This window comes from Nitrosomonas marina (assembly GCF_900110145.1).
Lineage (GTDB): Bacteria > Pseudomonadota > Gammaproteobacteria > Burkholderiales > Nitrosomonadaceae > Nitrosomonas > Nitrosomonas marina.
The window spans coordinates 1-54,695 of sequence record NZ_FOCP01000022.1 but is presented as its reverse complement, the minus strand read 5'-3'; the positions used below and the strand labels follow the sequence as shown (position 1 = coordinate 54,695).

The following is a 54,695-nucleotide window of genomic DNA, read 5'->3' as shown; positions in this document are numbered from 1 at the left end:
CTCCGGCAAAATGCCGGTAATTTATCATCTCAGAGTGGATACTTTTCAACGCCGATTTATCCAAAATCCTGGTAAGTTTTACATGCCGATTGACACTACTAAACAAGGTTTTAGCTTTTCAAAAAATGACAGCACTTGAGAACGTCTCAGTTGTTTTTTCAGAACCACTTCTCCCTGTTTATCAACACCATGTATCTGAAATATTTGTTTTGCTAAATCTATTCCAATTCGTGTAATGTTCATCTCGGACTCCTCTCTTCTTTGACTAGTTGATAGTTACTCTAGTCTGGCACATTGATGCCGATTAAGGGTGGAGGAGTCCATCCCATTGGGCTAGAGCCTAACGCAAATAACGATAGAATTTTGCGTTCGATTTCATCGGTGAGATGGGTCTGATGCTTTTTAACCAACTGCGGCTCAAATGTACCGTTGCGGTCTCGGGGCGTATCCAGTTGAAAACTGCCTGAAGCCGACTGGACGCTCTTTGGTGTGGCTCCATTCTTCCGGTTCTGTTCATCCCCGGATTTTATATGCTGCTCAAGTTCCGCTGCCAATGCAGCTTCAGTGAGTTGTTTGATCAATGGCGTTAATATGCCATCTTTTCCATTTAAATCACGCCCTGATTTCAATGCCTCCAGTGCTTCTTCAAAATCAAATTGCGATGTAGTCTTGTTCATTTGTCACTCCTATAAAATTAATAATAAAGGAATGACACAGAATTTCTAATACTCCCAAGCAATCGGCCGAATGGCCGATTAATCCGGCTTTAAGCCGTAATCCGAAGCCACCGGCTTGTGGCCGGTGGAGTATTCACTGATCCTTTTTTCTAACCATCCAGCCCATTTTACTGCCTTGACAATCAAATCCACACGATACCGTGCATTATATTCAGGTGTTCTTGAATGATAATTTGCTGCCTTTGTCCAGATATCACCTTGGTCATTTTTGATGTGCAGGCGAATCCGCCAAGCGGCCAGGTCGTAGGCATAACATCCGGGTTTCGCAACATGATCGGCGTTGATACCGTATTTGGATAAATCCTGTAAATACGCTGTGTTGAATTGCATCGCGCCAACATCATGCGTACCGTTACTGTTTTCTACCCATTGACCGGGCTTGCCGCCTTCCTTTTCTGCGATGGCCAACAAAATGTTGGCCGGAATTTCATATTTCACCGCAGCGATGATGGAACAGACGACACGTTCCTGCATGTCTGGCGGTAAATCCATCATAAGCGGATATGTATGTTTCTGGCAATGATCATTGGTGGAGTCATTTATCTTCCAACGGCTTGGGCCTGAGTGGAAGCAGCCGTACTCGGGTACGGTTGGTGTCAATGGTTAACAAGGCACCATCAGCCAAATCAGATGTCATTTGCTGTAATGCACCGATCACTTGCTTGCCGATCACGTCAGGGCTGACATCATCAGCACGAATTTGTACTACGCTGGGCTTTTCTCCGTGCGTTGCAGCCAGAATGGCGCTGAAATCAAGATCGTGAGTCAGAACGATATAATCATTCGCTTTGGCGTAAGCCATGATTTCACTGTCCGATGCATTGTATGCGCCAATTGAAGCCCAGTGTGTTGCTTCAATACCATGGATAACCAGCGCTTCAACCCAACGAGGTGACAAATTCATGTCGATGAGCAGTTTCATTGCGAAGCCAGTATGACCTCACGTTCCTCCGAACGCCATGCTGCATACCGCAGCGCCTGCATTATGTCTTCACGTTCAAGGTAAGGGTAGTCGGTAAGAATTTCATCGACACTGCGGCCCGCACCAATTTGTCCCACGATCATACCGACTGTAACACGCATTCCCCGGATACATGCCTTACCACCCATGATGCCGGGTTGCTGGGTGATGCGATCAAGTTGTTCCATATGCTTATCCTTTCAATGACAGACTGATTAGTTTCTGTTTGTATACAACAATTTCACGTATGCCCATTAAATCAATTAAATGGCGACATTTCAAGCAACTGTTAAAATCCCAATTGTCTGCCGTACTTGTTGTTAATCATATCCGGCCAGTTGCCTGCCGATGTGCATTTTCCTAGAAACTTGCCACGCGCCTTGAACGTCTTGTTCAGGCTGATGCCGCCATGACTGTTGAACAGAATGATATCAAAGTAATCCTGGACAAAGCCCTTGCATTCGGAAACAACACCCACACCTTGCAGCATTCCCGCCATGCAGAGCACAGTACTGCAGGAATCTTTTGCCTGAACCGGTGCGCTTAAAAACAGCATTGCTATAAAGCTTATGAAATACTTTTTCATTTACTTGCCTCCTTTGGAAATGTAATTGCCGCTACTCTCGGCATTTTGCCCCGCTTTAACTGCATTCATTAGCGGCTCTATTCCCTTCACAGGGCTGTTTCTGCGTAATGCGGAGACGCCGTAAGCGGTAATTGCCGCAGTTGTTCCCGCTGCCGCTACCAGGCCACCGGCGCTGTAACTGCCGATACCGGTGGTCGAACCGATACTGCTGCCGGTCACGATTCCTGAAATCAGTGGAGGGAGTTTGGAAATGAGTATCCACAAAGCTATGGTGAAGATCAGCATCACGGCTAGCTCTTCAAAGCTAAGAACATTTCTCGACATCTTGCCGTGGAAGCTGATTAACAAATCACTGCCGATGCCAACAATTAAAACCATTACAAATAATTGAATGCCGACACCGAGAACCGTTTTAAAGTAGTTAATGGCGATGTCGGTCGTCCAACGTGCACCGCCAAAACCCAATAAAAAAATGCCAGCGTACAGTAATACCCAACTGCTAATTAACAGTAAAAGCATATTGACAGCAATTACAGCAAGCAAAATAAGAATTGCTAATGACATGATTACTGCGATAAAACTGTCTACCGGCTGCATGACTGAAAGATTATTCCATGCCTGACTTAATATCAGGAAACCAACATCCATAATACTGGAATGACTGGTTCCACCGGACAAATTAGCGGCACTGCTGCCAAGTTGCTGCATTGAACTGATGATGGTGCCAGCAATGTTATGTCCTGATACCGCATTGGTCAGCAACCAGAAAAAGAATCCGGTAGAAATAATGAACCGCGTAAATTCGGCAAAGAATTCGCCAATATCAGCTCTGCGCAATAGCATCATGCCGAATGTCCATACCATGGAGATCAAGACCAATGTCCAGAACAAGCGTTCCGCAGCTCCCTGGATGATGTTTTGCCAGGTTTTAACTTTACCGTGAAACTTTTGAACAACCTGGTCAAGTACGCTTTGGTTGGTTGCAGGATCAATATATGACAGTTCTGCAAAAGCGCTGGAAGATGTACTTAGCAAAAATACAAAGACAAAAAAGGACAGCTGTATTCTGAGCATTTTGATTGCTCCTGTAAATCTGGAATAATTTTTTACTATTTGTCTGGAGAGTCTTCAGTTATATCGATCTCCAGCCAATTCTTTCTTTCCGGCATCTCACTCAATTCTTTCTTAGGTTCTTTTAGCTCAAGCTGGCCGTCTCCATCCTTAGAGCAACTAGGCAGCGCTACCAAAGAAGGCAAACAAACTACCAGACTGATTATTTGAATATTTTTCATGAAACTCTCCTTGCATGAGGAATTAAAAAGCATCTTTGACCAACCAGCCTCTTCCAGTTGGCAATGTTTGCGGACTCAATCGTTTTGTGGCCACTTCCCGCGCAGCCTGCCATATGGCTTCCTGATCGACTTTGGCCTGGTTCTGGGCATTGATCGCATTATGTTGCGCAATCAGTAAATGGCGAATTTGTAGCAACTGGTTAGCTTGGTGGGCAGCGAGTTGATTGGCATATTGCAAAGCCTCCATTTGCCCTTGTGCGGTTTGAGTGCGCTGTTGCAGGATTTGTAGTTGTGCGGCATCGAGTGGAATCTGTTGCGAGTGATGATCGAGGCCGCGCAGCACGGCATCGTTGGCACTTTTTTGTGCATCGGTACTGGCTTCCTGTCCTTGTTTTAATATGCTCCATGCCGATTCAGTGCAATTGCCGTCGAGATTGAAGCACGGTGAACTGCGGTAGTAGTTCACGTTGCGAAAACGTTGCAGATAACCGTCCAGACCACCATAGCGCTGGCCGTAATAGCGGATGGTATCGGTCATATGCATGAGCTTGTTCATCGTATATTGTGCTTGCGCCCAGACATACGCCGGTGGCGCCAGGGTGTTGCGGATCATGTTTTCGTATTGCTGCAATTGTGTCTGATACTGCTGTATCTGCTTTAACGTTTGTGACACGTTTTCAATTGCGGCAACCGTGGTTTGCTGGATATTGGCCGCATCGATGACTGGAATGCCGCCAGCATTGGCGTTTGTATTAAACATTGCAATAAGAACTGCAACGATTCCTGCTATTTTCTTCCAGCGTGTAAATGGATTGAAATATCCTCTGATGTTTGTCATGGGTGATTACTCCTTGCATAGTCAAACGATTGGTAAGGCTTGTTGAACACCATGTCTTTGGTCACGATGATGTTGAACCGGTACCCCGGCCTGATTTCAAGCGTCGGTGAGATATTCATGTTTTTGCGGATCAGATTGGCGGTGACCAATCCCAGTTGCTGGCCAAGCGACTGACTCATAATACTGCCCGCATTTTGCCGTCCGAATGCACCGCCTGCATCGCGTTGGCTGTAAGCAGTGCCTGCCACAATCGCGGACATAATCAGCGCTGAACCGAAGATGCGCAGGTAATGATTGTTCACCTGATCCTTGAATCCGGCATAACCGACACCGTCAGCACCCGGCATGGCACCGATATCCATCGTCTTGCCATCCGGAAAGATAATGCGCTGCCAAGCCACCAGCACTCTGGCCTGTCCGTATTCAACTTCACTGGAGTATGTGCCAACCAGTCGTGAGCCTTGCGGAATCAAACGGTGTTTGCCAACCGGTGAATCAAAGATGTTCTGACTGACTTGCGCCATGATCTGTCCGGGTAGTTCGGAATTGATGCCCGATATCAGCGTTGCCGGAATCACAAAACCGGTTTGCAGGATGTAAGGCGATTGCGGTTTCTTAACATCGCTATCAAGTTTCCAGCGTTCATCACCTTGTGCTGAATCAAAACGCGCATAATCATTCACTTTTCCGGTTACCGGATCGTTCAACAGCATCGGTGCTGTATCGTCATATGGATCACCAATACCGGCGCCAGAACCCGCACCCATACTGCTTTGATTTTGCCGCAAATGCGCAAGGCGTGCATGATAGGCTGCGGTTGGGTCTTCACGCAGGTTTGCATCGATCTGCTGGCGCACCCTGGCCATCTCAGCCAGTGCTTCTTCGCGTGATGGTGTACTACCGGTACCGGTATATTGCGGTGCGGAAGCTGCACTTCTGGGGGCAATCACATTAACACTGGTTTTGGCTTTGATTGCTTCTTCAAGCTGTTGGCGTTTGAGCAGACGGATATGCTCGAGTTCGGCATTGTGCGAAGTATTGGAATGATCCAGCGCTGGTGGCGCAGGTGGCAAATCCAGATCGACAGGCCGCTCGATGATAATTCCATCAAGCAGTGAAATTGTCTGCGGTTCTTCAGGTGTTTCAGGCTGTATCCTGGGTTCAATGAGTCCACCCAGATAATCCTTGGCAATGAGGTTCGCAAAGTTACTGCTCGAATCAGCGTCATGATCATGCTCATACCCGGATAAGTTATGACGGTCGGTCGCCCGGTTCATCGCGACAATGCCCATGAGCAACATGAATACCAGCATGATGGCACCAAAGATATACAGCGGCAGGTTGTTGACACGGCGCACGCCTATGGTTTTGGCAACAGTGTCGGGCGAAGTATCCGGCGATAAAAGCTTATCCGTGGCCATCATCAATCCTCCAGTTGCCTGCGCACCCACAAACCAGCAGGTTGAATCTGCCCGGACTGATCAACAAACGCGCGTGTCAGCCGCTGATCATCGATCAGGATACTGACATGATACAAGTTATCGGATTGGTCGATGATATAGCGCAGTGCCAGACCGGGTTTGGTTTCAGTCTGAGCAATTTGCTGTGGTTGCACATCGGTTTCATCAACCAGGTCAGGGAATACAACCGCTAATAGCGGATTATCCGGTTTTACCGTTTCCTGAACCGCATATCCATGCATGCGCAGGCTGTCGATCAAAGCCTGACCAAAAGGATCACTCGCAGGATGTTGCATATCAAATTGTGTGCTGGCAGCCGGATAAAGCCGTCCAATCTGATCGGCCACATCGTCAGCCATGACTTTGCTGTATTGACTGAACGCCAGTGACGGGTTCTGGATAAAACTGCCATACGGTTGTGTCATTGCACAACTGCCCAGCAATAGCAAAATAACTGTACATATCAGAACAGGTTTGTTGATGGAACATCTATTGGGTCTTGCTACATGAAGTTTTGACAACATGATCAATTCCCCCGTGTAATCGTGATACGGTTTTGATTGCCGCCGACACCGGCAACCAGGATTGCCTTGTCAAATACCACATCGACAATGTAGCGATCACCCTGCAGGCGATAATTGACCATGACCGTGTCGTCTTTTTTGAACAGACCGCCTTTGCGGTTTAACAGCAATAACGTCGGTGCTTCAGTCTGTGCCATGACTTTCGGCATTTGAATGATGGTTTTCTGGCCATCGTTATACACACGTACCGGTTTCCATACCGCATTGCCGGAGACCGAATACGCAAAATCAAGATTGCCGAGATATTCTCCGGTTTCAGGTATTACGCGTGATTGCCGGATTTCCAGTGCGCGGTTCTCCTGTGCCTTGATTGCATCCCATTTAGCCAATGCATCTTCCGGGTAAATAAAACCGACTCTGGGCATAAATTCACGCCGGTGTGAACGTAATCGTATGTGATAGGTTCTGCGGTTGGTGGTAACGACAAGTGAAGTTTCCAAACCCACATCCATCGGCTTGACGATCAAATGCTGCACTTCATTGGAACCCTGTCCGGTAATGGCCGGTTCGATGAGCCAGCGTGCCTGATCGCCCAGGTGAATGGAGTTGACCTGTTCACCCGGTTGTAATTCAATATCGCAGACCTGCAATACCGCACAGACAATGCTCGGTTGTTGCGCGCCGAACAGGAAACGGATCGAGCCGTCAGTACCAGCAACCGGCTTGATGCCCTGTGCACTATTTGCCTGCCATTTTTTTGCCATCGCGATGGCTTCGCGTTCCTGCTGTGTTAATTGCGGATTCTTGCCGCTGAAGTAGGCTTCTGTCAGGTTGCTGGCGAAAACGGAAGCGACACCTGTAATCAGTAAAAAAATGGAGGTTAAGGTGACTATGCGTTTCATGATAGAACCTCATTACGATTGCCGCGACCAGGAGAAGTCCTGAATATAAATGCCGAGCGGATTGTTACGGATTTGTTCTTCGGTGGTGCTTTGTGTCGGTGGCCGGTGATAGACTCTTAAAAGGGCTCGCATCTTGAACGGTGCTTCCAGTTGATGTCCCTGCCGGTCATACACTTTTTCCAGCCAGTCAACTTGCCAGGTTTCAGGTGACTGGGGAATGACGGAAATAATTTCAACACTTACAGTTTGGGTTTCAGCGCGTTTGAACGGACTACTGGATTCGGTACCATTAAACCACTCATTCGCTTTGGCCATTGCCGGATCGTTGGTTTTGAGCATCGCATAGGCTCTGAAGATCGCTTTGCGCTGTAATGCGATATCCGGCGTGACCATTCTGACTTCGTTAATGAACGATGCGAGCGAAGCATGTACAACACGCTGATCGGCAACTGCTGCCACATCGGCGCGTGATACCGCAATCGCTTCACCGAGTTTGTTGACCTGAACGACATACGGAATAAACTTCGACTGGCTGCCGATATAAATCATGCCGCCAACACCGGCCAGTGCAATCATCAGGCATAAAATAGCCAGTATCTGCCACATGTTTCTCGACGATTGAACGGATCGCATATGATCGTTCCAGGTGCGCCGGGCAGACAGATATGGATTCTCCGATTCGCCGGCACGGCGTCCGCCTTCGATGAAGGTTTGGGAATCGATCTTATCATCCCTGCGGATATCAGTTTTACCTGAAAGACTGAGTTTATGCTTTTTGATTTTTTCGGTTAAATCACTGATGGTACTCATGCAGCCACTCCATAATCCGATAGTTTGAGCCCTTTCATTGCCAGCCACTGATTCACCCAGCCATCACCGTATTTGGCGCAAAGCTTCTTGATGGTGGCGATTGATTCCTTGTCTGTCGATCCGACAAAGGCGAGTGCCAGCGGCCCAAGCGCGAGTTCATACAGCCGTCTGCCGTTTTCTGATACGGTGTAATAATGCTGTTTGGGTATAGCAGTCGCCAGGATTTCAATCTGGCGGGTATTCAATCCCATGCGCCGGTACAGTGCTGCCGCTTCTTCATCGCGTGCGAAGACGTTGGGCAGGAAGATTTTGGTGGCGGTCGATTCGACAATTACATCGAGTATGCCGCTGTTGGCGGCATCCGATAAGCTCTGTGTTGCCATCAATACCAGACAGTTGTTCTTGCGCATGACTTTCAGCCATTCACGAATCTTGGCGCGAAAGACAGGGTGACCCAGCATGAGCCAGGCTTCATCGAGCAAAATAGCGGCAGGCTGCCCCTGCAAGCTGCGCTCAATTCTGCGAAACAGGTACAGCAGCGTTGGCAGTGCATACTTCTCACCGAGATTCATGAGTTCTTCAATCTCAAATGTCGTGAAACTCGACAAGTGCAGTCCGTCTTCCTCGGCATCGAGCAAATGACCCATCATGCCGTCAATCGTGTATTGTTTGAGTGCTTCGCGTATGGCTTCATCCTGGCTAGTGACCAGAAAGTCGGACAAGGTATGCGAGCCGCTCTGATGCATGTTGGTAATCGCGAGGCTGATTTCGTTACGCTGTTGCGGTGAGACGGTGACACCGTTTAATTCCACCAAGGTGCAAATCCATTCGAGCGCCCAGGCACGGTCTCCTTTGGATTTGAGAAACTGCAACGGACAGAATGCCAGTGCTTCATCATCACCGGCAACGGTAAAATGCTGCCCGCCAACCGCTTTGGTCAACGGGTACATCGACAACCCCTTATCAAAACAGTAAACCGACATGTTTTTGTAACGCCGAAGTTGCGCGGCAATCAATGCCAGGTGCGTAGACTTACCCGCACCGGTCGGTCCGAACATGAAGGTGTGACCGAGATCGCGCACATGCAGGTTTAGCCGAAATGGTGTCGCACCCTGCGTGACGCAATGCATGAGTGGCGGCGAATTCGGTGGATACATCGGGCAGGGCGCCTGTGCTTTACCTGTCCAGATGGTATTAACCGGCAGCAGATCGGCGAGATTCATCGTATTGATCAACGGACGGCGCACGTTCTCAACCCCATGGCCCGGTAGACTGCCGAGATACGCTTCCATGGTATTTATGGTTTCGATCCGTGCGGCAAAGCCTAAATGGTTGATGGCTTTTTCCACTTTACGCGCTGCATCTTCCAATGCTGCACGGTCTTCCATCATTAAAACGACGACGCTGGTATAGTAGCCTTGGGCCACAAAGCCGCTATTGGTCTCTGCAATCGCCGATTGTGCATCTTCAGTCATATTCAGTGCATCTTCATCCACATGACTGCTTTGCACATTGAATAACTGATCGAAGAAACCGCGTATCTTTTGTTTCCACTTTTTGCGGTATTGATCCAGGTGTGCCACCGCTTCATGCGTATCCATGAAGATATAGCGTGACGACCAACGGTAGACACCGGGCAATTCCGAGAGGATATTGAGCATACCGGGCGTTGATTCCAGCGGAAAGCCTTCAATAGAAACGGTCTGAATAAAGTTACGCCCAACTTTGGGCACAACACCGCCCCACATTTCCTGTCCACCCAGAATAGTGTCGAGATACATCGGATTGGATGGCAATACCATCGGTTGATCGTTGCCGGTAATGCAAAGCTGTAACCACGACAGGAAATCATCAAGTGTGACGGTTGTGCCATCCTCGTAGACCTGTTTTCTGCTTTGTAGGCGCGTTAATTCAAACGTGGATGACAACCGTGATTCAAAGTTGGCGCATTCGCGCTCGAAGTACTTTAACAGGCTGTTGGTGCGTGATTTGAAGTCTGGATTTTCCGTGTCATCATCGAACATGAGTTCAACAAACTTGCGCTGTGCGAGCATCGGTGGCAAAAATGTCAGCGTGACGACAAAGCAGCTCTCGTACAATTCACCGATACGCTCGAACAATTCTCGGCGTTCCTGGTCAATCGCTGCCGTTACCGGGTCAGGATAATTCGACAAGCCTTTGTCTGAATACCCCTGTGCTGGTTTGCGGATGGCATCCACATGGATCATCCAGCCGTTACCCAAACGCGATAACGCCTGATTGATATGCAGTGACACCTGCTCGCGCTCCACATCAGTGCTGCTGGCGGTATCGGCGCCACAGAATTGCCAGGACGCCATTAATGCGCCGTTCTTGCCGACAATAACACCGTCTTCGGCAACGGCGGCATACACCAGCAAATCGGCAAAACCGGTATCTTTGGATCGGTATTTGTCGAGCTTGAATGCCTGCTCCGTTCCACGGATGCGCATAAAAAGTATCAACAGCAGCAACGCACCCAATGCAGCAATCAGTATCGTTATGGCGGTAATCATTGGAACTGCTTTTCCATGTGTGACGAGTTGATGGTAAACGGCGTGCTTCTGGCCGGATAATATTTTTTGTAGCGCAATTGGCGCAGATACACATGACGTAACTGCGGATCGTGCTTGGCCATGAGGCGCAGAGCAAACAAGGCAAAAATCCAAAGTGCTACGCCAAACAGCGTAGTCTTGATTTCCATTGCCGCAAAAATGGATGTGGCTGCTATCAGGATCGAGAACATCACCAGTTCGCGGTCACCGCCCATGAAGAGATTCGGACGGTTGCCCGATTGTCTGATCGGTATGGTTCGTAATGCCATAACAGACCTCCTGTAAAACAAGAAAGTTACGATTACTGCATTTGCTGTAATTGCAGCATGGCGGCCGCTAAAGTTTCTGTTTCTGTGTTCCCTGAACTGTTTTTAAATCTTGATAAACTTCCGTTTCTGATGTGTCCACCAAGGATGATTCAACCGGAATCACCGCACCTTGAAACAAGTTGGTCATGATGTTGTTAGCACCGACCAATAGCGCCATCACCAGCACGATAAAAATCAGCGTGCGGAAAAACGCATTCAATTCACCGCCAAAGATTAAAATGCCACCGGCTACAACAATACCAACGATGGACAGGGTAAATGCAACCGGACCGGTCACGGAATTACGCAGATTTACCAGCCACGATTCATACGGTAGCGCACCACCGGCGCCAACCGCCGCCAGGGTGTTATTGGCAAACAGAAGCAAACCCAGAAACATGAGAACCAATAGTGCGTAAAACAAAAAGGTGTTTGGTTTGTTCTGTTTCAGCTTCATAATCGACTCCTCAAACAGTATTACAATCGCCGGGTCTGGTAATTGCCGCGTTTAAAACCGTAGACTTCAAGTATTTCGCGCACTTGTCTGCCAAGCTTTGTGCGTGCAATATGAATCACCACATCGACCGCTTCAGCAATGAGCGGCTTGATTTCAGCTGGTGCGTGGTTGTTTCTTGAAATGAGTGACTCCAAACGCGTCAGGCCGGATAACGCATCATTGGCATGTAAGGTGGCGGCGCCGCCTTCATGACCGGTGTTCCAGGCATCCAATAGGTCGAGTGCCTCGGCACCCCGGACTTCACCAACGAGTATGCGGTCGGGGCGCATGCGCAGTGTGGTTCTGAGTAACTGCGTCATGTCGACATCGAGTGTGGTGTGATACTGCACAAAATTCTGAGCCGCGCATTGAATTTCACCGGTATCTTCAAGAATAAAAATGCGTTCTTCCGGGTCGTTGAGCACCATCTCGAAGATGATGGCGTTGATCAATGTTGTCTTGCCTGAACCGGTGCCGCCGATCACCAGGACATTACGATGTTCGTGCACGGCTTGTTTGATGATGTTGCAGTGTCTGGATGACAGCACACCTTTCTCGACATACTGATCAAGCGTAAATATGGCAACCGCTTTTTTACGGATGGCGAAAGTAGGGGAGGTAACCACTGGCGGCAATTGCCCGGCAAAACGGGAATTGTCGAGTGGGAATTCTCCTTCGATGATCGGATTGAACCGGGTGACTTCCTTGCCGTGATATCCGGCAACCGTTTTAATGACTGCTTCGGTCTGAGCAGCCTGAAGATTGCCGATACAGGTAATCTTTTGCCCGAGTTTTTCCTGCCAGATACGTCCGTCGGCATTGACCATGATTTCCACCGTATCCGGGTCTTGCAGGGCGGTTACGATTTCACGGGCATCGCGCTCTAGCTTGCGTTTGGCGCGGTCTTTAACCGATATGATATTGGGTGATTGATCCGGCATGGTAATGTCACCACTTCAATAATTATCAAGTGACATTACGATATAACGAATTTTAAATTGGTGCAATACTTTTTTGTTAATTTTTTCGTTATTTGTTAATTATTGGTTTTTTGCCTTTGCTTTTATTTTATTCTTTTTGGTTTCTTTGGATAGAAAGGTGCGATTTTTTTTATCCCATTGATCAACCTGATACGCTTCATATTCGCTTAGTACACCACCTTTCCAAACAAAGCCTTTGGGCAGTTTGCCGGGTTTGCGTTTGGCGAGCATCTCAAGGTCGGTAAGTTTCATATCGGAACTGTCGAGTAACATCGGCAGTGGCGTTTCTAAAGCTTCAGCAATCGCTTCGATAATTCTGAGTGACGGATTGGCTTTGTCGTTGGTTAAGTCGGTAAAGAAGGCAATCGAAACACCTGCTTTCTTGGCCAGCTCCGACTTGGTCATGCCTTTCTCATCAAGGATGCGCAAAATATTTGTGATCAGGATCAGGTTGTACATGTAATAATAACTACTCTGGTTGCAGGGTTTAAGCCGCTTAAAGCAATGCCGGTCATTGTTTTGCAGCTGTAAAGCTGGTATTTTAATCCATCAGCAAGAAAAAAAAGAACAGTATCAACAGACTGGATTCTAATATACAGTGAACCAAGAAAAAACAATAAGATGTAGCTAGGAGGAGGAAGTAAAATGATTCAGCCAAATGATGTGCTGTGTGATTAACAAGCATTGTTATTGACAGTTAACCCTGTCAATAAACACTATTGCAAATAATGTATTGATTGATCATCTGGCTAAACAGTAATTGTATTACTGTGAGTGAAACGAGTTAGCTTAATTAATGCGGTTAGCGAACGGATGGAAGAGAAGCGGGTACCTGGTTTTTGGACAGGAGACACAGATCAGGTTTTATCGATGATGCCATCTGCCATTTCATGTTTCCCGGCCTGACTTTTGCAGACACCAGTTCGCATTCAATATCGTGCCCGCCAGATCAAATGCTCGCCAATAGTGTTGCTTGACACAATAAAAATCAATAAACACACAGGATACATATGACAGCAAGAAAGCGAGGAGCCGGTGCCGGTAAAAAAACCACTGCGCCTGCAACGCCAATGGGTGCTACTGAAATCGATCTTGATTTGATTGTTGAAGATAGTAATCAACCGAGGAAGGAATTCAACCAGGATACGCTGCGCGAGTTAACGGAAACCGTTAAACTTAGGGGGGTGAAATCACCGATATCGGTACGTCCCAATCCGGAGAAACCGGGAACCTATATCATCAATCATGGCGCCAGACGCTATCGTGCCAGCATCAATGCCGGATTAAAAACCATACCGGCGTTTATCGATGCTGATTACAGTGAAGCCGATCAGGTAATCGAGAATCTGCAACGGGATAATCTGACATCAAGAGAGATTGCCGATTTTATCGGCCGACAACTGGCTGCCGGTAAAACCAAATCTGAGATTGCCAGACGTATCGGCAAAACCAATCCGTATATTACCACCCATGCAGCCTTACTCGATCTGCCCGACCCCATCGATGAAATCTACCGCACAGGACGATGCACCGATGTGACAGCCATTTATGATTTGACGAGATACTACAGGGCGAATAAAGAAGAAGTCATTAACTGGCTCAACTTGAGCGCGCCGGAAGAGATATCCAGGCTGGATGTAAAACAGTTCGGCAAATTCCTGGAGCAAAAAAAGCAACAAGGCTTCATTGATTCGGGCGAACAAGCGCAACAAACAGAAGAAAAACCCGAAACAGCTACAGATCAGCAAAAAACAAACCCAAAAAGCACGCAGGCTTCATTGCTCGATTCTGTTTATCATCTGATTAAAAAAGGCAAGCGCAATCCAAAAGATTTAGTGCGGGATTTATCCAAAGATGATAAGAAGCGGCTCACAACCAACGTGAAAGACTACTTTGAAAAAGGCAGGCATTGTTCGAACAGGATTCAGTACACTATCAATGCACTGCAGGACGGACGCTTCTCAGCCAAAGGCAGTGGTGCTTTGCAATTGATTGCTTTTTTGTATGGTGCAGAGAGATCAACAAACTTTGATCTGTTCAAAATTCTGGATGAACTCGCCAATCAGGAAACAGGTTAGATAAATCAATTCGTGTACGCAACCTACCAGCAATCAACTAACGATTAGATAAAAGAAAAACAAAAATGACAACCCAGAAACTGCGCATTGTTGTAATGAACGGACAAAAGATTATTCAGGCTATGGTCAATAATGAATGGGAAACCGCTGGTACCATCAAAAAAGCGGAAGAGGGTATCAAACCCGGCATCTATAATATCTACCTGGCTAAAACCCCTGAAGACAAAAAACAGTATGAAGGCAAGATTTTATACGTCGACAAGGAAAATGAAGTTTTTTATCAGCAGGCTGGAAAAGATTTTATTGTGCATCAGTTAAATGCGATTAATGGCAAGCCTATTGCCGGGAAGGATGTGGCTATCGAATATGATGGACAAAAAGCGAATTTGACACAAACTGATGCACTTAAGAAGAAAAAGGTATTAAAAATTTAAAGGTCTAAATTTCTTTTGTTTTTTAGCTGTAAATTGCAATACGCTGAACCTATGGCGATCATTCGTTTTGTTTTCAACTCTATTCAAATTACGATTGATCCGTGTCAAAACTTTGTTGCTTTCTTTTTTCCTGAAACTGCAGGATTAAACTGTAGATGACTGGAAATACCAGCAGCGTCAGAATAAGTACTGTAAACATACCACCTAATACCGGTGCCGCAATGCGATGAGTGACATCTGCGCCGCTGCCAGTGGCCATCATGATGGGTATTAAGCCGATCATAGTGGAGAATGCCGTAATTGAAACTGGCCGCACACGCATAGCCGTTGCTGCTTCAACCGCTTCTTTGATTTCTGAGGGAGATAGTAACGCCTGTTTTTGTTTGCGCAATTTAGCAATTTCAATGTCGATAAAATTTAATACCATCACACCTGTTTCGGCAGCCGTCCCGGCTAGCGCTATAAAACCAACATAAACTGCGACAGAGAGATTAAATCCGAGACCGTATACTAACCATATGCCACCAATAAGACCGAAAGGAACGGTCAGCATCACGATAATAGGCTCAACCATGTTGCGAAAGGTCAGGTAGAGTAAAAAGAAAATCAATAAAAGTGTTAACGGCACTACAATGCGAAGTTTTTCTGCGGCCCGTTCCATGTATTCGAACTGACCGGACCAACTGATGGTGTAGCCAGCAGGAAGCACTACTTGGCTTTCTATAAGCGTTTTTGCTTTTGTTACAAAACCGCCGATGTCGGAGGTTTTTAGGTCTACATAAATCCAGGCATTAGGACGCGCATTTTCACTTTTAATGGAAGGCGGTCCACGCCTTAGCGTAAGATCGGCCACCAGTGACAACGGGATTTGTGCACCGGTTGGAGTCGGGATTAACGTACGCTTCAGACTCTCCAGATCATCCCGTAATTCGCGAGGATAGCGCAGATTGACAGGATAACGTTCCAGACCTTCCACTGTTTCAGTAATGTTCATGCCACCAATTGCGCTTTGAATCACGTCTTGAACGTCACCCACCGTTAAACCATAGCGTGCAGATTCATCGCGTTTGATATCAAAATCCAGATAATACCCGCCAGCGGCCCGGTCACCAAAAGCAGATAGTGTTTCCGGCATGGTTTTCATGACTTGTTCAATCTGTTCAGATAATTGCTGTAACTTATCCAGATCAGGCCCGGAAACCTTGATGCCGACAGGCGTTTTAATACCAGTCGATAGCATATCAATACGTGTTTTGATTGGCATGGTCCAGGCGTTGGCTACGCCAGGGAAATTAATAGCCCGATCCATTTCAGAAACCAGTTCTTGCATGGTTTTGTTTGGATCAGGCCATTCCGAACGGGGTTTAAGCCGTATTGTCGTTTCTATCATCGATAAGGGGGCAGGATCGGTTGCGGTCTCGGCGCGACCAATTTTGCCAAAGACATGGTGCACTTCAGGAAAGGTTTTAATGATTTTATCAGTTTGTTGCAAAAGCTCTTTAGCTTTGGTGATGGAAATGCCGGGAAATGTACTGGGCATGTAGAGTATATCGCCCTCATCCAGCGGTGGCATAAATTCACTGCCGATTTTGGATAACGGATAGAAGGTTGAAGCAAGTAGCAGCATAGCCAGTACTAATGTCGCTGCCCGCCAACGCATGGCCAGCTTGAGTATTGGCGAATGAATGAAATGCAAGAAGCGGTTAGCAGGGTTCTTTTTCTCGGGAATAATTTTGCCGCGAATAAAATAACCCATCAATACGGGTATAACGGTAATAGTTAAGATGGCTGCTGCAGCCATCGCATAGGATTTGGTATAGGCCAGTGGGCTGAACAGCCGGCCTTCCTGTGCTTCCATCGCAAAAATGGGTATAAATGATACGGTAATGATGAGTAATGAAAAAAACAGTGAAGGCCCTACCTCACGAGAAGCTTTGCCAATGACCTGCCAACGTTCTTTTTTGGTTAACTCGGCCTTTTTCCTGGCGACTGCTTCACCCAGATGTTTATGGGCATTCTCCACCATCACGATGCCGCCATCGACCATGTCGCCAATCGCGATGGCAATGCCTCCTAAAGACATGATATTGGCATTGATGCCCTGCCATCTCATGACAATAAATGCCATCAATACAGCCAGTGGCAGCGTAATAACAATGACTAATGATGAACGTAGATGCAGTAAAAACAAGCCAACTAATACACAAACGATAATCAGTTCCTGAATCAACGCTGTATTCAATGTGGCTACCGCGCGTTCAATCAATGCGCCACGGTCATAGACAGGAATAATTTCGACACCTTCTGGTAATCCTTGTTTGAGTTCGTTCAGTTTTTCACGTACTCCCAGTATGGTCGCTTGTGCGTTATCACCATAACGCATGATGACAATACCACCGGCGACTTCGCCTTCGCCGTTTAACTCGACGACACCACGGCGCAGTTCGGGGCCGATTTGGACTTGTGCGACGTCTTCTAAACGAATGGGTGTGCCATTGGCGTCAACACCAACCGGAATGCTTCTAATATCATCAAGCGATTGGATATAGCCTAAACCACGCACCATATATTCCGTTTCGGCCATTTCAACCACTCTGCCGCCGACATCATTATTCGAGCGTTGAATGGCATACTTCACTTTGGACAAGGGTATACCGTAAGCGAGTAATGCATTGGGGTTAACTTCTACTTGATATTGTTTGACATAACCACCGACTGACGCGACTTCTGACACACCGGGTACTGTTTGCAATGGATAACGTAAATACCAGTCCTGTATGGAACGCAATTGCGCCAAGTCGTGCTTGCCCGTTCTGTCAACCAGTGCATATTCGTAAACCCAGCCGACACCGGTTGCATCCGGTCCCAACGATGGATTGACCCCCTGCGGCAGTCGCTCATTAGCATAGTTGAGGTATTCCAGCACCCTGGACCTGGCCCAATACATATCGGTATCATCTTCAAAAATGATATAAACGAATGACAATCCAAAGAAAGAATAACCGCGCACCACTTTTGCATGCGGCACCGCCAACAGCGCTGTGGTCAACGGATAGGTAACTTGATCCTCTACTACCTGGGGTGCTTGTCCGGGGTATTCAGTAAACACGATGACCTGTACATCCGACAGGTCTGGAATAGCGTCTAAAGAAATATTTTTAAAAGACCAGTATCCTGCCGCTGCCAGTACAACTACCACCAGCAGAACCATAAAACGATTATTTAGCGATCCATTGATGATGGCATTAATCATGTTGATGCGGTCCTTCCTCTATCTGTAACGGGCTGGGTTTGGATTCTTTTTCTTTTAATCCTGGTTTTATCATTTTTGCTGTGGCTTCACGCAAACTGGATTCAGAATCAATCAGGAACTGGGATGAAGTAACGACTTCTTCGCCTTCTTCCAATCCATCCAGCACAATCACTTTTCCATCAGCTGCCACGCCGGTTGTAATTGTCCGTGGTTCAAATTTTCCAGCGCCACGTGCAACCAGCACCTTGTCGCGTGTGCCTGAACGGATAACCGCCTCGGATGGAATCACTAATGCGCGTTTTTGTTTGCTTGCATAGATTGACACCTCGGCAAACATGTCAGGTTTTAATAACAATTCAGTATTTTTAAAATCAAGGCGCACTTTGATTGTTCGTGTTTTGGCTTCGGCATATGGGTAAATGAAAGCCAGGTGTCCTCTGAAAACACGTCCGGGAATGCCCGCCAGCCGCATTTCAACCAGATCACCCAACTGTACCCAGGGTAATTCATTTTCGTAGATATCAGCATATACCCAGACTGTGGACAAGTCAGCGATCAAGTAAATCTCAGTGGCCGGTGTCACATACTGGCCTTCACGGGCACCAACATGAACCACGATGCCAGAAGCCGGGCTATGAATATGCAAGGTTTTATGTATGTTATGGTCTCGTGTCAGATCATGCAGTTGATGTTCCGGAACATCCAGGAGTTTTAGCCGTTCGAGCGCGCTGCTGACCAGTTCTTCCGCGCCACGACGAATGTCTGCAATAGGGCTTTGTTTTAATATGTGGAGATTGTTTAAAGCCAGGACGTATTCCTGCTGGCTGACAACCAGCTGGGGAGAGTAAATACTGAGTAAATCCTGATTTTTCTTAACCTTCTCACCGGTTTTGTCTACACGCATGGTTTCAATCCATCCTTCGACCTTAGGATGTAATCGAACGATACGTTCTTCATCATAATCCACGCGACCGACTGTTCGAACGATATGCGACAGTATGTCCCTTTCAACAATCGCGGTACGTACCCCTATATTTTGTGCAACGACTGGATCGATTTTGACTGTGCCCGCTGGTTGATCGTCTCTACTGTCATCATCGGCGTAAACCGGAATATAATCCATGCCCATTGGATCTTTTGCGGGAACGGGAGAGGTAACCGATGGATTCATCGGGCTACGGTAGAAAAGCGGTTGACTGTTTTGTTCCGAGCGCGCAGCCTGACTGTCATCCTGTTGATGTTGTGTAATCGCCAGCTGTATATAATCGTTAGCCAACCAGCCCCCGCCGATACCTATCATCAACATTACAACAGCAACGATTATTAATGGTTTATTCATAAATTTCTTCCTTGCCAACTGCGGCCATTAATTTTGCTAAAGCCTGATTGGCTTCAGCAAAAGTACTCCAGTATTGCAGTTCATTATTTAATAGACTGATCTGGCTGCGGACCAGATTCAGGAAATCGACTTTGTTGACCTGATAACCAACCAGCATGGATGCCACAGTCTGTCTTGCCTGAGGAATGATGCCGGTTTTAAACAATACCGTCTGTTTCGAGGCGCGTTGAAAATCGCTATAGCTTTGTGAGATCTCGGCGCGTATGTTATTCCATTCGTCCTGTAGCATATATTTCTGCTGCATTAACTCACTGTTACGCTGATCAACTGCCTTCGCTTGCTTCCGGTCCAAAAAAATCGGAACGTTCATACTCAAACCAAGGGTTAAAAAATCATCCCGATCAATACCCGTTGGATTATCACGCCGGAATCCATAAGAAGCCCGTAACTTAAAGTCTGGATAAAAATCTTTTTTAGCCAGATCAACGCGGACCCTTGCGGCATTGACAGATTCATGTTTCGATGCCAGCAAGGCCCTGGAGTGTTCGGCCACCTGGTACAATGCAGTTTCAGAAAGAATGGTCGGTAATTCTTCTGCTATTTCTTCAGGTAATGTTATTGATTGGTTGGCAGCTCTATCCAGTAATGCATTGAGCTTCGCAACGGAATTATGTCGCGCGCCTTGCAGCCTAAGCTGTTGATCCAGCAGGTTGGACAGCTCCAGTTGTGCCAACAAAATATCTTGTTGCAGCCCTTCACCCACTTCATATTTTGTACGTGTGATCTGAATAAACTGTTCCAGCAGCAGCTGGTTGTCTTTTACGACTTGTAACGCACGATCCAGGTAGAAAATTTGCCACCATACTTGTTTAACGTTACTGAGTAACCACCACCGCGCTTCCGTTACATTCTCGAATGCAGCTTTTGCTTCAAAACTCGCAGCTGAGCTGCGTAATGCCAGTTTTCCTGGAAAAGGAATTGCCTGCGAAATTCCCGGCCCGATTTGCGTCATGTCCACCTGAGCAGTACTGAATGTATCAACGGGCAGATTTGCGGCACTGAAACTGATTTCAGGGTCAGGCAGCGTGCCAACCTGTGATGGAATCGCTGCCATTGCCTCGGCGCGCGCCCGCATTTGCGCTAAATCCGGATTATTCCGGATCGCTATTTCTGTCGCCGATTTTAGTGTTAAAGAATCATGATCTGCTCCGGCGAACACATTGTTTACAAGTAACAATAAACCTAATATAACGTTGCTTAGAATGATGAAAAGTGAAGACATAATGCGCCATACTCGTAATAAAAAGCTTAACGTGAAGGAAACTTTGCCCTTAACCCGTTAAATGCTTTTTGTCGTGTAATTAATCAGGATCAGAATGAAATTTATTCGATCATCGATGAAATCCATCAAGCTCAATATAGATAATGCCTGACCACTTTTAAGCCCGTGGATTTCTTGTTACTGTTCAGGATGAATTATGCGAGAGGAGGACGTTGAAATTGTTCAGGAATGAACGAATCAGATTGAGCTGTAATCGCGAAATTACAGGAAATACAATTGGGAGAGGATGGATCAGAGAGTATAGTAGGGATATAGCTGCTACAGCTTACATGACATAAGGTGTCCACCTCACATTCTTGGCCAGAAGCCGTGTTACTTGTTTCTTTGAAATGAAGCGTATGCTGGTGGTCATCAGTTATAGGAAAATCAACGGCATTGATTTTATTAACTGTATTTTCTTCATGCATGCACGGCAGCTCCGTAAAAGCAAACGCTCCTTGCAATGGTAACCAAAGCATGATTAAAACCAAAAGTAATCTGTTTGCTCTTCGCTTCTTTAACACTCGGTTTTTATTTGATAATCGATAATTATATGATCACACCAATTATTGTCCTTTTACATTAAAGTGTTGTCAGTGTCAAGCTGGATACCTAGCTTGACGAGAAACTCGCGGTAATGACTAAGATAACCAAAAATATGCCCATAACATACTTTGGTATTATGATAGCGCGGTGGTTCAGAAACACAGGCCTCAGCGCATTTTTGACAAAGCTCTTGGTCATGTCTTTCCAGGCAAGCGAAACAAGGGATATGAAGAGAAGCACGGCTGTAACTGGAAACAAAAATGGCGTGTAGTCAACAAAACTTAGACCAAGAGCGCTGAGCAATCCGGCATAAAGCGGCCAACACGCCGGACATGTAAGTATCGGCAAGGCCACAAATGCCGAGGCCAGAAAGGACGGTAATGCTATGAAAAACTTTTTCATTGATGCAGGTTTTCTCGCAATGCCACCATAATTGTTTCTACATCCGGCGCATTCTGACCGTCTTCATAAACACGACAAGATTTAGCCTGACAGCACTCACCGGGGTCGCCGGCGACATCCTTTCCTTCTACCAGAATACTGGGGGAACCAAAGTCTTTGACATGTTCTGGAACATTATCGTTATTTTGATCCCATTCTTGCCAGTCAGCTTCAATACCAAGCGCGGAACACGCCTTATGCAGATTTTCCCGAGCGGCGTTAGCATTCGGACATTCTTTAAAATAGATAAATTCAATATTCATATCTCTTTCTCCTTTTTATCAAGTGAGTCTACAATTGGGCATTCATCAACGGAGGCTGCCGTATCAGTGCATGCCCTAAGAAGCGCGGTCAGATCTTTTTCTATGGCTTGCAAGCTTTTGATCTTGAGAATGACATCGGTTATTTTCTTCTCAGCCAGCGCTTTTACTTCACCACAAGTCGTATCGGGATCGTTTTTTAGCCGTAACAGTGTGCAGATTTCTTTGAGCGAAAATCCTAAATCCTTGGCCCGTACCACAAAAAGGAGGGTATCGGCAGAACTTTCATCAAACTCGCGATAGCCGGAATCACGTACCGAAACAGGCTTGATAAGTCCTTCCCGCTCATAATAACGAATGGTATCAACGCTTATGTTTGCCTTGTCTGCGAGTTCACCGATTAGCATAATTACCTCCTTGCATCGTTACTCTAGACTATGGACTATACTCCAGAGTCAAGTATTAAATCTAACGAATAAGATGAGATTGTAAGTGCAACGTGTTAGCTGATTTGTAAACTTACACAGGATTCTAAACTTATCCCTAAGTTACATTTTTTGTTTCTCCATGATTTTGGGGTAATGCACTTAAATCGTATACGTATCGGCCACGCCATAATGAAAAAATAGCTGGAAAAACAATTAATACCAGAATCAATGTCGAGCCTGTACCACCCAGCATAGGTGCAGCGATGCGTTTCATAACATCAGCACCACTTCCGCTACTGTACATGATAGGCAGCAGGCCCAAGAACAGCGTCAGGCTGGTCATCAACATTGGACGAATACGTTGACTTGCTCCCTCAGCAATCGTGTTTTTCAGGTCTGTTCTGGTTTTAAGCGAACCGTCTGCGACATGTCTGCGCCAAGCGAGATCTAAATACAGCATCATCAATAGTCCTAATTCAACCGACAGACCGGCCATCGCAATCATGCCGACCACGACGGCAACGCTCAAATTGTAACCGAGCGCGGCCAGTAGCCAGATACTGCCGATTAACGAAAATGGCAGTGCTGTCATAATGATCAGTGTTTCGGTTATTGATTTTCGATGCATATAAAGCATAAAAAAGATTAAGATTATGGTCAGTGGCACCAGAATTGCCAGGCGTGCTTTAACGCGTTCGAAATACGTAAATTGTCCAGCCCAATCAATACGGTATCCTGGTGTTATTTCCACATTTTCAGTGACAACATCGCGCGCCAGATCAACATAATCGGCAATACCGATCTTGTCACTGACATCAACGAACACAAAACTGACAAGCTGACCATCTTCATTTCTGAGCATTGGCGGCCCCGTACGAAAGCGAATATTAGCAACCTGTGTAATCGGGATCTGTGCACCGGTCGGGGTTGCAACGAATACGCGCTCAAGCGCTGCAATATTGTCACGGTATTCGCGGGCATAGCGTACAAGAATATCGTAGCGTTCACGGCCTTCAACGGTCTCGCTTACCTTGATGCCCCCGATTGCGGATTCGACTACGGACTGTATGTCGTTCACATTAAGGCCAAACCGTGCTGCGGCTTTGCGATCAATGTCGAAATCCAGAAAGTATCCACCCGTTGTGCGCTCAGCGAAAGCGCTGCGTGTATAAGGTGCAGTACGTTCATTATCAATTAGTGCGCGTTCAATATTGATCGCAATGGATTCGACTGTCGAAAGATCGGCCCCAAAAACTTTGATACCGAGTGACGAACGTATGCCGGTTGCCAGCATTTCGGTACGTGTTTGTATCGGCATCCACCAGATATTCGGCATTCCAGGAAATCGCATTGCATTATCCATTTCACCGATCAATGTGTCCCAGGTCACCCCTTCACGCCATTCAGTTTCAGGTTTTAGCATAATATTGGTTTCGATCATCGATAAAGGAGCCGGATCCGTAGGACTGGTACTGCGGCCAACCTTGCCGAATACTCTTTCGACTTCAGGAAATTTTTTTAACTCGCGATTCATGGTTTGCATGACGCGCGTAGCTTCCTCAACGGAAATATTTGGCAGTGTAGTCGGCATATAAAGAATACTGCCTTCATTAAGTGGCGGCATGAATTCAGAGCCGAGGCTACGGTATACGGGTACCGTTGCAGCCAGTGCTAACACTGCTAGGATAATAACTGGCCAGCGCCAGCGCACCGAAAATTTTACTATCGGCATATAGCATTTCGTTAATCCTGTGTTCAGCCAGCTATGATCACTATGAATGCGTCCCTTGATCAGAAGAACAGTCAGTGCCGGGATCAGCGTCACTGACAGCAATGCTGCGAAGAACATCGAATAGGTCTTGGTGTAGGCCAAGGGCTTGAACAAACGGCCTTCAGTACCTTCGAGAGCAAATACGGGAATAAAAGAAACAGTAATGATCAATAGTGAAAAGAAAATGCTGGGACCAACTTCCTGCATGGCTTCGATCACAGCACGTATTCTAGCTTCACCCTGGAGGATTTCGTTTTGCAGGCGCTTATGAATATTATCAATAATGACAATTGCGGCATCGACCATGGCACCAATGGCCACGGCGATACCGCCAAGCGACATGATGTTCGCGGTTAGCCCCTGATAAAACATCGGAATGAACGAAAGCAATATGGCAATGGGCAACGTTACAATTGCTACGATTGCTGACCGCACATGGAGGAGAAATAACCCGATAACTAACGACACGATCAACATTTCATGAATGAGCGTATTTTGTAGTGTTTCAATCGCGCGTTCAATCAAACTGGAGCGATCATAAACAGGAACAATTTCGACGCCGGGCGGTAAGCTGGTTTTGAGAGTATCTATTCGATTTTTGACTCGATTAATAACATCTAGGACATTTTCTCCGTAGCGTATGACAACAATACCACCGACTGTGACGCCTTCGCCATCCAAATCTGCCTGTCCGCGCTGTAATGCAGGCCCCAGACTAACGGTCGCCACATCAACAACGCGAATCGGTATGCCGCCATCACCTACACCGATTACAACATCTTTGAGATCCTCAACTGATTTGACATAACCGCGTCCACGAATGAATTGTTCATGTCCGGCGACTTCCAAAACACGCCCGCCGACATCTTTATTGGAGGCGCGGACTGCTGCTATTACTTTATCTAGAGAAATACCGTAGGATGACAGCTTATTAGGATCAATATTAATCTGGTATTCCTTGACGAAACCGCCTACTGAGGCAATTTCAGCAACGCCTTCAACGGCTTCGAGTGCATAACGCAAATTGAAATCTTGCAAACTGCGTAAGTCTGCCAAGCTCCGATTGCCACTTTTATCAACCAGTGCATACTGATATCCCCAACCAACTCCAGACGCATCTGGCCCCAACGTCGGCTGTATGGCATCCGGCAGTTTGGCGGAAGCTGAGTTCAGATACTCGAGCACGCGTGAACGCGCCCAGTAGATGTCTGTCCCATCTTCAAAGATTACATAGACAAATGATAATCCCATAAAACTTTGTCCGCGAACAGAACGTACCCCAGGTGCAGCAAGCAGCGTAGTTGTCAACGGATATGTAATCTGGTCTTCGATCAAATCCGGACTGCGTCCAGGCCAATTGGTAAACACAATCACCTGCACATCCGATAGATCAGGGATAGCATCGAGTGGTGCACTGATGAATGAACGATAGCCCCATATGGTTGCGACAAGAACCAGCATTACAGTGAGAAGCCAATTGCGCGCCGAAAAACCAATCACCGCTTCGATCGGGCTCAGTTTTCTCTTGTTGTCATTGGTGTTTACCATTGCTCTATCCCCGTTTTCAGGCGTGTCTCCGCTGCGATGAGAAAATTACCCGAAGTAACCACAATGTCACCGGCTGACAGGCCATCGAGTACTTCAACATATCCCTGTGCAGTACGTCCTGTTTTGATGCGAACGGGTTTGAGGCGGCCTTGCCCAAGATCCATAAAAACAACTCGAGTATCTCCGGCCACGATGATGGCTTCCTCTGGAACGCTGAGCCGTTGCCCCAGTCCCGCTTGCAAAAGTACTTCAGCGTACATATCGGGTTTCAGCTCGCCATCAGGATTTTCCAATGACAGCCGAATACGACCGGTACGGCTGTCACTCTGAAGATAAGGATAAACATATTCAACGATTGCCGAATACGTCCGTCCTGGCAAATATGGCAATGTAAAGCTTGCAGCCATACCGACCCGCACTAATTCTAGGTCAGCTTCAAAAACTTCCGCTTCGATCCATACACGAGAAAGATCGGCAATCTTTAATAGCGTCTGTTCTTTACGAACCGAGCTGCCGTCTGCGATATTCCGTTCAATCAAGGTGCCGCTACGTGGTGCATAAATAGCGACATAATCTTGCGGCGATCCGCGTTGTTCCAGAGCCTTAATCTCCTTTGGAGACATATCCCATAATGCCAGTCGTTGGCGTGCCGCACGTAGCAGTCCATCTTCAGAGCCGTTATTTTGTCGGCGCTTTAGCGTTTCAAGATATTCTTGCTGGGCGGCCAGTAGTTCAGGACTGTAAACTGTAAATAGTATCTGGTTCTTTGTAACCTTAGCACCGACATAATTGGCTTTTAGATCACCAATATAACCGTCGAATTTTAGCGCAACATGCGACAATAATTGTTCATCAAACATGACTTCACCGACTGCTCGAATTGATTTTATTAATTCGCGGTGAGATACTACGTCCGACTCAACGCCAATCATTTGTCTACGACGGCTGTCGATTGTGATGACGTCGGCATCGTCAGTTGTTTTTGTTACACCATCTACAGGTGCGGCTCCCGCGACGATTGCAAGGTCTTTACGGTCAGTGGCAAGATCGAATTGAAGGCGCTTCTCATCGTGTTGCGGATCTTTGATTGTGATAGTTAGCGGCCACTCACCACGCATGGACAGATGCATTGTTCCCACATAGCGCCCCGGTGCGTTCTCTTTGAGATCTACAGGTGCGCGCATCGCCGGCATGGCACCCATGGCTGGCATCTCTGCGTAAGCGTCGATGGCGACAGACACTGGATTCTCGCTAGAATCGCGAACTTCAATAATCAATTCATTGCTTCCCACGCGAGGAATACTAGGCTTAATGCCTAGACCAATATTTAATCCGTTTACCTGATAACGAAACAAATTGTCCTCGGCAACCGCAACTGATTCAGGTGACACTTTTGTGCTTGACTCAGATAAAATAAAATAGGTTCCGCCAGTTAAAATTGCCAATACCGAAATACCGGTTAACCACAAAAATTTCTTTGAATATTTCATTGTTTTACCCCGACTGAGATTGGTAGCGACAAATTGATCGATGCGCCTGTCCAACGCTCGAGCTCGGCAAGACGCCTTACATAATCGGCACGTGAGCGCGCATGTGCAAGGTCAGTACTAAGTTTGCGTTGCTCAGCGGTAATGACATTGAGAAAACCGCCGGCGCCACTTTGATAGTCTGCAATTGCTGAATCAAGGTATTCTTCTGCGAGGGGAATAAGCTTATCTTGGTACAGTACCACTGATGACTGCGCTTCGATTACTTCCGCACGTGCTTGTGCGAGATCTGCCAACAACTCTGCCCGCCGTTCAATCAGCAACCATTCGGCACGACGTGTTTCGGCTCGCGCCTGATTCAATATAGATCTTCGTTTACCGCGATCAAGTGGTATATTGATCGAAACACCCAAAATAGGCCGTTTGTCGGCATCATCCCAAAGACTGTTATAGCCCATGCCGACCTGAAAATCAGGTAAAAATGCTTTTTCAGCTAAGGTAATACGGCTTTCACCTGCAGAAATTCGTGCGTTCAATTGAGAAAGTTCAGGATGATGCGTCAATGCCAAAGCTTGCAATTCTTGAAATGTCGGAGGTTGCTGACGAGAAACCACAATCTGCTCGGCTTCCGGCAATGAAGTGTCTGGTGGCTGATTGAGTAACGCATTAATACGTGCCTGTATTGCGACCTGTTGTCGGAGAAGGATTAGTTCCTGCTTTTTAAGATTGTTCAGTTCAACTTCTGCTTGCAGTGCATCTTGTTTGGTTGCAAGACCAGTTGCATAGCGTACTTGAGTGGTCACAGTTAATTCATCAAGTAGCGCTTGCGTTGCATGGTGGATGTTCAATGCCTCATGGATAAAGTACCACTCAGCATACGCTGCTTTGGTTTGGGCGATAACCAGCAGCTGCAGCATGTCAGCCTCGCTACTGACTGCGAGTGCATCATTCCGGGCGACTTCCTTTCGAGCGGCCAATGTGCCTGGCCAGGGAATTTTTTGACTGACGTCAAATCTTTGATTCACACCCCGACTTGCGTCATGCGTCAGCGGTGCAATACCGTAACTCAAAACCGGATCGTCTAGCGCGCTAGCGGGATCAATGCGATAAGCAGCCGCTTCTGCTGCCGCTTGTATCGCAGCTAGGCCAGGATTGACTTCAAGGACCCACGATGCCAACTGCTCGGCGGTTAAATATTGATCGGTTTTAAAACCGGTATAAGTTTGTTGTGGAGGATCACTCCACACGGGAACAGCGATTAGCGTTAGAAAAACACTAAAAACAGTGTATCGCAATAATATGGAATGCAATGTTCATCTCCTTGTGTTGGTTCAACTAAATAGGGACGTATTCGTACGCGATTGAACGAAGGTCAAAAGTGGAATCAGGATAAGGAGGTAGGATTAAATACGCAGTCGTTGCGTAATGAGATAAGTGCTAGAGCCAGATGAACCGATAATTGGCTGGAAATTGACTACTAAAACTGCGACAGAATATGGTGAGGCGGGGATATCAAAATAATTGACAATAATAGCTTGAGGCGGGTCTACATCAGAACGTATCTCAGCTGGCTTGGCAAATGATGCGTTTTGTTTTGCTTCATCGGCATTGATACTGATTTCAATTGATTTGTCACAGCAGGCCCCTTTATTCGGGCCGAACATTACATCGCAGCTATGATTCACGCAATCTTTATCAGCGCTATTGCCATCGCAACAACATTCGTGGAATACATCCGTATCCATCATCGCGCATGTAAAAACGGTTTTTGCTTGCAATGACCCGATAGTCGTCATGAACAAAAACAGCAGTGCAACTAGAAATGAGGATATCCGATAATTCATTGATATGATTGACTTGACAATACGACAAGCTGAGTGTAGCACGTATCAAATAGGAACGAACGAGAAAATCAGGCCGCCAGCGTGCCAGGTCAATGCAAGCAGTGCAAGCCAAAATAAGAGTCGCTCGCTGAAAATATCATCACTGCTTGAAAATCCGGCAGATTGCATATTATAGGATACTGATTTGGAATAATATTCAAACAATATTGTATTAGAGCAATGCTAATCATGGTGCAAAACATCCTCAAGGATTAATTGCGAGCTTCAACACTGAAATAAATCACTTGACCTTCCAATTATTGGAAGGTTTAACATGGCAGTTTCAATAAATAAATCAGTGAAAAAATAATCATGAGAAACCCATATCCGCACAATCCTAAGGAAATGAGCATGAATATTGGTCAGGCTTCCCGCGCCTCTGGCATATCAGCAAAAATGATTCGCTACTACGAAGCTATTGGGCTTATTCCTAAAGCCACGCGTTCATACTCAGGATACCGGCACTACGATGAACGTGACATTCATGTTTTGCTATTTATAAATCGCGCGCGTGCAGCAGGTTTCAGTATCGCACATATAAAAAAACTGTTGTTGCTTTGGCAAGACCGCCGGCGACCAGCACGTGAAGTTAAGCAGCTTGCCACATCTCATCTGAAAGAACTTAGAGAAAAAATTTCTGAGCTGCAGTCAATTGCTGAAACATTGTCCCAATTGATCGGGCATTGCCGCGGTGATGATCGCCCAGACTGTCCTATTCTGGATACGCTATCAGATAAAGACGCAACCCAAGAATTTGCAGAAACTTCTAAACCGAATCGTCTTCACTCTTCTGTTCGGCAGAGTTCGTCGAAACAATGTGTAAAAACAAAATAAACGCTGAATATGGAGAAATAGCATGAAACAATTTGCAAAAATCGCCTTAATTATATATCTACTGACTGTGCATTCAACGCGTGCAGACGACAATCATCAATTGCACGTCGCTGGTGGGGAACAGCTAGGAACGGTTTCGTTTCATGTTTCGTGCACACCACCTGCGCAGGAATTATTTAATCAAGCGATCGCGATGCTTCATTCATTTTGGTATGACGAGGCAGAAAAGACATTTCGTCGTGTTACAGCAGTTGATAAAAACTGCGCTATGGGTCACTGGGGTGTGGCAATGAGCCTTTATCACCAGTTATGGGCAACGCCACCGACGCCTGAAGAGTTGCAAAAAGGACAAAACGCCCTGCGACTTGCTGAACAACTAGACATCAAAACCGAAAGGGAGCGTACTTTTATCGAAGCCGTGCGTCATTTGTACCAATTTGACGACACGCCAAATTACACAACAAGAAAGCTGGCCTACCAGAAAGCGATGGAGAAAGTGTTTACAGACAACCCGGACGATTCCGAAGCTGCCGTTTTCTACGCGCTGGCGTTAATTTCCACCGCTTCACCAAATGATAAAACTTATTCGAATCAGAAGAAAGCATTAAAACTGTTGCAAACGGTACTACAAAAAGAACCTGCTCATCCAGGCGTTGCGCATTACATCATTCACAGCAGCGACTATCCTGAACTGGCCAAATTCGGACTTAATGCGGCTAGAAAGTATGCGCAAATCGCTCCAGCGGTGCCGCACGCTTTACATATGCCATCACATATATTCATCAGGCTGGGAAAATGGCAGGAAGCTGTCGATGCCAATTTAGCTGCGTACCATGCAGCAAAAAATTACACCCAGGCGAATAATAGTCAAATGGCTGTCTGGGATCAACAGATGCATTTCATGGATTATATGATGTATGCCTATCTGCAACTGGGGCAAACAGAAAAAGCTGAAAAAATTCTGCGAGAAGTTACAGCTATCAAAAAAGCCCACCCCGAAAATACTACGACCGCTTATGCATTTGCAGCTATCCCGGCACGCTACGCAGTTGAACTCGGCTACTGGCAGGAAGCTGCCGGATTAAACATTTATCCGGTCGATTTTCCATGGAATAAATTTGGTTGGTGTGAATCGATTATCCATTTTGCGCGAGGTTTGGGCGCGTCCAGAATTGGAAAAATTGATGAAGCCCGGTTCGCTCTGAATCAAATCGAGGCACTCCGAGACTCTGATAGAGCAGCCAATAAACACTACACAGCAGAGCAAATAGAAATACAACGTTTGGTGGTAGCAGCCTGGATTGCTTATAGTGGAGGCAAGATGAAAGATGCAGAAAACCTGATGCGAGAATCAGCCGAGCTGGAAGATTCCACTGAAAAGGATAACGTAACACCGGGGGCGATAAGACCGGCAAGAGAATTGTTAGGTGAATTATTGCTCGAACTGAAAAAACCCGAGGAAGCACTGAAAGAATTTGAAACCTCATTGATTCGAACACCTAATCGTCGGAATGGTATTTATGGAGCTATGCAGGCAGCAAGACTGAGTGGTCATAAACAAAAGGCACAGCATTATGAACAACAGTTACAGCAACTGACTGCGGCAAATCAAATTAATTTATCCAAATGAAATAGGAGCATGGTTTTTTACTCTTTCACAGTGGAAAATCCTTTTTGAAGGTAAATAAACGATGGAACAAAAAAAATCTGAGCAAGGCCGTGAATCCCGCACATGCAGCGATCATAATCCAGTCCATGCGAAAAAATCCCCTGATGTATCTCAATCTGATGAGACAACTGTAATTTACACCTGCCCCATGCATCCGGAAATTCGGCAAAACGGGCCGGGAAACTGCCCGATTTGCGGCATGGCGCTGGAACCAGAGACGATGACCGGTGAAGAAAGTGAAAACCCCGAGCTCACCGATATGCGTAGACGGTTCTGGATTGGACTGGTTCTGACATTACCGGTTTTTACCCTGGAAATGGGTAGTCACATTTTCAATCTGCATCAATATATAGATGGAACGCTTTCCAACTGGATACAGCTTGTACTGGCCACGCCTGTTGTGCTTTGGGCCGGAAAGCCGTTTTTTGAGCGCGGCTGGGATTCACTGAAAAGCCGCAATCTGAATATGTTTACGTTGATTGCTATGGGCACGGGTGTGGCCTGGTTATACAGCATAGTGGCAACACTGGCGCCCGGCATTTTCCCTGAAGCATTCCGGCAGGATGGCGTTGTTGCAGTCTATTTTGAAGCATCGGCGGTAATTACAGTGCTTGTGCTGCTCGGACAGGTTCTGGAACTTAAAGCGCGCGAGCAGACAGGCGGGGCAATCCGCGCGTTGCTTGATCTCGCGCCGAAAACAGCGCGCAGGATTACGAAAAATGGCGACGATGAAGATGTGCCGCTGGATCAAATCAAGGTGGGCGATCTGTTGCGTGTCCGCCCGGGAGAAAAGGTTCCGCTGGATGGTCTAGTCACCGAAGGCCGGAGTGCTGTCGATGAATCCATGGTTACCGGCGAATCGATGCCTGTCAAAAAAGAGCAAGACAGCAATGTGATCGGCGGAACCATGAATCAGACTGGCAGTTTTATCATGAAAACCGAGCATGTCGGTAAAGACACCATGCTCTCGCAAATTGTTCATATGGTTGCCGAGGCGCAACGCAGCCGCGCGCCAATTCAGAGACTGGCGGATGTCGTCGCGTCATGGTTTGTTCCAATCGTCATACTGGTGGCTGTGCTGGCTTTTATTGTCTGGAGTATATTCGGGCCATCACCAGCCTTCAGTTATGCACTGATCGCTGCAGTCAGCGTTTTGATTATCGCCTGCCCCTGTGCGCTGGGACTGGCTACACCCATGTCGATTATGGTGGGAGTTGGTAAAGGAGCACAAGCCGGCGTTCTGATAAAAAACGCAGAAGCACTGGAACGTATGGAAAAGGTCGATACGCTGGTTATTGACAAGACTGGAACATTGACAAAAGGAAATCCGACGGTTACAAATATTATTTCTGCTGCAGAGTTTTCCTCTGATGAACTTTTAGTAATGGCCGCATCATTGGAGCAGGGCAGTGAGCACCCTTTGGCTCATGCCATAGTCAGTGCAGCCAGGCAAAAGGGTTTGGATTTAGAGGATATAAGCAATTTCGATTCACCAACTGGTAAGGGGGTGATTGGAAAAGTCAAAGGACAGAATGTCACGCTTGGTAATGTAATGCTGATGGAAGAACATGCCATCAATGTTTCTTCCGTGTCCGATCAAGCCAATGATCTGCGATCCGATGGCGCAACAGTTATTTTTATCGCCGTTAACGATCAAATTGCTGGTCTTTTGGCTATTGCTGACCCGATCAAGGAAACAACACCGGATGCTATCGAGAAGCTTCAGAAACAGGGTATCCATATTGTCATGCTTACCGGTGACAATCGCCGTACCGCTGAAGCTGTGGCAAAAACACTGGGTATTGAAGAAGTAAAAGCTGAAATTCTGCCGGAGGATAAGGGCAAGATTGTTAAAGAGTTGCGTGCTGCAGGACGCACTGTTGCCATGGCTGGCGACGGAACAAATGATGCGCCTGCGTTAGCTGCAGCCGATGTGGGCATAGCAATGGGCACCGGCACAGATGTAGCAATGGAAAGCGCAGGAGTAACATTACTCAAAGGCGACCTGATGGGTATTGTGCGCGCTCATAAATTATCTGTAGCCACAATGCGCAATATCCGGCAAAACCTGTTTTTTGCGTTTATTTACAACTCCGCAGGCGTGCCGATTGCCGCTGGTGTTTTGTATCCATTATTTGGTGTTTTGCTTTCACCTATTATGGCGGCAGCAGCGATGTCGCTGTCCTCGGTCAGCGTAATAGGAAATGCTTTGCGGTTACGATTGATGAAATTGTAATCGGAGCATGGGCAACTATGGGTGCCATGCATATTCCAGTGAAATTGAACAGCCATTCCGGCGTGCTGAACGCCAATTCCGGGAAATCTGTTTGGCGACAATTAAGGATAGAAAAACAGCAAATGTAAGAATTCAATATTAAGCATTCTTCACCTTTAGCTTCATACTAAACGATTTCTGCAATCCCCGTAAACTCAAGGATGTATGCGAAGCAAACACCCGAAGGGTTTATCCTTAAATTTATGGGGATGGAAGAAAAAATAATTTGAGAGGCTAACAAAAATTTTGTGGAAATGTTCATTTCTAGCCGGAATAGCTGTTCAGGCTGGACCGGAATATGCACCCAGCTGTTCCCAGCCACCATTCAAAAACTTTCTGTTTGCTTTTTTTGAGATTACCCTATGTTACCCAGGTAACGCCACTGCTGCGTAACAATGCAAGCAATTTTGCATCTAGCTGGGGAAAGTGGATTTTATAATCCTAATACTTAATTCTGGCGCACATAACATAATTCCAGTAATTCCAAAGACGACAATTAAAATAATTATAATTTTGCAATTAGAACGGTTGCAACGGATTACGCTGTTGTTCCGTCAGCTTGTTTTTCCAGGCTTGCGGAAGATTTTGCACCCATCCATTATAAATAACTGGTATGGGTAGCAAGCCCTGCCCGCCCATCCCGTCATACGCACGAATTCTGTCATCCATTATTGTATTTTCCGTTGACGTCAGCAATACTCTGCCAACTATTTTTGCATCTACAGGATTACCATCGCCATTCGGATCGATATCCACAACCTGCAATACGTTGGATGACTGGCTGCTAATATATGCATAATATCCGCCGCCCGCTTTGGCTCCAAACTGTACGCCATGACAACCCGCCGCACACGGCAAGGCAGCCACCAATTCATCTGAACGTGTATCCAGAATAGTTATCGTATCCGACAGGATATTAGCTGTAACCATAGCTATACCATCTGGGCTAACCGGTGTTTGAATCGGCAAACCACCAATCGGGCCTGTGATTTCTCCTGTTATAGGATTGTAGTTTTCTAACAGATTGATTGTTTTTAGTACATTGCCTGTTGCAGTTTCAATAACGGTAAAAGTACTGTCCAGAAAATTAGCTACATAATACTTGCTGGAATCCGGCATCATACCTGTGGCAATTGGATGAGATTCGACACCACCAGTGCTTACGATGTTTTGAATGTCGTCCTGAACGAAATCATAGATCGTTGAATCACCAGTAAAAACATTTGGTGTAACCATGGTTTCACCATCATGCCCCATCCAGTGCGCATGTGGACCAGGGCGGCCGATATCAATACGCCTTTCAACTCCTCCAGCTAGTGGCGATAATTCAACCACAGATTCTTCATCATCCGAACCATTGATGGAGACATGCAGTTGATCGGTATCCACGCGAGTCATGACATGTGCGGGTGCTTCGCCAACATCAATACGATCTATAAACTGGCCTGTCATACGGTCGAAAACTGTCAATTTGCTATCAAACCATTCAGTAACATAGATTAGATTCTGGTCCCGGTCTGTCCACATATTGTGCGGATTGTTCATTTCTATATCCGGAAAAAATACCTTGCGCTTTACTTCCCAGGTAGACGCATCTACTACGGCGGCAGCCCCCGGTTTGCGTTTATTGGCTGTTTTCTCGAATTGCGTGTTTATCCAAACCTCGCCAACACCTGGGAGCGGCGTCAACAACGAAGGCAACGGGATATCATTTCCGTAACGTGCATTCAATACTGCGGCCAGGTTTACAGTTCCAATATCAATTCGAACGTCTACATTGGGGTAGTTAATGTGCCATGGCGCACTTGATGCAAAATTCTGCCAATTTGATGGTTCGGTCAAGACTAGGAATCCACGCAGTAAACGGGTTGCCAAATCGCTGCTAGTAGGTACGGTTATTCCATTGACCAACGTAATGCTATCGCCCAAATCAAGCCCAGGTGTATCAGGATCGTCCACAATCACTGCACCCAACATGAATGGGTGCACTTGGCAAAAAAAAACATATAAGCCAGGTGTTGTTAATTTAACCCTTTCACTGCCCTTTTGCGGCGGCGTATCAAAAGGCATATTTTTTGCGCCAGTTGGGTAAAGCAAGCTAGTCATCGTATGTACAGTATTCGAATCATCCCGTCTGAAATCAACTTCGACACCAGGCTTACCAACCGCAAGAGAACCAGACCCTGCTATTGGACCGTTTGAATTTCTAAACCAATTACCCGGGCCGTCATTGAGCTCGAAACGAATTCGGTCCTCTCCATCGGCCCAAACTAGGTTTGGAATCAATAAAAAAATTGAGATAAATAACCACTTCTTCATTCAGTTCACTCCTTTTGTGATTTTATTGACAATAAATACAAAAATAGACAAACGCTAATAATTTGCATTTATCATTATAAATGATACTTATTTATATAATCTTAGGTGGTTTAGCAAGCTATGATTTTACGCTTTTAAATTATTACAAAACCACTTTTAATGTTTAGAGTTTCAGAATTCTATAAAGGAAATAAAGGAAAAGACTAATACAAAAAAGAACAAATTAACGCAAAAAGTGCTTGACATTGTGGCACAAAAATCGTTGCCGCGCGCTAAATAGCTTTGTTTTTGAAAGGTATTTAGCGCGCGGCCTCTAGAAGAAATTTTTGAGATTTCACATCTGGAGGCCGCAATGAACGCAAGAGGATATGGCAGTATCCCCAGCGAACTGTGTTATTGGATAACATTTTTAAGTGAAGCGCTACCCCTAAGATCAGTTGGTAGCTTTATTGAGCTTTTGATTGGTGCGATGTTAACGCCAACCGGTTTCGTGACGGATGCTTATTTGATGGTGAACATGCGTAACCATTGGACGAGTTACTACAAGTGGTTACAGCAAGGGAAGTGGTCCTGGTTGGCGCTGGCAAGGCAATTTGTGCGACTGGTGCTGGCGAATGTGAAGTGTGATGTCATACATCTGGCTATTGATGATACGCTGACGCTGCGTTCGTCAAAAAAAGCGCCAGGCAGCCGGATTCACCATCAGCATGGCAACAAGGCGAACCTTGCTTCATATGTATTGGGGCAATGCTGGGTCAATTTGGCGATGATCGTTAGGCGTTCCAATGGTGAGCCGGTTGCGTTGCCGTTACTTTCCCGCTTGATGCCTGGTCGTGGCAACACTGGAAAGCTGGTTGCCGCCAATACGTTGATACGCGTCGTACAAGGCTTGCTTAGAGAATTCAGGGTGCGCGTGCTGATGGGTAGTTGGTATATGCGGCGAACTGTTATCAACGCCATGCTCAAGCGTGGTTTTAATGTGGTCGGACAAGTGAGAAAAGATACGCGTCTGTACGATGTGCCCGCACCGAGGTCGAAAGGCCAAAGAGGGCGGAGCCGGAAATATGGCGAGAAGTACACGCCTGAGCGTATTGAACATTTGGACCGCTGGATTGCAACACTGAACATCTACGGTAAAGAGCAGCAAGTACGTTTACGCAGTCAACTGGTTAAAGCGCGCTTTCTGAACGGCAAGTTGGTGCGAGCTGTCTGGTGTGAGTTTGGAAATGACAAGAAACAAAACCAATGGAAAACTGCCAGTTTGTTGTTGAGCACCGATACCAGGCTGACAGCGGAACAGGTTGTTGAAAGTTATAGCCTGCACTGGCCGATTGAACCGATGTTCAACCAACTGAAGCAGGCTTGGGGGTTGAAAGAAGCATGGCAACAAACACATCAAACGCTACATAGCTGGGTACATATCACCATGGCAGGCTATGGTTTGATGCAGCTGTTGAGTTGTTTGAACAGCCATGCTGTGGACGAACTGTGTCGCCATTCTCCCTGGCGAAAACAAAATCCCAAAACAGCCGGACAAATCCGTAAAGGATTGGCTGGCATTTTAAGGCATGTTGCCGTCAGGCAGCGGTGGAATGCGAAATGCAAAAAATTCATGCCACCAAATTGGAACAAAAATAGCGATTCTGAGTGTGAGCGGATTAAGACTACGTAACAAAAGGAAAAAACATAGGGCGACTAGCCAAAACAGGCTAAAAAATATTAGCCTGGAGGAGTAAGCTCGCTTTAAACTCTAGTTTTAATGTAACAAAGGAGCTTTATATTAATTATGTCGTTGCTCGACTTCAAATTATTGCGAGGAGTGCATATTCCGGTGAAATTGAACAACCATTCCGGCGTGTTGAACGCCAATTCCAGGAAATCTGTTTCGGGACAATTAATGATAGAAAAACAGCAAACGTAAGAATTCAATATTGAGCATTATTCGCCTTAAGCCTCATACTAAACGACTTCTGCAATCCCCGTAAACTCAAGGATGTATGCGAAGCTAACACCCGAGAGGTTTATACTTGAATTTATGGGGATGGAAGAAAAAAAATTTGAGAGACTAACAAAAATTTAGTGGAAATGTTCATTTCCAGCCGGAATAGCTGCTCACTTCGATCAAAATGCTTTTGTTCACTTTGAACCAGAATGGCTGTTCAGGCTGGACCGGAATATGCAAGGAGTGTGCCTGCTTTATAAATCACATCTTTCATATGGTGTTACTGCTGCTCCGTTAACTGACAAACGAAGAAGCCTGATTCGACCAGTATTGTTGCAATGGGGTTTCGATAACTTATTGAATAGGAACTGGGAACCAAGTCATTACATTGTGATTTATGCACTGCTACCCGCTGGTCGCAGTTTGTCATCATGGCGATGGCTTAGTTGTCCTGTCGCATCAGTTTGCGCGATATCGTTGGAAACACGAGTGCGCAAGCACACCGCCTTTATCATCTTGGTAGCGCGAAACTGACACGCTCCAATCTTGCCCGTATGTATGAAAGCAAGTCCTACAGTTTGTATGAGGCATTATTTGGAAAATTGTTCCGACAGTGCCAATATCTGACGCCCGGCCACCTGTTCGCTTCAAGAACGCTCATTATTCGCTGGACGCCTCTACGATTGATCTGTGCCTGCCTGTTTTTCCGTAGGCTGACTTTCGATCTACAAAAAGGGCTATAAAGCTGCACGTTGGCCTTAATCACAACGGTTATCTGCCTGAGTTTGCAGTGATCACGGACGGAAAAAACCAGCGATGTTGAAATCGGACGTACGTTAACATTTTCAACCGGTAGCATCGTGGCAATGGACAGAGGCTACATGGATTATGCATGGTTTAACCAGCTGACAAACAAAGACGTATATTTTGTTACCCGACTGAAATCCAATGCCTGTTATAAAGTGACTGAGCGCCACGCCATACCGAAAAACAAAGGATTAGTCAGTGATCAGACGATTATGCTTACAGGTAACGATGCCTTGAAGAAATGCCCGAAAACGTTGCGCCGTATTGTCTATTGGGATCAAGAAACCGGCGCACAATATACTTTTCTGACCAATCATTTCAAACTAGCTGCCAGAACCATCGCCGACATCTATAAAGCACGCTGGCATGTTGAGCTCTTTCTCAAATGGATCAAACAGAATCTCAAGATTAAATCGTTTGTCGGAACAAGCAAGAATGCTGTCATGACACAAATCTGAATCGCACTATGCGTCTATTTACTGATCGCATTTATCAAATTCCAGTCAAAGATTCAGATCAGTATGCAGCAGATATTACGGTTATTGCACCTCAATCTGTTCGAAAAACGTGATCTCATGAGTCTGTTGCAAGGCGACCCACCTAGCAGTCATTACGAATATGATTATCAGCCTACTCTATTTTGAAAGTTAACGAGACAGCAGCGAGACCGGATAGGTTTTAATTCAATCCGGCTTTCGCCTTACGCAATTTTTAGTTGTAATTATTTTATTAACATTGCCTGTTTCAGCTCAAAAGTCAACAGTGGCAAGCCTGGTATCAGTTCAAGCTCTGCCGAATAGGTTGATACCGAATTATCAGCATTTGAAATATTGACAAACGGAATATTCAAGATGCCGGTTTCTTGATCGAATGTAGCATTATCTCCGCGAAAACTTTCAGTCAGTTTTTCCGCCTGAATCAGTTCGAAACGCAATGGTTGGCTACCCTGTACAGCTTGCAGCTGTGCCCGATATACATCATTGCCGCCTCCCTGCATCACATCAACAGCCGGTATATCGAGTATACCGCCACTGAAACCGGCGTTGGGTACAAGTTTATATATGGCTCCGGTAGTTTCAAACGGTATGCCGGTTGCATTGCCAAGGACATAGAGTTCACCTGTTGCATCCTGACCAAAACCAAGCACCCAGAAACCGGGTGTATCGCGCAACGTCAGGTCGAGTTCAAGAATTTCAGCGCCACGAGTATAGAATATTCGGCCATCGCCATCGCCTGTCCTGGCAACATCACCGAACACATAGGACTGCCGCAGAGCGCTGATGGATTCACCACGGTAGATAAAACCACCAATAATCGCGGTGCCCTCATCATGATCGTATTGAACGACAGGATCGATCAAGTCCCCGGAAACCGGCTCACTGGTCACAAAACCAGGATCATTTCCATTGGGGTCGAAACGGAAGCTACCCTCTTTAGTGCTCCAGCCATAATTACCGCCAGCCTGAATCAGATTCACTTCTTCAATATCGTTTTGTCCGACATCCGCAAGTACCAGTAATTCGGTTACCGTATCAAATGAAAACCGGAATGGATTGCGAAAGCCGTAAGCATATATTTCGTTCAGTACGGTTTCTGATCCAGCAAATGGATTGTCAGCGGGAATGCCGTATTGACCATTTTCTGCGTTATTTCCCATTGGGTCAATCCGTAGCAAACTACCGAGCGGATTAGCCGTATTTTGCGCATTACCGTCTGCGCCATGCCCAATCATTGGGCTGCCTGCAAATTCCTGTCCATCGCGGTCATCGGCTCCGCCGCCATCGCCTAAAGCGACATAGAGCATGCCGTCAGGGCCAAAATTCAGTGCTCCAGCATTATGGTTGAATTGCGGCTGATCAACAGTCATCAAAACACGTTCCGCGGCTACTGTAGCTTGATTCTGTGTCGCATTGTCAAACTCCAAACGCCATTCACGGATAACGGAGCGGTGATTTGCTGTTGAACCTTCCGGTATGGTGGAAAAATCACTGACATCTGTTACCGGTTCCGAGGTGTAGGTATAGATCAGGCCATTTTCTGCATACTGAGGGTGAAAAGCAAAACCGAGAAAACCGCGTTCGTCAAATGTACCACTTCCAAATGCGCCTAACGTTACAAGTCGGTCGGATATGTCCAGAAAAACGGCTTTGCTGTTATCAAATAAATTGATGCGCCATAACTTGCCGTTCTGATCGCTTACATACAAGTGTTGACTGTCTCCGGGTGCAGCCACTGCCCAATTCGGCGCTGTCAGACCGTCTACAATCAGCTTAAGCCTGAGCCGATTAGCCCCTTTCTGGATCGATTCGGGAATCGGGTCTTCCAGACGCCGATCTGGGGGCGCTTGAGAAGCAACGGCAATAAGATCATCCAATACGGCATAACCCTGGCCTGATTCGTTTCGCAAAATTACTCGTGCAACCGGCTTTCCCAGTGATGCCGTGCTTGCGATAACTTCTGTCCAGTTGGAAGATGAACCTGGAAAACTGATTAGAATCTGACTGTCACTATCCAAAAGCTCGAGTATGCTGTTATTGTTACCGTTCTGTGTACGGAAAAAAACCGTGAGCTGTTCGGCAGGCGGGTTGAAATCGATGTTTCCCGTAGCGCCTGGTGGTACCATCCAGGCATTTAAACCCGTGTGATAGAGTGAGAAATTACCCACCGATTTCGCTTCGCCGCCACTGAATACCGCAGAAGCTGATTCGTCAGTGAGTGTGAAAGAACCGCTGGTGTTGTTGAATTCAAAACTGGTATTGATTTCGGTAGCCTGAGACAAGAAAGAGATGCTTAGCAAAGCGAGAAAGCATTGTATTGAAGTATAGAATTTCATTTTGAGCTCCTTCCAACAAAAAATCTCTATAAATAGCTTGTCTCGAACAAGCCACTCACTATCGTCTGTTACTGCTGTCCCGTTAACTGACAAACGAAGAAGTCTGATTCGACAGTATTGTTGCAGTAGGATTTTCGATAGCTTATTGAATAGGATTGAGGGAACCTAGCCATGATACATTGTAATACAATCCTTTCTCAAATTTTAAAATTAGCTTCGAGACATGAATTTAGGGCTCTAGCTAATAGTCATTATTCAGGCCGAGCTTTACACACTGCTACCTGCTGTCGTAGTTTGTCACCATGGCGATGGCGCAGTTATCCGGTCGCATCAGCTTACGCGATATTGTGGAAAACGTAAGTACGCAAGCACACCGTCTTTGTCATTTTGAAATGGATCAAACAGAATCTCAAAATTAAACCCAGATTTTCCATTAGCGATTTCCCAATAACGAAGAACCAATCAAATAAACAACTTTTGTCGAAATCTCCGGGAAGAAAAATTTGCAAATTTAAGCAATTCAAATTTATAGAAACAATTTTATATTCAACGAGCTTCTCTAGATAGTGTCGTCATAAGATGCTACCCCAAATAGCGATGCACCGTAATGGACAGCCGCCAGAAACGATGCAGCATTCTTTGCGTATCGTGTTGCAATGCCTGTTCTGTGCGAATTACTATATTTAAGCGACAACGGGCAAATTGAATAGTCCATGGCAGGATGATTCCCAGTGATAATTTTTTAAGGACAACAGTTTTTCGTTGGGAATGTCATTATTTGATGCTTTTTGGTTGGGAGTTTTCCTATCCAATGACGAATGCGCTCTCGTTTCATTGAAGTAATTTTGATATTGGTTTAGCTTTCTGGTTAAATCCTCAGCGTTCCAAAATAGCACATGATTCAAAAACTCCTGCCGGCAAAGTCCTATACTGCGTTCGATAAAAGGATGAGACGTGGGTGTGCCCGGAATCGATTTGATTTCTTTAATTCCTAATATTCTCAAATTTGCTTGCCAACGATGGAATTCAAATAACGGGTCGTTGTCGTTGTCCGAACTCAAATAGTTAGGCAATGTTTTTCTGGCGATTATTTTGTTAAACATATGACAAACTGCTGCACCATCAGGGTTGCCAGTGTGTATAGAAAAGCCGATAATTCTTCGACTATAAATATCGATTACAGGCATTACCCAATGTGATTTGAGCAGTATAGATTCGCAACGGAAAAAGTCTACTGACCACAAACTGTCTTTCGCATGCCCCATAAATGTCAACCAGGATGGGCCATTGTTATCCGGAATATTTTTATAATTCTGGCGTAAAATTCGAGCCACGGCGAATCGGCTGATATCTATACCGAATTCCTTAAAAATCTGCATAGCAATGCGGCCATACCCAAATCGCGGATTTCGCCGCTTCATTTCTACCACAAGATCAATCAGATCCTGTTCCGGTTCTTTACGACCCGGTTTCGTTTGTGTTTTATTGGAAAAAAGGTAACTGCTGACACCCCCCAAAAAAAATAAAAAAACACTTGACAGGTTTTTTGGGCGCTAGAATTTTGAATTTTCACCACGACAAGAAACTTCCATTGCAATCAACTTGTAAGTGGGGACAAGCCGTTTAAGTTGCAACTTTAGCTTTTTATTTGGGTGAGTCTGTTAAATCCTTGTCAGCTGGCTGACGAGGAGTCAAAAAAAGCCATGTTATGATGGTGTTATTAAGAATAATCCATTGATATTAGTGTGGCAAATCTGGATAAAGCTTCTGTTAGAGAAGAAGTTGGTCGTTTAAAGTCAGACTTTGATTGTCTTAGTGCGGAAGGAAAAATATCCGCCGAGATTCGAGCGCTCATGAATAGCCTGTTCATGATTATCGAGCTGATATTGGCTATTTTTCTTGAACGCAGCACCAAGAAAGACAGCAAAAATTCCAGCAAACCATCTTCTCAGACAGACAAGGATGATTCGGCTTTAAGCCGCCCTGGAAGTAACGGCAAGGGCAAAAATGAGAATAAGGGCCAGGCCAGAAACACCCGTGTTAAAGAAACTGTTGCGATTTCTCAAGTAGTCACCTGCGATGTCTGTGCAGAAGATCTAAGCAATGTTGCTTGCGTTGATCACGAAAGGCGCGCCAGGATCGACATTGTATTCGAGAAAGTTGTTGATCATGTGGATGCTGAGGTCAAACATTGCCCGTCCTGTAATGCAACCGTGAAAGGTTCATTTCCATCGGATAGGCATGGTCCTTTGCAGTATGGTGATGGCTTAAAGGCTTTTGTGATAAATCTGTTGGTGGGCCAGGTGGTTGCCCTGAACCGGGTACAGAAGCTGATAAAATCAATGATCGGCGTGGTGATTGCTGAAGCCAGTTTGCTGAAGTTTGTACTGCGCCTTCACCAGGCATTAGCAACTTGGGAGTGTCAAGCCACAGCATCAATGCTCAACACACCAGCAATTAACGTGGACGAAACGTCTTTCCGGGTTGATCGCAAAAACCACTGGATTCATGTTTATTCTTCAGGTGACGTTACTCTCAAGTTTTTGCACCGCAAGCGAGGTAAAGCCGCCATTGACGAAATCAATATCATTCCGCGTTATGGCGGCGCTATCATTCATGATTGCTGGTCATCATACTTGTCGTACCATGATTGCAACCATGGCTTGTGTGGTTCGCATTTGTTACGCGAATTGACCTTCATTATTGATACGAATGGTTATGCCTGGGCGCGCAATATGAAACGCCTGCTACAGCAAACTTGCAAGACAGTCTCTAAAAGCACGGAAAAATGTTTAGGCGATAAAGAATTAGCTAATCTGCAAAAACGCTATCGGAATATTTTAACGCGCGGCGCAAAAGAACTACCGGACATTCCGCCCAAGCCCAGCGGCAAACGCGGTAAACTGGCCAAATCTGATGCACATAACCTTTGGGAAAGACTCAGAGATTATGAAACGGCAGTATTGCTGTTCGCCAAAGACCCACATGTATCGTTTACCAATAACAGGGCTGAACGGGATCTGAGGATGTCAAAGGTCAAACAAAAAGTATCAGGTTGTTTCAGAACCACCGAATATGCACATGCCTATTGCCGGATTTCAGCTACCTGCAATCCATGGCCAATAGAGGATATAACCCGCTTATCGCTATTCAAATCGCACTAGCGGGTGAGGCTCACAAAGTATGGGGAGAGTAGTTACGAAAAAAGTTTTCTGTATTTTCGTTTCACCAATGCCTGGTGAAACTTCAAAAGTGTAGCGGGTTTTAAAGTGATCGCTATTTTCTGAAGCCGTTTTTTGCTGATAAAAAATGTCAGATAACCAAACAAGACACGATCAAAAGAGGTTAATCGAGGTGCACGCGATCGTTGACGTGTTAATGTGATCAGTTGCTGTTTCAGTAATAGGTTTTCTGCCATCACAGCTTTTATTCCGCCAGGCCTAATGAGTCTGGCAAGCGTTACAAAGAAATGAATCATTAATTGCATCTTTTCGATCATGCAACTTATCTCACACTCTTATGGCTAGATAACAAGTGTTACAGCGTAATGTCTGTACTTACAGTATCTGCACGTTTTACTTTTGGCAATCCCGCTTTTCGTGCATTCCATAGATCATAAGCTGCTTGCTGTGCCATCCATAAGTCTGCACTTCCTCCATTCTCAACGCCCAACCATCCTTCGATTCGTAGCGCCATTTCAGGAGAGATTGCGGCGCGTTCATTTAATACCTTTGATAAGGTAGGGCGGGCGACATTTAATTGTTCGGCGGCTTTTGTGACAGATAAACCTAATGCGGGCAAAATATCTTCCCGAAGTGTTGCACCAGGGTGGGGTGGGTTATGCATCTTGCTCATGTTGGGTCCCTCTTAGTGGTAATCCTGATAATCAACTAATACTGCGTCTTCGTCTTCAAAGGTAAAAGTTATTCTCCAATTGCCATTTACTGTTATTGAATAATGACCGGCAAGTTCCCCGGTTAAGACATGCAGTTTCCAACCAGGAACATTCATGTCATTCGCATTTCTAGCGCTATCAAGCCTTATCAATTGCCTTGCTAGGCGTGGTGCATGATGTGGTTGTATACTTGATTTACTACCTGTTTCAAAAAAGTCTCTAAGTCCTTTATGCTTGAAGGTCTTAATCATCGACAAATTGTATCCTGTAACGCTACGGAGATCAATTATTATTTAACGGAGTATAGCCTTCATTCTTGTGGCTTAAATTCAATCTTTGCTTGTTCCTGTACAGATGGTGAATTTAGGAAATTTGAAGGGGAAATAGGTTTATAGCTTCTTATTATTGTTCCCATGGATTGATGATGGGTACCCCAGCGGCTACAAAGGGCGCGACGGCACGTGTTGCTACAGTAAATCCATGAACGCAAGCGATTGCTGCGATCTGTCCATCTGCTACAGAGAGTGATTGGCCACTAAGTTTGGCACGACCGATCAAAGGTGCGTATGCTATAGCGGCTTGCTGATCGAATGGCAGGACACGTGGACCAAAAAGCTTTATTATTAGCTCTTTCAATGCAATACTCAATTCCTGTTTACGTTTGCCATCCGGCAAGATTTCAATTCCGACCAGCAGTTCGGAGAAACTCGTTGCTGTCAGATAAAGTGTTTCAGCCAACTGTCGATCAAGCCAAGCAGTTACTACCGGATTGCTGTTCGGTTTCATTGGTTCAGAAATGACATTTGTATCCAGGATGATCATTCGAACACAGCAGGCTCTGTCGGCGTTTCGTCACGGGTAACGTCGAGATTAATTCCTTCAAGTTGCTGCCCAAAGGCCACAAGTTCTGAACCAATTTTGACTCGCTCTTCAGGACGCACAGCTTCTTCCAGGATTTTCCGGATCTCAGCTTCTGTGCTGCGTCCATGTTGAGCTGCTCGTAGCTTGAGGGCACGATGTACTTCTTCAGGTAAATTTCGAACTGTAACAACAGACATTTGATATCAATCCTCTCTTTTTGAATTCAATGATAGCATAAAAGTGAAAGTGATATCACTCCTTTCATGTTATGAACAAAATGTACTTTTTAGGAAGCTGTTCTGTACGAATTATTTTGAGGGCGGCTAGTTGATACTTGTCGTGTAAAGCAACTGCATTTATTGCTTAAATCTAAGAAATCCATACAACATTCATGCTTTAAATTTTTTTATGGCAGCATCAACACTATCGCTTGAATGGAATCGCGCATATTTCCTGAAGCAATAAATAGGCGTTCCTGAATATTTTTTGTTTGCCAATCGTAAATTTCCAGATAGTGATCAATAGCCTGTCGTGTTCGAATTACTCTTTTTAAGTGACGACTGGCAAATTAAACAGATCACGACACCTGGTTATGTTTTTTCCTTTCCAACCCAGTACTCTGGTTTTCTATGTTGGTGCGCAACGGCAATAATAATGATGTGATCTTTTTCAATAGAGTAAAGTAGTTTATACGGAAACTTGTGAAGAAGGCATTTCCGGATATCGCCTCGTTCTACAGACCACGCCTCTGGATATTCTGAAATCCTTTTTGCGGCCAATTTAATCTCTTCTCGAAACTGTTCTCCAAGTCCTTGAAATTCAATTTCGTAGTATTGGCTTGCATCATCAAGTTCTTGTTTTGCAAGTTCTGAAAATAAAACTCGCATTATTCTTTCTTGAATACTTCCTCGACAGGTATACCTTCAAGGGTGCCTGCTCGATAGGCTTTGAGTCGCTTTTCTGCCTCGTCTGCCCATATTGTGTCTAGTGAGCTATCAGGTTCATCCAAGCTCTTTATGATCCCTTCGAGCACCAGAAACCTCTCGTTTGGTTTAAGCCTTAATGCTTGTTCCAGTATATCTTTGCTACTCACCAGGTTCACCTCTCATTTGTTAGAAACACATCGCTGGCAGCGCTAGCGGCCAGTATTATTATAAGGATACTCCATTTTTGTGGTTGTATTTCCAAAATATAAACAATTTCAACCCAATAAACATTTAATAGACGAATTGTAGTAAAACTTCAGGTTTCTTTTCTTGCCTTCATTTTAGGCAACAATCAAAACATTTTGTTCATCAATATTTACCCAGGTTACTGGCAGCTTTATCCATAGAAATGTGTATAAAAATCAAAATTCCCCGTGGCATTAGACGCAACAAAGCTATACTAGTGTTTAATTGCAAAAATAATAAATGTTATTTTCCAGATCAACCACTTGTTTTGTAATGAAATATTCTTCAAAAAGTATATATCGAATTAACGCAATTAAACACTAGGTACCAGATTTGTCCTGACTGGCGGGTCAAAGAGGGCGCAAAATAGATTGTGTCAAATTTGTGCCAAAGTGAGACTGAAATATAGCCATTTGAGGCTGTTTGACACTGTTTTTATGCTTGGCAAGCGTTGTAAGTCATTGATTATATTAAATGTGAATTTGCTCTTTGCTTCTCATAATCCCTTGGTCGTTGGTTCGAGTCCAACCAGACCCACCAATTCATAGTTGCCTTGCCCCAACCCTTCCAAAAGGGCGAATGGCAGGGCATATTGAGCGGTTCTAAACCCCTCTTTTCGGCAATAGTGCAATCGGTCACTGAAAGCCAGCCTCAGGACGGTTCTTTTATATTCTAATCTGTCCGAAGCCCAGAGTTTATGCGGGTTCGACAAGAATGAGAACGCGGTTCTAAACGTTTCATCAAAATCCGGCAATACTGTGCCGCATGTCCTGATTTTTTCATTCAGTTCCGCTTTACGGTTTTCCAGTTCCCGGATACGGTTTTCATAGGTGACGATGATGCTGGGACTGTCTGTTTCGACGATTCGATCCAGAAGCTTGGCAATAGAACGTTCCACCTTCTGCGCTTCCTGACCGATAAATGACGCTTCCTGTTTGCGTTTGCTCAGCCGGTCGTTCCACAAATCCCGGAACATATCCAGCGCCATGTAAAACAGATTCTGCGAAGGGCGCAGATCGCGTAGCAGGTTCTCAAATTCCTCCTCGATCTTTTCCTTGCGTACAGACTTGCCGTATTCCGCGCACTCTCTGGTCTGGCATAGATAATACGCATACCGTTTGTTACGCCCCGTTGACCAGCACGATGTCATGGCCTCATTGCAGCTCGCGCAGGTGACAAATCCCCGTAACGGAAAATCCTGATTCAGGTCTTTACGTGCCGGTGCTTTGGCTTTTCCTTTCAGACGTTCCTGAATTTGTTGCCAGGTTTCAAAACTGATCAGCGGCTCATGTTTGCCGGGCTGAAAGTGAATGCCCCAGCCAGGCAGGTCGATATAACCTGTATACAGAATCTGGTTAAGCAGATTATAGACGCGTTGGTAGTGAACGCGTCCGTCCCGTCCTTTTGGAAATGCTTCCTGAGAGTCCAGATATTGCTTAACCTCTGATTGCGTTTCAAAACGCCCGGAGGCAAAACCTTCCAGCGCGGTTTGAACGATAGTGGCTATCGGTTCGTTACGCACCAGCATCTTGCCGTGTCCGGGCACTTTCTCGTAGCGGTAGCCGACAGCCGGATAGGATGTCCAGTAACCGTTAAGCACACGCGCTCGCATCCGGTTCTTGACCTGTTCACCGTTTTTCTGGCGCTGGTGCTGCGAGACGCTGGCCAGCAGGTTCTCGACCAGTTGGCTGTCAGAATCCTCGCCGAACTCAATCGACGGGCTTTCCAGCTTGCCGCCCGCACCGCTGATCGCGGTGCGAAGCTGGATATGGGCTTCCAGTCCGCGTGCCAGGCGGCTGATATCGTCGATAATGACGACATAGGCTTGATTGCGGTTTTGTTTAAGAAATGCCAGCAGCGCCTTGATGCCGGGCCGGTCGATCAGGCCGCCCGATACGCCTTCGTCCTGAAAGACCTGCGCTATATCGTAACCTTTGTGCCGGGCGTATTCCCGGCAGCGTGTCTCCTGCGAATTCAGGCCGTGCCCTTCGCGCACCTGCTTGGCGCTGGATACGCGGCAATAAATCACGGCGTTTTGTTTGGCGTTGTCAGTCATGGTCTTCACCGTCTCCCACCGCATGCTCTGCGGTGTTTCTGAAATGGCCGATCAATACGGTTGGTTTATTTGAATCTATCTTGTTACAACCTTTCTGTAAACTGTTATGCGAAACAGGTTGGCGGGATTGCTGTTCAAACTCTTCTTCGAACGCCTGGTCAACCGACGATTCCATGATACCCCAGACCGTTCGCATCAATTCTTCCTTTTGCGCTTTGCTCATATCGAGCTTTTCGACATGGTGTTTGTATTTCTCAATATCCAATAGCATGACAAACGCGATTCACATGTTCCGGCGAAGCGGAGCATGAGCCTCAAGAGTTGATAACGAACGGGATTATGAAAGCCGCCTGCTATGCAGGCGGGAAACTGCAAGGCCGCGATCAATGCAATTGATGCGGCCTGTAGATACAGATCGGGCGATTTGATGATTTAGAGATAGCGTTTATCACGCCAGGAGTCAAGGAATATATTCCTGTTTTTGGTTCCGTTCATTGTTTCCCGGCATCGGGATGCGCGTTCACTACCATGCCAGACGGTTTTTCCCTGTTTCATTATTAAAGGAGATTCGTTTATGGCAACAAAACCAAAACCTAAAAGTAAAGGTAAAACGCAATCGCTGGCACTAGAGCTGGTAAAGAGCGACAAGGCGGACATAGTTAAAAAACCGGAGACGGCGGTATCGTCCTCATCCAATTTTTTACGCAGACTGGTTCACCACCCCGATTCAGAAATCGCCAATGCGGTAATCGTCCAGCAGGCCACATATGAGGCCGACCAGCAATCCGGCGCCGAGCTGACGAAATTGCGGCTGGATATCGAGGATATCGACGCCGCCTTCAAAATTTCACTCAAATTGCTGAACGATCTTGAGGCCAAGAAGGCCAACACGCCCCGCTATATCAAAAGCGGTAATTTTCAGATCGGCAGCAAAAAAGACGCAACCGACATTCACTGGAACGACTGGCGGCGCAAGGATCAGGTGCTGTTTTGCTTTCTGCTGACCTGCCTGGTCGTTGCTGCGGGACTGGGCATGGGCAACGTCTATGCCAATCTGGTCGCATCGGGCAATGCCGTGTTCATTGAGAAACCGTGGCTGGCGCTGATGATCTCGGCACTCATGCCCATCGCCTCGACATCGATCAAATTCGTAACCAATTTCATGACCTATGACAGCTCACGCAGGACTTACGCCAAATGCATCTACGCGGCAACCGGGATCGCGTTTCTGTTCTGGTGCACGCTATTCGGTGTGATCCATACCGGCGTGGCAGGGACGATTGACTGGGAGTCGTTCGGTGAAAGCAAGGATTACGGTTCCATTTTCATCTGGTCGCAATTGCTGGTCGAGATGCTGGCCGCAAGTGCTTTGTTTCTGGCACTTGAAGATATCTATATGCGCTATTCGCCGGATATGTATGTCGAAAATCCCGAATATATCGAGATCGAAAAAGCGTTAAAGGAGCAACGCGCCGCGCACGAAGCCTTACGTGAGAAACGCGGCAAGCTGCATGGCCGTCTGGTCGAGCTGGAAGCGCAGCGCGATGCCTTCATCAACGAGCGGATCGTGGAATATATCAGCCTGCGGGCGCGTCATATTGCCACCATGAATTCCCACCATTGAGCAAACTCATCAAAGGAATTGATATGAAAACCAAAACACTGTTACTTTGTATCGTACTTTTTACCTGGCTGACAGCGGCGCAAGCCGCTACGGCCCGCGACCTGATCGTAGCGCTCTCACCGTATCATGCGCCGGATGACGCGCGGCGGCATTCCGTTGCGTTATTGAAGCAACTCACGGAGCTGAATCAGGGCAGCCGGGTAACACTGATCGATGGTTACAACCTCTCGATCATCGGCGAATTTAATATCCCGGACAATTCGGCCTATAACAATCCCAAAGCGCGTCTGGGCGTAAACCGCGAAGCGGTCGCTGCGCTGAAACGCTTTGCAGATCGTTCTGTAACGCCCGGAAGCGCCGGTCATCCGTCCGTGCCGGGCGCGGTGCGCCTGCCGCAACTGCTGCGCTATGTAGCTAATAATTTTAACCATAGCGGCAGGCTGGATGTGATCGTACTGGGTTCGCCGTTTTACGACGATCCGCGCGAGGCGGCTTTTTCCATGGCGAACGGACGGTTTCCATCGGACGGGCATTTATTTGCTTCCCAAGGCAAAACGCCGTTCGGCGCAGCCGGTCAATCCGGCCTGCTTAAAAATGCCGTTGTCCATATGGGCTACGGCAGCGACCGGATCATGCAGGGCGAGCGGCACGGCTATTTCGTCAAACGCTTCTGGGCGCTTTATGTTGAAGCGCTTGGCGGCAAGCTGGGCGGTTTTGTTGCGGACGTGCCGACATTGTTCCGGGGCGTTAAAGGAAATGCCCCGCCGCCTGCGCACGATTTCAAACCGGTGCGCTCCGGCAAGCTTGAAATGATTATCCTCAGCCCGGTGGAAAACCGGCAATCGATCTTCGATCGGCCTGTCAGCGAAACCGCATTGCCACAGGCGCAAGTGGTTCGCGCGGAGCGCGTGCAGATCGGTATTTCCTGGCAATGCGCTTTGTGTGATCTGGATGTCTATGCCCGTCCCTTGCCGGATGCGCCGGTCTTGTATTTCGGACGCACGGTCACGGCGCACGGGCGCTACTGGAAAGATTACCGCAACTCGCCGCAACCGACCAACGGGTATGAAACGATAGGTTTCGACGTACCGCTGGATTTACGCACGCTGGTGATCGCTATTAATTTTTACGAAGGCGAAGCCGCGCAAGGGCTTTCCGGCGAAATCCGCGTCTCTGTCAATGAACACACCTATGCCGCGCCGTTCCACATTGCCGCGACACGCGGCAACCGGGGGCAGGATATTCTGGCTTTCTTCGAAACCGGCAAAACCTTTGGCGATCATTCCGTGCTGATTGATCCGCTTACCATCGTCATGGCGAAGTAACAAGGTGCAACAACAATCAGGGCAGACCAATCCGCTTGGTTTGCTCATCCTGGGCTGCCTGTATACATGGGGAGCCTGGGAAACCCAACACTGGCTGGGGAGTGATCTCTTCATCGTTCCCATCTTTCTGGCGCTGTGCGCCGTCTTCGCTTTTATCCGGGCCGTACTCTACACGCTGATCCTCATTCCGAAGCTGATCTTTCGCAAACGCGCGATGAAGCCTACGGATCGCACCGGAAGCGCGGCCTGGGCGAGTGCACGCGATATTAAAAAGGTGGGGCTGTATAGTAAACGCGGCGGGTTCCTCGCCGGACTCCATGAAAGCAAGCCGGTCTTCGTCGATATCGAGTCCTCCGGTCTGGTTTTAAGCCCTGCCGGGGGCGGCAAGACGGTAACATTTGTGATACCGGCGCTGTGTCACAATGCCATAAGCATGTTCGTGCCCGACCTGAAAGGCACGCTGGCCTGCATGACGGCGCAGCTTCGCCGCAAGCGCTACAAGCATGAAACGCTGTGCGTCAATCCCGGTGGCCTGTATTCCGATATTCTGGGCATCGGGGCACGCTACAATCCGCTGCAAATCCTGATCGACGACTGGGCCGATCCGGCGCTACACGCACAGCTCATGTCCGATGCGCAAAGCATCGCCAAACAATTGTGCCAGGACCCGGCCCAGCAGGGCGAAAACCAGTATTTCCGCAACGGTTCGCGGAAATTTCTGGTCTTCGCATTTGTCTATCTGGTGACGATGGAAGGCGATCCCACATTATCCGCCGCCCTGTGTCTGCTCAGTGACAAGAGCGCACTTCAGAAAGCGTTGCAGGATGCGCAGTATTCTGTGCATTTGAACGGCGATCTGGCGCGGCTTGCCAAGGATTTACTGGCCAAGTTCGACAGCGGCGACCAGAAACAGATCGAGTCTTTCCGTGAAGGCGCAGTGCAGTCTTTGGAAGTGTTCTCGCCCAGCGGCAGGCTGGCCGAATGCACATCGACCTGCGATTTCCGCTTTGCCGATCTCAAAAAGAAGAAAATGACCGTTTATCTTTTGGCCGATCCGACGCGCATGGCCGTTTACGCGCCGTGGCTGGGATTGATGTCCTGGTGTGCGCTCACCGAGCTGATCCGGTTTCAGAACGGCCAGTCCGTGTGTTTTTTGTGCGATGAAATTACCAATTTCAAGGTCGAAGGCCTACCGTCCTTGCTCACGCTCGCGCGTGAGTTCAAGATCAGGCTCTGGCTGATCGTGCAGGAGCTGGAACAGTGGGCGCATGTCTACGGGCGTGAAAGTCTGGAGACGCTGCTGTCCCAAACGGAAGTGAAGATTATCATGGGCGCTCGTTCGTACAAGACCTGCCAGTTGATCTCCGACATGCTTGGCGAATCCACGATCAAGGCGCTTTCTCACAATATCGGGCAGAGCATGTTCGATACGCCGACACGCTCGCTACAGGACGCCCCGCGCCGCCTGATGACGGCTGATGAAGTACGCCGTACCGATGATACCATCCTGTTTGTGCGCAATCACCGGCCCATCCGCCTGTCCAAAATCGGTTACCACGAAATCAAACCCTGGTCGAAATGGGTCGGCGTCAATCCGCTGTTCGGTAAAGTGTTTAAGGGGAAAACAAGGTTGCGGCTCTAAACGTAGCAAACGCATTTCATACCGGCATAATCGGCTGTAATATGGATAAAAATTGAGGTTTGCCGATTATGTATGATCCTGAATCCCTATGTAAGCGTCCGGCGCGACCATCTATAATTTTTCTTGTTTTAATGCTTCGATAAATTCCGGCGTTAACGGCAACAACTCATCAATACGGCTATTAG

At 46.6% G+C, this 54,695-nt stretch carries 48 protein-coding genes and 5 pseudogenes; 14 read left to right on the top strand and 39 right to left on the bottom strand.

All coding sequences use genetic code 11. The annotated features are described in order from the left end of the window. Positions 1-96 precede the first annotated feature (96 nt). The 18 genes and pseudogenes from BMX44_RS17305 to BMX44_RS13245 all read right to left on the bottom strand — a co-directional run. A pseudogene (locus BMX44_RS17305) lies at positions 97-243 on the bottom strand (IS110 family transposase); the annotation flags it as partial. Positions 244-332: 89 nt separating this feature from the next. Continuing rightward, positions 333-677 (bottom strand): annotated as a pseudogene (locus BMX44_RS13325) (transposase); the annotation flags it as partial. Positions 678-755: 78 nt separating this feature from the next. After that, complete coding sequence (locus BMX44_RS13320; RefSeq protein ID WP_090633910.1) at positions 756-1,232, bottom strand: transglycosylase SLT domain-containing protein; 477 nt, start codon at positions 1,230-1,232, stop codon at positions 756-758. 40 nt (positions 1,233-1,272) lie between these two features. Then, positions 1,273-1,659, bottom strand: a complete 387-nt coding sequence (locus BMX44_RS13315; RefSeq protein ID WP_090633908.1) for a DUF5615 family PIN-like protein — start codon at positions 1,657-1,659, stop codon at positions 1,273-1,275. Continuing rightward, complete coding sequence (locus tag BMX44_RS13310; RefSeq protein WP_090633906.1) at positions 1,656-1,886, bottom strand: DUF433 domain-containing protein; 231 nt, start codon at positions 1,884-1,886, stop codon at positions 1,656-1,658. Before BMX44_RS13310 ends, BMX44_RS13315 begins: the two co-directional genes overlap by 4 nt. Positions 1,887-1,987: 101 nt before the next feature. After that, a complete protein-coding gene (locus BMX44_RS13305; RefSeq protein ID WP_090633904.1) occupies positions 1,988-2,284 on the bottom strand; it encodes a TrbM/KikA/MpfK family conjugal transfer protein in 297 nt (98 codons plus the stop codon). Then, a complete protein-coding gene (gene trbL, locus BMX44_RS13300) occupies positions 2,285-3,358 on the bottom strand; it encodes a P-type conjugative transfer protein TrbL (protein ID WP_090633902.1) in 1,074 nt (357 codons plus the stop codon). It abuts the gene before it with no gap. 35 nt (positions 3,359-3,393) lie between these two features. Next, positions 3,394-3,576, bottom strand: coding sequence for a hypothetical protein (locus BMX44_RS13295; protein WP_090633900.1), 183 nt, complete (start codon positions 3,574-3,576; stop codon positions 3,394-3,396). 22 nt (positions 3,577-3,598) lie between these two features. After that, entirely contained in the window at positions 3,599-4,414 is an 816-nt protein-coding gene (gene trbJ, locus BMX44_RS13290) for a P-type conjugative transfer protein TrbJ (protein WP_090633897.1), read from the bottom strand. Beyond that, the gene (locus BMX44_RS13285; RefSeq protein ID WP_245738938.1) at positions 4,411-5,835 is read right to left on the bottom strand and encodes a TrbI/VirB10 family protein; all 1,425 of its coding nucleotides are present in this window, start codon (positions 5,833-5,835) and stop codon (positions 4,411-4,413) included. Before BMX44_RS13285 ends, trbJ begins: the two co-directional genes overlap by 4 nt. A gap of 2 nt (positions 5,836-5,837) precedes the next feature. Further along, complete coding sequence (locus tag BMX44_RS13280; protein WP_245738937.1) at positions 5,838-6,299, bottom strand: conjugal transfer protein TrbH; 462 nt, start codon at positions 6,297-6,299, stop codon at positions 5,838-5,840. A gap of 101 nt (positions 6,300-6,400) precedes the next feature. Next, the gene (gene trbG, locus BMX44_RS13275; RefSeq protein WP_090633891.1) at positions 6,401-7,300 is read right to left on the bottom strand and encodes a P-type conjugative transfer protein TrbG; all 900 of its coding nucleotides are present in this window, start codon (positions 7,298-7,300) and stop codon (positions 6,401-6,403) included. Between the two features lie 12 nt (positions 7,301-7,312). Next, on the bottom strand, positions 7,313-8,110 hold the full coding sequence (locus BMX44_RS13270; protein WP_090633889.1) for a VirB8/TrbF family protein: 798 nt from the start codon (positions 8,108-8,110) through the stop codon (positions 7,313-7,315). After that, a complete protein-coding gene (locus BMX44_RS13265; RefSeq protein WP_090633887.1) occupies positions 8,107-10,644 on the bottom strand; it encodes a VirB4 family type IV secretion/conjugal transfer ATPase in 2,538 nt (845 codons plus the stop codon). Before BMX44_RS13265 ends, BMX44_RS13270 begins: the two co-directional genes overlap by 4 nt. Continuing rightward, on the bottom strand, positions 10,641-10,952 hold the full coding sequence (locus BMX44_RS13260) for a conjugal transfer protein TrbD (protein WP_090633884.1): 312 nt from the start codon (positions 10,950-10,952) through the stop codon (positions 10,641-10,643). The genes BMX44_RS13265 and BMX44_RS13260 overlap by 4 nt, the downstream gene beginning before the upstream one ends. A 67-nt stretch (positions 10,953-11,019) precedes the next feature. Next, positions 11,020-11,448, bottom strand: a complete 429-nt coding sequence (locus BMX44_RS13255; RefSeq protein WP_090633882.1) for a TrbC/VirB2 family protein — start codon at positions 11,446-11,448, stop codon at positions 11,020-11,022. Between the two features lie 20 nt (positions 11,449-11,468). Then, on the bottom strand, positions 11,469-12,428 hold the full coding sequence (gene trbB / locus BMX44_RS13250; RefSeq protein WP_090633880.1) for a P-type conjugative transfer ATPase TrbB: 960 nt from the start codon (positions 12,426-12,428) through the stop codon (positions 11,469-11,471). 99 nt (positions 12,429-12,527) lie between these two features. After that, positions 12,528-12,926, bottom strand: a complete 399-nt coding sequence (locus BMX44_RS13245; RefSeq protein WP_090633878.1) for a helix-turn-helix domain-containing protein — start codon at positions 12,924-12,926, stop codon at positions 12,528-12,530. 551 nt (positions 12,927-13,477) lie between these two features. Here BMX44_RS13245 and BMX44_RS13240 point away from each other — a divergent pair. Further along, positions 13,478-14,545: a ParB/RepB/Spo0J family partition protein gene (locus BMX44_RS13240; protein WP_090633876.1), complete on the top strand. Its 1,068-nt coding sequence runs from the start codon at positions 13,478-13,480 to the stop codon at positions 14,543-14,545. Between the two features lie 65 nt (positions 14,546-14,610). Beyond that, the gene (locus tag BMX44_RS13235; RefSeq protein ID WP_090633874.1) at positions 14,611-14,979 is read left to right on the top strand and encodes a KfrB domain-containing protein; all 369 of its coding nucleotides are present in this window, start codon (positions 14,611-14,613) and stop codon (positions 14,977-14,979) included. Positions 14,980-15,067: 88 nt separating this feature from the next. Here the strand turns inward: BMX44_RS13235 and BMX44_RS13230 are convergent, their stop codons facing one another. The 9 genes from BMX44_RS13230 to BMX44_RS13185 form a co-directional block, all read right to left on the bottom strand. Continuing rightward, entirely contained in the window at positions 15,068-18,232 is a 3,165-nt protein-coding gene (locus BMX44_RS13230; protein WP_090633872.1) for an efflux RND transporter permease subunit, read from the bottom strand. Next, positions 18,225-19,571 carry an efflux RND transporter periplasmic adaptor subunit gene (locus BMX44_RS13225; RefSeq protein WP_090633870.1) on the bottom strand — a complete coding sequence of 449 codons (1,347 nt, stop codon included), beginning with the start codon at positions 19,569-19,571 and terminating at the stop codon, positions 18,225-18,227. Before BMX44_RS13225 ends, BMX44_RS13230 begins: the two co-directional genes overlap by 8 nt. Then, a complete protein-coding gene (locus BMX44_RS13220; protein ID WP_090633868.1) occupies positions 19,564-20,853 on the bottom strand; it encodes a TolC family protein in 1,290 nt (429 codons plus the stop codon). Before BMX44_RS13220 ends, BMX44_RS13225 begins: the two co-directional genes overlap by 8 nt. 983 nt (positions 20,854-21,836) lie before the next feature. Beyond that, a complete protein-coding gene (locus BMX44_RS13210) occupies positions 21,837-22,142 on the bottom strand; it encodes a hypothetical protein (RefSeq protein WP_090633864.1) in 306 nt (101 codons plus the stop codon). Further along, positions 22,139-22,546 carry a heavy metal-responsive transcriptional regulator gene (locus BMX44_RS13205; RefSeq protein WP_090633862.1) on the bottom strand — a complete coding sequence of 136 codons (408 nt, stop codon included), beginning with the start codon at positions 22,544-22,546 and terminating at the stop codon, positions 22,139-22,141. The genes BMX44_RS13210 and BMX44_RS13205 overlap by 4 nt, the downstream gene beginning before the upstream one ends. A 136-nt stretch (positions 22,547-22,682) precedes the next feature. Then, positions 22,683-25,886, bottom strand: a complete 3,204-nt coding sequence (locus BMX44_RS13200) for an efflux RND transporter permease subunit (protein ID WP_090633861.1) — start codon at positions 25,884-25,886, stop codon at positions 22,683-22,685. Next, on the bottom strand, positions 25,880-27,376 hold the full coding sequence (locus BMX44_RS13195) for an efflux RND transporter periplasmic adaptor subunit (RefSeq protein ID WP_090633858.1): 1,497 nt from the start codon (positions 27,374-27,376) through the stop codon (positions 25,880-25,882). Before BMX44_RS13195 ends, BMX44_RS13200 begins: the two co-directional genes overlap by 7 nt. Further along, positions 27,373-28,683: a TolC family protein gene (locus tag BMX44_RS13190; RefSeq protein WP_090633855.1), complete on the bottom strand. Its 1,311-nt coding sequence runs from the start codon at positions 28,681-28,683 to the stop codon at positions 27,373-27,375. Before BMX44_RS13190 ends, BMX44_RS13195 begins: the two co-directional genes overlap by 4 nt. Before the next feature lie 93 nt (positions 28,684-28,776). Next, positions 28,777-29,121, bottom strand: coding sequence for a hypothetical protein (locus BMX44_RS13185; protein ID WP_143056955.1), 345 nt, complete (start codon positions 29,119-29,121; stop codon positions 28,777-28,779). Between the two features lie 486 nt (positions 29,122-29,607). Here BMX44_RS13185 and cueR point away from each other — a divergent pair, with 486 nt between their 5' ends. From cueR to BMX44_RS13170, 3 genes are all read left to right on the top strand, one after another. After that, the gene (gene cueR / locus BMX44_RS13180) at positions 29,608-30,090 is read left to right on the top strand and encodes a Cu(I)-responsive transcriptional regulator (protein ID WP_090633850.1); all 483 of its coding nucleotides are present in this window, start codon (positions 29,608-29,610) and stop codon (positions 30,088-30,090) included. Positions 30,091-30,112: 22 nt separating this feature from the next. Further along, complete coding sequence (locus BMX44_RS13175) at positions 30,113-31,720, top strand: tetratricopeptide repeat protein (RefSeq protein ID WP_090633848.1); 1,608 nt, start codon at positions 30,113-30,115, stop codon at positions 31,718-31,720. A gap of 61 nt (positions 31,721-31,781) precedes the next feature. Then, complete coding sequence (locus BMX44_RS13170) at positions 31,782-33,995, top strand: copper-transporting P-type ATPase (RefSeq protein ID WP_090633845.1); 2,214 nt, start codon at positions 31,782-31,784, stop codon at positions 33,993-33,995. Between the two features lie 558 nt (positions 33,996-34,553). On the opposite strand, the gene BMX44_RS13160 is transcribed toward BMX44_RS13170, so the two are convergent. Continuing rightward, complete coding sequence (locus tag BMX44_RS13160; protein ID WP_090633841.1) at positions 34,554-36,353, bottom strand: copper oxidase; 1,800 nt, start codon at positions 36,351-36,353, stop codon at positions 34,554-34,556. Positions 36,354-36,705: 352 nt separating this feature from the next. On the opposite strand from BMX44_RS13160, the gene BMX44_RS13155 reads away from it, so the two are divergent. From BMX44_RS13155 to BMX44_RS13150, 3 genes and pseudogenes are all read left to right on the top strand, one after another. Next, positions 36,706-38,025, top strand: a complete 1,320-nt coding sequence (locus tag BMX44_RS13155; protein ID WP_090633838.1) for an IS701 family transposase — start codon at positions 36,706-36,708, stop codon at positions 38,023-38,025. Between the two features lie 716 nt (positions 38,026-38,741). After that, the gene (locus BMX44_RS16625; RefSeq protein WP_143056954.1) at positions 38,742-39,038 is read left to right on the top strand and encodes a DUF4372 domain-containing protein; all 297 of its coding nucleotides are present in this window, start codon (positions 38,742-38,744) and stop codon (positions 39,036-39,038) included. A gap of 69 nt (positions 39,039-39,107) precedes the next feature. Next, positions 39,108-39,560: pseudogene (locus tag BMX44_RS13150) on the top strand (IS4 family transposase); the annotation flags it as partial. 263 nt (positions 39,561-39,823) lie between these two features. Here BMX44_RS13150 and BMX44_RS13145 read toward each other — a convergent pair. After that, positions 39,824-41,935, bottom strand: coding sequence for a PQQ-dependent sugar dehydrogenase (locus BMX44_RS13145; RefSeq protein WP_245738935.1), 2,112 nt, complete (start codon positions 41,933-41,935; stop codon positions 39,824-39,826). 171 nt (positions 41,936-42,106) lie between these two features. Here BMX44_RS13145 and BMX44_RS17620 point away from each other — a divergent pair. Further along, positions 42,107-42,214 (top strand): annotated as a pseudogene (locus BMX44_RS17620) (DUF4372 domain-containing protein); the annotation flags it as partial. A 23-nt stretch (positions 42,215-42,237) separates the two neighbouring features. Continuing rightward, complete coding sequence (locus BMX44_RS17560; RefSeq protein ID WP_090633834.1) at positions 42,238-42,354, top strand: DUF4372 domain-containing protein; 117 nt, start codon at positions 42,238-42,240, stop codon at positions 42,352-42,354. Between the two features lie 153 nt (positions 42,355-42,507). Here the strand turns inward: BMX44_RS17560 and BMX44_RS17555 are convergent. Together BMX44_RS17555 and BMX44_RS13135 are read right to left on the bottom strand one after the other, a co-directional pair. Then, positions 42,508-42,596: pseudogene (locus BMX44_RS17555) on the bottom strand (IS5/IS1182 family transposase); the annotation flags it as partial. A 22-nt stretch (positions 42,597-42,618) separates the two neighbouring features. Further along, the gene (locus BMX44_RS13135; protein WP_090633832.1) at positions 42,619-43,452 is read right to left on the bottom strand and encodes an integrase core domain-containing protein; all 834 of its coding nucleotides are present in this window, start codon (positions 43,450-43,452) and stop codon (positions 42,619-42,621) included. Between the two features lie 228 nt (positions 43,453-43,680). On the opposite strand from BMX44_RS13135, the gene tnpC reads away from it, so the two are divergent. Next, a complete protein-coding gene (gene tnpC, locus BMX44_RS13130; RefSeq protein WP_143056952.1) occupies positions 43,681-45,099 on the top strand; it encodes an IS66 family transposase in 1,419 nt (472 codons plus the stop codon). Positions 45,100-45,472: 373 nt separating this feature from the next. On the opposite strand, the gene BMX44_RS13120 is transcribed toward tnpC, so the two are convergent. The 8 genes from BMX44_RS13120 to BMX44_RS13085 all read right to left on the bottom strand — a co-directional run bounded on the left by BMX44_RS13120 (position 45,473) and on the right by BMX44_RS13085 (position 50,190). Continuing rightward, a complete protein-coding gene (locus BMX44_RS13120; RefSeq protein WP_090633826.1) occupies positions 45,473-45,790 on the bottom strand; it encodes a HigA family addiction module antitoxin in 318 nt (105 codons plus the stop codon). A 12-nt stretch (positions 45,791-45,802) separates the two neighbouring features. Continuing rightward, entirely contained in the window at positions 45,803-46,081 is a 279-nt protein-coding gene (locus BMX44_RS13115) for a type II toxin-antitoxin system RelE/ParE family toxin (RefSeq protein WP_090633824.1), read from the bottom strand. 151 nt (positions 46,082-46,232) lie between these two features. After that, positions 46,233-46,652 carry a type II toxin-antitoxin system VapC family toxin gene (locus BMX44_RS13110; RefSeq protein ID WP_090633821.1) on the bottom strand — a complete coding sequence of 140 codons (420 nt, stop codon included), beginning with the start codon at positions 46,650-46,652 and terminating at the stop codon, positions 46,233-46,235. Then, positions 46,649-46,888 carry a FitA-like ribbon-helix-helix domain-containing protein gene (locus BMX44_RS13105; RefSeq protein WP_090633819.1) on the bottom strand — a complete coding sequence of 80 codons (240 nt, stop codon included), beginning with the start codon at positions 46,886-46,888 and terminating at the stop codon, positions 46,649-46,651. The genes BMX44_RS13110 and BMX44_RS13105 overlap by 4 nt, the downstream gene beginning before the upstream one ends. Positions 46,889-47,281: 393 nt before the next feature. Then, positions 47,282-47,578, bottom strand: coding sequence for a type II toxin-antitoxin system RelE/ParE family toxin (locus BMX44_RS13100; RefSeq protein WP_090633817.1), 297 nt, complete (start codon positions 47,576-47,578; stop codon positions 47,282-47,284). Next, positions 47,578-47,784, bottom strand: coding sequence for an addiction module protein (locus BMX44_RS13095; RefSeq protein ID WP_090633912.1), 207 nt, complete (start codon positions 47,782-47,784; stop codon positions 47,578-47,580). The genes BMX44_RS13100 and BMX44_RS13095 overlap by 1 nt, the downstream gene beginning before the upstream one ends. A 575-nt stretch (positions 47,785-48,359) precedes the next feature. Continuing rightward, positions 48,360-49,919, bottom strand: coding sequence for a recombinase family protein (locus BMX44_RS13090; RefSeq protein ID WP_090633815.1), 1,560 nt, complete (start codon positions 49,917-49,919; stop codon positions 48,360-48,362). Continuing rightward, on the bottom strand, positions 49,912-50,190 hold the full coding sequence (locus BMX44_RS13085; protein WP_090633813.1) for a hypothetical protein: 279 nt from the start codon (positions 50,188-50,190) through the stop codon (positions 49,912-49,914). The genes BMX44_RS13090 and BMX44_RS13085 overlap by 8 nt, the downstream gene beginning before the upstream one ends. A 303-nt stretch (positions 50,191-50,493) precedes the next feature. Between BMX44_RS13085 and BMX44_RS13080 the strand changes: the two genes are divergently transcribed. Genes BMX44_RS13080 through BMX44_RS13070 form a run of 3 tightly spaced genes read left to right on the top strand, consistent with a single transcriptional unit; the run spans position 50,494 to position 54,510 of the window. Further along, the gene (locus BMX44_RS13080; RefSeq protein ID WP_090633811.1) at positions 50,494-51,543 is read left to right on the top strand and encodes a hypothetical protein; all 1,050 of its coding nucleotides are present in this window, start codon (positions 50,494-50,496) and stop codon (positions 51,541-51,543) included. A 23-nt stretch (positions 51,544-51,566) separates the two neighbouring features. Then, complete coding sequence (locus tag BMX44_RS13075) at positions 51,567-52,868, top strand: hypothetical protein (protein WP_143056951.1); 1,302 nt, start codon at positions 51,567-51,569, stop codon at positions 52,866-52,868. A 4-nt stretch (positions 52,869-52,872) separates the two neighbouring features. Then, on the top strand, positions 52,873-54,510 hold the full coding sequence (locus tag BMX44_RS13070; protein ID WP_090633807.1) for a type IV secretory system conjugative DNA transfer family protein: 1,638 nt from the start codon (positions 52,873-52,875) through the stop codon (positions 54,508-54,510). The last annotated feature ends 185 nt before the right edge of the window (positions 54,511-54,695 follow it).

Coding starts and splice junctions, on each gene's coding strand:
- BMX44_RS17560 (WP_090633834.1), top strand. CDS start 42,238: ATGGCGATGGCGCAGTTATCCGGTCGCATCAGCTTACGCGATATTGTG.
- trbB (WP_090633880.1), bottom strand. CDS start 12,428: ATGCCGGATCAATCACCCAATATCATATCGGTTAAAGACCGCGCCAAA.
- BMX44_RS13105 (WP_090633819.1), bottom strand. CDS start 46,888: ATGTCTGTTGTTACAGTTCGAAATTTACCTGAAGAAGTACATCGTGCC.
- BMX44_RS13110 (WP_090633821.1), bottom strand. CDS start 46,652: ATGATCATCCTGGATACAAATGTCATTTCTGAACCAATGAAACCGAAC.
- BMX44_RS13175 (WP_090633848.1), top strand. CDS start 30,113: ATGAAACAATTTGCAAAAATCGCCTTAATTATATATCTACTGACTGTG.
- BMX44_RS13160 (WP_090633841.1), bottom strand. CDS start 36,353: ATGAAGAAGTGGTTATTTATCTCAATTTTTTTATTGATTCCAAACCTA.
- BMX44_RS13200 (WP_090633861.1), bottom strand. CDS start 25,886: ATGGTAAACACCAATGACAACAAGAGAAAACTGAGCCCGATCGAAGCG.
- BMX44_RS13230 (WP_090633872.1), bottom strand. CDS start 18,232: ATGATTAATGCCATCATCAATGGATCGCTAAATAATCGTTTTATGGTT.
- BMX44_RS13235 (WP_090633874.1), top strand. CDS start 14,611: ATGACAACCCAGAAACTGCGCATTGTTGTAATGAACGGACAAAAGATT.
- BMX44_RS13260 (WP_090633884.1), bottom strand. CDS start 10,952: ATGGCATTACGAACCATACCGATCAGACAATCGGGCAACCGTCCGAAT.
- BMX44_RS13170 (WP_090633845.1), top strand. CDS start 31,782: ATGGAACAAAAAAAATCTGAGCAAGGCCGTGAATCCCGCACATGCAGC.
- BMX44_RS13090 (WP_090633815.1), bottom strand. CDS start 49,919: ATGACTGACAACGCCAAACAAAACGCCGTGATTTATTGCCGCGTATCC.
- BMX44_RS13285 (WP_245738938.1), bottom strand. CDS start 5,835: ATGGCCACGGATAAGCTTTTATCGCCGGATACTTCGCCCGACACTGTT.
- BMX44_RS13210 (WP_090633864.1), bottom strand. CDS start 22,142: ATGAATATTGAATTTATCTATTTTAAAGAATGTCCGAATGCTAACGCC.
- cueR (WP_090633850.1), top strand. CDS start 29,608: ATGAATATTGGTCAGGCTTCCCGCGCCTCTGGCATATCAGCAAAAATG.
- trbJ (WP_090633897.1), bottom strand. CDS start 4,414: ATGACAAACATCAGAGGATATTTCAATCCATTTACACGCTGGAAGAAA.
- BMX44_RS13265 (WP_090633887.1), bottom strand. CDS start 10,644: ATGATTACCGCCATAACGATACTGATTGCTGCATTGGGTGCGTTGCTG.
- BMX44_RS13305 (WP_090633904.1), bottom strand. CDS start 2,284: ATGAAAAAGTATTTCATAAGCTTTATAGCAATGCTGTTTTTAAGCGCA.
- BMX44_RS13295 (WP_090633900.1), bottom strand. CDS start 3,576: ATGAAAAATATTCAAATAATCAGTCTGGTAGTTTGTTTGCCTTCTTTG.
- BMX44_RS13145 (WP_245738935.1), bottom strand. CDS start 41,935: ATGAAATTCTATACTTCAATACAATGCTTTCTCGCTTTGCTAAGCATC.
- trbG (WP_090633891.1), bottom strand. CDS start 7,300: ATGAAACGCATAGTCACCTTAACCTCCATTTTTTTACTGATTACAGGT.
- BMX44_RS13120 (WP_090633826.1), bottom strand. CDS start 45,790: ATGAGCAAGATGCATAACCCACCCCACCCTGGTGCAACACTTCGGGAA.
- BMX44_RS13270 (WP_090633889.1), bottom strand. CDS start 8,110: ATGAGTACCATCAGTGATTTAACCGAAAAAATCAAAAAGCATAAACTC.
- BMX44_RS13220 (WP_090633868.1), bottom strand. CDS start 20,853: ATGTCTTCACTTTTCATCATTCTAAGCAACGTTATATTAGGTTTATTG.
- BMX44_RS13115 (WP_090633824.1), bottom strand. CDS start 46,081: ATGATTAAGACCTTCAAGCATAAAGGACTTAGAGACTTTTTTGAAACA.
- BMX44_RS13080 (WP_090633811.1), top strand. CDS start 50,494: ATGGCAACAAAACCAAAACCTAAAAGTAAAGGTAAAACGCAATCGCTG.
- BMX44_RS13320 (WP_090633910.1), bottom strand. CDS start 1,232: ATGATGGATTTACCGCCAGACATGCAGGAACGTGTCGTCTGTTCCATC.
- BMX44_RS13245 (WP_090633878.1), bottom strand. CDS start 12,926: ATGTACAACCTGATCCTGATCACAAATATTTTGCGCATCCTTGATGAG.
- BMX44_RS13315 (WP_090633908.1), bottom strand. CDS start 1,659: ATGAAACTGCTCATCGACATGAATTTGTCACCTCGTTGGGTTGAAGCG.
- trbL (WP_090633902.1), bottom strand. CDS start 3,358: ATGCTCAGAATACAGCTGTCCTTTTTTGTCTTTGTATTTTTGCTAAGT.
- BMX44_RS13075 (WP_143056951.1), top strand. CDS start 51,567: ATGAAAACCAAAACACTGTTACTTTGTATCGTACTTTTTACCTGGCTG.
- BMX44_RS13280 (WP_245738937.1), bottom strand. CDS start 6,299: ATGACACAACCGTATGGCAGTTTTATCCAGAACCCGTCACTGGCGTTC.
- BMX44_RS13205 (WP_090633862.1), bottom strand. CDS start 22,546: ATGCTAATCGGTGAACTCGCAGACAAGGCAAACATAAGCGTTGATACC.
- BMX44_RS13225 (WP_090633870.1), bottom strand. CDS start 19,571: ATGAATAAACCATTAATAATCGTTGCTGTTGTAATGTTGATGATAGGT.
- BMX44_RS13195 (WP_090633858.1), bottom strand. CDS start 27,376: ATGAAATATTCAAAGAAATTTTTGTGGTTAACCGGTATTTCGGTATTG.
- BMX44_RS13185 (WP_143056955.1), bottom strand. CDS start 29,121: ATGATGGATACGGATGTATTCCACGAATGTTGTTGCGATGGCAATAGC.
- BMX44_RS13100 (WP_090633817.1), bottom strand. CDS start 47,578: ATGCGAGTTTTATTTTCAGAACTTGCAAAACAAGAACTTGATGATGCA.
- BMX44_RS13255 (WP_090633882.1), bottom strand. CDS start 11,448: ATGAAGCTGAAACAGAACAAACCAAACACCTTTTTGTTTTACGCACTA.
- BMX44_RS13310 (WP_090633906.1), bottom strand. CDS start 1,886: ATGGAACAACTTGATCGCATCACCCAGCAACCCGGCATCATGGGTGGT.
- BMX44_RS13085 (WP_090633813.1), bottom strand. CDS start 50,190: ATGCTATTGGATATTGAGAAATACAAACACCATGTCGAAAAGCTCGAT.
- BMX44_RS13240 (WP_090633876.1), top strand. CDS start 13,478: ATGACAGCAAGAAAGCGAGGAGCCGGTGCCGGTAAAAAAACCACTGCG.
- BMX44_RS13155 (WP_090633838.1), top strand. CDS start 36,706: ATGAACGCAAGAGGATATGGCAGTATCCCCAGCGAACTGTGTTATTGG.